The organism is Sneathiella glossodoripedis JCM 23214, assembly GCF_000616095.1.
Taxonomy (GTDB): Bacteria; Pseudomonadota; Alphaproteobacteria; order Sneathiellales; family Sneathiellaceae; genus Sneathiella; species Sneathiella glossodoripedis.
Genome location: NZ_BAMS01000005.1, coordinates 1 through 57,432 on the forward strand (window position 1 = coordinate 1; position 57,432 = coordinate 57,432).

The 57,432-nt window shown below is 47.3% G+C and carries 57 protein-coding genes and 2 pseudogenes (1 of these 59 only partly in view); 29 read left to right on the forward strand and 30 right to left on the reverse strand.

Annotated features, from left to right (window positions below; genetic code table 11):
- Window positions 1–251: 251 nt before the first annotated feature.
- Window positions 252–785, forward strand: coding sequence for an inorganic diphosphatase (ppa, locus tag JCM23214_RS15675; protein ID WP_025899759.1), 534 nt, complete (start codon window positions 252–254; stop codon window positions 783–785).
- Window positions 786–857: 72 nt separating this feature from the next.
- Here ppa and JCM23214_RS15680 read toward each other — a convergent pair whose 3' ends face one another.
- The 12 genes from JCM23214_RS15680 to glyA form a co-directional block, all read right to left on the reverse strand.
- On the reverse strand, window positions 858–2,051 hold the full coding sequence (locus JCM23214_RS15680; protein ID WP_199899669.1) for an MFS transporter: 1,194 nt from the start codon (window positions 2,049–2,051) through the stop codon (window positions 858–860).
- 39 nt (window positions 2,052–2,090) lie between these two features.
- Window positions 2,091–2,507, reverse strand: coding sequence for a flagellar basal body-associated FliL family protein (locus JCM23214_RS15685; protein WP_025899761.1), 417 nt, complete (start codon window positions 2,505–2,507; stop codon window positions 2,091–2,093).
- Between the two features lie 110 nt (window positions 2,508–2,617).
- Entirely contained in the window at window positions 2,618–3,178 is a 561-nt protein-coding gene (locus tag JCM23214_RS22805) for a DUF4865 family protein (RefSeq protein ID WP_025899762.1), read from the reverse strand.
- 129 nt (window positions 3,179–3,307) lie between these two features.
- Window positions 3,308–4,300 carry a thiamine-phosphate kinase gene (gene thiL, locus JCM23214_RS15695; RefSeq protein ID WP_025899763.1) on the reverse strand — a complete coding sequence of 331 codons (993 nt, stop codon included), beginning with the start codon at window positions 4,298–4,300 and terminating at the stop codon, window positions 3,308–3,310.
- Between the two features lies 1 nt (window position 4,301).
- Window positions 4,302–4,784, reverse strand: coding sequence for a transcription antitermination factor NusB (nusB, locus tag JCM23214_RS15700; protein WP_025899764.1), 483 nt, complete (start codon window positions 4,782–4,784; stop codon window positions 4,302–4,304).
- Window positions 4,781–5,242, reverse strand: coding sequence for a 6,7-dimethyl-8-ribityllumazine synthase (locus JCM23214_RS15705; protein WP_025899765.1), 462 nt, complete (start codon window positions 5,240–5,242; stop codon window positions 4,781–4,783). Before JCM23214_RS15705 ends, nusB begins: the two co-directional genes overlap by 4 nt.
- A 4-nt stretch (window positions 5,243–5,246) precedes the next feature.
- The gene (ribB, locus tag JCM23214_RS15710; protein WP_025899766.1) at window positions 5,247–6,359 is read right to left on the reverse strand and encodes a 3,4-dihydroxy-2-butanone-4-phosphate synthase; all 1,113 of its coding nucleotides are present in this window, start codon (window positions 6,357–6,359) and stop codon (window positions 5,247–5,249) included.
- Window positions 6,359–6,949 (reverse strand): riboflavin synthase, encoded by a 591-nt coding sequence (locus JCM23214_RS15715; RefSeq protein WP_025899767.1) that lies wholly within the window; start codon window positions 6,947–6,949, stop codon window positions 6,359–6,361. Before JCM23214_RS15715 ends, ribB begins: the two co-directional genes overlap by 1 nt.
- Before the next feature lie 3 nt (window positions 6,950–6,952).
- Window positions 6,953–7,432: a RibD family protein gene (locus JCM23214_RS26125; RefSeq protein WP_199899670.1), complete on the reverse strand. Its 480-nt coding sequence runs from the start codon at window positions 7,430–7,432 to the stop codon at window positions 6,953–6,955.
- Complete coding sequence (gene ribD / locus JCM23214_RS26130; protein WP_199899671.1) at window positions 7,420–8,076, reverse strand: bifunctional diaminohydroxyphosphoribosylaminopyrimidine deaminase/5-amino-6-(5-phosphoribosylamino)uracil reductase RibD; 657 nt, start codon at window positions 8,074–8,076, stop codon at window positions 7,420–7,422. The genes JCM23214_RS26125 and ribD overlap by 13 nt, the downstream gene beginning before the upstream one ends.
- The gene (gene nrdR, locus JCM23214_RS15725) at window positions 8,060–8,521 is read right to left on the reverse strand and encodes a transcriptional regulator NrdR (RefSeq protein ID WP_025899768.1); all 462 of its coding nucleotides are present in this window, start codon (window positions 8,519–8,521) and stop codon (window positions 8,060–8,062) included. The genes ribD and nrdR overlap by 17 nt, the downstream gene beginning before the upstream one ends.
- Before the next feature lie 56 nt (window positions 8,522–8,577).
- Entirely contained in the window at window positions 8,578–9,873 is a 1,296-nt protein-coding gene (glyA, locus tag JCM23214_RS15730; RefSeq protein WP_025899769.1) for a serine hydroxymethyltransferase, read from the reverse strand.
- 361 nt (window positions 9,874–10,234) lie between these two features.
- Between glyA and JCM23214_RS15740 the strand changes: the two genes are divergently transcribed.
- Complete coding sequence (locus JCM23214_RS15740; protein ID WP_025899770.1) at window positions 10,235–10,708, forward strand: aminoacyl-tRNA deacylase; 474 nt, start codon at window positions 10,235–10,237, stop codon at window positions 10,706–10,708.
- On the opposite strand, the gene JCM23214_RS15745 is transcribed toward JCM23214_RS15740, so the two are convergent.
- On the reverse strand, window positions 10,705–10,968 hold the full coding sequence (locus JCM23214_RS15745) for a DUF6898 family protein (RefSeq protein ID WP_037493792.1): 264 nt from the start codon (window positions 10,966–10,968) through the stop codon (window positions 10,705–10,707). The two genes, JCM23214_RS15740 and JCM23214_RS15745, sit on opposite strands and share 4 nt — an antisense overlap.
- Window positions 10,969–11,064: 96 nt before the next feature.
- On the opposite strand from JCM23214_RS15745, the gene JCM23214_RS15755 reads away from it, so the two are divergent.
- Both JCM23214_RS15755 and JCM23214_RS15760 read left to right on the forward strand, forming a co-directional pair.
- Window positions 11,065–12,261 carry an acyl-CoA dehydrogenase gene (locus tag JCM23214_RS15755; protein WP_025899772.1) on the forward strand — a complete coding sequence of 399 codons (1,197 nt, stop codon included), beginning with the start codon at window positions 11,065–11,067 and terminating at the stop codon, window positions 12,259–12,261.
- Between the two features lie 115 nt (window positions 12,262–12,376).
- Window positions 12,377–13,147: an SDR family oxidoreductase gene (locus JCM23214_RS15760; RefSeq protein WP_025899773.1), complete on the forward strand. Its 771-nt coding sequence runs from the start codon at window positions 12,377–12,379 to the stop codon at window positions 13,145–13,147.
- A gap of 58 nt (window positions 13,148–13,205) precedes the next feature.
- Here the strand turns inward: JCM23214_RS15760 and JCM23214_RS15765 are convergent, their stop codons facing one another.
- Window positions 13,206–14,000: an enoyl-CoA hydratase/isomerase family protein gene (locus tag JCM23214_RS15765; RefSeq protein ID WP_025899774.1), complete on the reverse strand. Its 795-nt coding sequence runs from the start codon at window positions 13,998–14,000 to the stop codon at window positions 13,206–13,208.
- Window positions 14,001–14,069: 69 nt separating this feature from the next.
- Between JCM23214_RS15765 and JCM23214_RS15770 the strand changes: the two genes are divergently transcribed.
- Window positions 14,070–14,366, forward strand: coding sequence for a DUF1330 domain-containing protein (locus JCM23214_RS15770; RefSeq protein WP_025899775.1), 297 nt, complete (start codon window positions 14,070–14,072; stop codon window positions 14,364–14,366).
- 7 nt (window positions 14,367–14,373) lie between these two features.
- On the opposite strand, the gene JCM23214_RS15775 is transcribed toward JCM23214_RS15770, so the two are convergent.
- Both JCM23214_RS15775 and JCM23214_RS15780 read right to left on the reverse strand, forming a co-directional pair.
- On the reverse strand, window positions 14,374–15,432 hold the full coding sequence (locus JCM23214_RS15775) for an enoyl-CoA hydratase/isomerase family protein (RefSeq protein WP_025899776.1): 1,059 nt from the start codon (window positions 15,430–15,432) through the stop codon (window positions 14,374–14,376).
- A 1-nt stretch (window position 15,433) separates the two neighbouring features.
- Window positions 15,434–16,585 (reverse strand): acyl-CoA dehydrogenase family protein, encoded by a 1,152-nt coding sequence (locus JCM23214_RS15780; protein ID WP_025899777.1) that lies wholly within the window; start codon window positions 16,583–16,585, stop codon window positions 15,434–15,436.
- Window positions 16,586–16,771: 186 nt separating this feature from the next.
- Here JCM23214_RS15780 and hemB point away from each other — a divergent pair, with 186 nt between their 5' ends.
- Entirely contained in the window at window positions 16,772–17,773 is a 1,002-nt protein-coding gene (gene hemB, locus JCM23214_RS15785; protein WP_025899778.1) for a porphobilinogen synthase, read from the forward strand.
- Between the two features lies 1 nt (window position 17,774).
- On the opposite strand, the pseudogene JCM23214_RS15790 reads toward hemB, so the two are convergent.
- A pseudogene (locus tag JCM23214_RS15790) lies at window positions 17,775–18,509 on the reverse strand (SDR family oxidoreductase); the annotation flags it as partial.
- 10 nt (window positions 18,510–18,519) lie between these two features.
- Window positions 18,520–19,662, reverse strand: coding sequence for a trans-sulfuration enzyme family protein (locus JCM23214_RS15795; RefSeq protein WP_025899780.1), 1,143 nt, complete (start codon window positions 19,660–19,662; stop codon window positions 18,520–18,522).
- 95 nt (window positions 19,663–19,757) lie between these two features.
- On the opposite strand from JCM23214_RS15795, the gene JCM23214_RS22810 reads away from it, so the two are divergent.
- The gene (locus JCM23214_RS22810) at window positions 19,758–20,201 is read left to right on the forward strand and encodes a CAP domain-containing protein (protein WP_025899781.1); all 444 of its coding nucleotides are present in this window, start codon (window positions 19,758–19,760) and stop codon (window positions 20,199–20,201) included.
- Here JCM23214_RS22810 and JCM23214_RS15805 read toward each other — a convergent pair.
- Window positions 20,184–21,059: an NAD(P)-dependent oxidoreductase gene (locus tag JCM23214_RS15805; RefSeq protein ID WP_025899782.1), complete on the reverse strand. Its 876-nt coding sequence runs from the start codon at window positions 21,057–21,059 to the stop codon at window positions 20,184–20,186. The genes JCM23214_RS22810 and JCM23214_RS15805 overlap by 18 nt on opposite strands.
- A gap of 157 nt (window positions 21,060–21,216) precedes the next feature.
- Here JCM23214_RS15805 and JCM23214_RS15810 point away from each other — a divergent pair, with 157 nt between their 5' ends.
- A complete protein-coding gene (locus tag JCM23214_RS15810) occupies window positions 21,217–23,631 on the forward strand; it encodes a penicillin acylase family protein (RefSeq protein ID WP_025899783.1) in 2,415 nt (804 codons plus the stop codon).
- Here JCM23214_RS15810 and JCM23214_RS15815 read toward each other — a convergent pair.
- On the reverse strand, window positions 23,628–24,110 hold the full coding sequence (locus tag JCM23214_RS15815) for a flavin reductase family protein (protein ID WP_025899784.1): 483 nt from the start codon (window positions 24,108–24,110) through the stop codon (window positions 23,628–23,630). The two genes, JCM23214_RS15810 and JCM23214_RS15815, sit on opposite strands and share 4 nt — an antisense overlap.
- A 235-nt stretch (window positions 24,111–24,345) precedes the next feature.
- Here JCM23214_RS15815 and JCM23214_RS25665 point away from each other — a divergent pair, with 235 nt between their 5' ends.
- The 3 genes from JCM23214_RS25665 to JCM23214_RS21370 all read left to right on the forward strand — a co-directional run bounded on the left by JCM23214_RS25665 (window position 24,346) and on the right by JCM23214_RS21370 (window position 26,118).
- A complete protein-coding gene (locus JCM23214_RS25665; protein WP_234397778.1) occupies window positions 24,346–24,624 on the forward strand; it encodes a motility-associated protein in 279 nt (92 codons plus the stop codon).
- Entirely contained in the window at window positions 24,585–25,202 is a 618-nt protein-coding gene (locus JCM23214_RS21365; RefSeq protein WP_234397779.1) for a MotA/TolQ/ExbB proton channel family protein, read from the forward strand. Before JCM23214_RS25665 ends, JCM23214_RS21365 begins: the two co-directional genes overlap by 40 nt.
- A gap of 103 nt (window positions 25,203–25,305) precedes the next feature.
- Window positions 25,306–26,118 (forward strand): OmpA family protein, encoded by an 813-nt coding sequence (locus tag JCM23214_RS21370; RefSeq protein ID WP_199899673.1) that lies wholly within the window; start codon window positions 25,306–25,308, stop codon window positions 26,116–26,118.
- A gap of 4 nt (window positions 26,119–26,122) precedes the next feature.
- Here JCM23214_RS21370 and JCM23214_RS15830 read toward each other — a convergent pair whose 3' ends face one another.
- The gene (locus JCM23214_RS15830; protein ID WP_025899785.1) at window positions 26,123–26,893 is read right to left on the reverse strand and encodes a class I SAM-dependent methyltransferase; all 771 of its coding nucleotides are present in this window, start codon (window positions 26,891–26,893) and stop codon (window positions 26,123–26,125) included.
- A gap of 158 nt (window positions 26,894–27,051) precedes the next feature.
- On the opposite strand from JCM23214_RS15830, the gene JCM23214_RS15835 reads away from it, so the two are divergent.
- Window positions 27,052–27,552: an RDD family protein gene (locus JCM23214_RS15835; protein ID WP_025899786.1), complete on the forward strand. Its 501-nt coding sequence runs from the start codon at window positions 27,052–27,054 to the stop codon at window positions 27,550–27,552.
- Between the two features lies 1 nt (window position 27,553).
- On the opposite strand, the gene JCM23214_RS15840 is transcribed toward JCM23214_RS15835, so the two are convergent.
- Window positions 27,554–28,822: an NAD(P)/FAD-dependent oxidoreductase gene (locus JCM23214_RS15840; RefSeq protein ID WP_025899787.1), complete on the reverse strand. Its 1,269-nt coding sequence runs from the start codon at window positions 28,820–28,822 to the stop codon at window positions 27,554–27,556.
- A gap of 153 nt (window positions 28,823–28,975) precedes the next feature.
- Between JCM23214_RS15840 and JCM23214_RS15845 the strand changes: the two genes are divergently transcribed.
- The 5 genes from JCM23214_RS15845 (at window position 28,976) to JCM23214_RS15865 (ending at window position 36,251) form a co-directional block, all read left to right on the forward strand.
- The gene (locus tag JCM23214_RS15845) at window positions 28,976–30,823 is read left to right on the forward strand and encodes an SLC13 family permease (RefSeq protein WP_025899788.1); all 1,848 of its coding nucleotides are present in this window, start codon (window positions 28,976–28,978) and stop codon (window positions 30,821–30,823) included.
- A 100-nt stretch (window positions 30,824–30,923) separates the two neighbouring features.
- The gene (locus JCM23214_RS15850) at window positions 30,924–31,643 is read left to right on the forward strand and encodes an arginyltransferase (protein WP_025899789.1); all 720 of its coding nucleotides are present in this window, start codon (window positions 30,924–30,926) and stop codon (window positions 31,641–31,643) included.
- A 218-nt stretch (window positions 31,644–31,861) separates the two neighbouring features.
- Window positions 31,862–32,944 (forward strand): TRAP transporter substrate-binding protein, encoded by a 1,083-nt coding sequence (locus tag JCM23214_RS15855; protein WP_025899790.1) that lies wholly within the window; start codon window positions 31,862–31,864, stop codon window positions 32,942–32,944.
- 297 nt (window positions 32,945–33,241) lie between these two features.
- Window positions 33,242–34,126, forward strand: coding sequence for a TRAP transporter small permease subunit (locus tag JCM23214_RS15860; RefSeq protein WP_025899791.1), 885 nt, complete (start codon window positions 33,242–33,244; stop codon window positions 34,124–34,126).
- A 22-nt stretch (window positions 34,127–34,148) separates the two neighbouring features.
- Window positions 34,149–36,251: a TRAP transporter large permease gene (locus tag JCM23214_RS15865; RefSeq protein WP_025899792.1), complete on the forward strand. Its 2,103-nt coding sequence runs from the start codon at window positions 34,149–34,151 to the stop codon at window positions 36,249–36,251.
- Window positions 36,252–36,363: 112 nt separating this feature from the next.
- Here JCM23214_RS15865 and JCM23214_RS15870 read toward each other — a convergent pair whose 3' ends face one another.
- From JCM23214_RS15870 to recO, 3 genes and pseudogenes are all read right to left on the reverse strand, one after another.
- Window positions 36,364–37,974, reverse strand: a complete 1,611-nt coding sequence (locus JCM23214_RS15870; RefSeq protein ID WP_025899793.1) for an AMP-binding protein — start codon at window positions 37,972–37,974, stop codon at window positions 36,364–36,366.
- Window positions 37,975–37,990: 16 nt separating this feature from the next.
- A pseudogene (gene parC, locus JCM23214_RS21375) lies at window positions 37,991–40,240 on the reverse strand (DNA topoisomerase IV subunit A).
- 49 nt (window positions 40,241–40,289) lie between these two features.
- A complete protein-coding gene (gene recO / locus JCM23214_RS15880) occupies window positions 40,290–41,054 on the reverse strand; it encodes a DNA repair protein RecO (protein WP_025899794.1) in 765 nt (254 codons plus the stop codon).
- A 121-nt stretch (window positions 41,055–41,175) separates the two neighbouring features.
- On the opposite strand from recO, the gene JCM23214_RS15885 reads away from it, so the two are divergent.
- Window positions 41,176–41,496 (forward strand): hypothetical protein, encoded by a 321-nt coding sequence (locus JCM23214_RS15885; RefSeq protein WP_025899795.1) that lies wholly within the window; start codon window positions 41,176–41,178, stop codon window positions 41,494–41,496.
- Between the two features lie 23 nt (window positions 41,497–41,519).
- Here the strand turns inward: JCM23214_RS15885 and JCM23214_RS21380 are convergent, their stop codons facing one another.
- The 5 genes from JCM23214_RS21380 to gatC form a co-directional block, all read right to left on the reverse strand.
- Window positions 41,520–43,058 carry a methyl-accepting chemotaxis protein gene (locus JCM23214_RS21380; RefSeq protein ID WP_084264893.1) on the reverse strand — a complete coding sequence of 513 codons (1,539 nt, stop codon included), beginning with the start codon at window positions 43,056–43,058 and terminating at the stop codon, window positions 41,520–41,522.
- A complete protein-coding gene (locus tag JCM23214_RS15895; protein WP_025899797.1) occupies window positions 43,036–43,419 on the reverse strand; it encodes a hypothetical protein in 384 nt (127 codons plus the stop codon). Before JCM23214_RS15895 ends, JCM23214_RS21380 begins: the two co-directional genes overlap by 23 nt.
- Before the next feature lie 393 nt (window positions 43,420–43,812).
- Entirely contained in the window at window positions 43,813–45,267 is a 1,455-nt protein-coding gene (gene gatB, locus JCM23214_RS15905) for an Asp-tRNA(Asn)/Glu-tRNA(Gln) amidotransferase subunit GatB (protein ID WP_025899798.1), read from the reverse strand.
- Window position 45,268: 1 nt separating this feature from the next.
- Window positions 45,269–46,747 carry an Asp-tRNA(Asn)/Glu-tRNA(Gln) amidotransferase subunit GatA gene (gatA, locus tag JCM23214_RS15910; RefSeq protein ID WP_025899799.1) on the reverse strand — a complete coding sequence of 493 codons (1,479 nt, stop codon included), beginning with the start codon at window positions 46,745–46,747 and terminating at the stop codon, window positions 45,269–45,271.
- Window positions 46,747–47,034, reverse strand: coding sequence for an Asp-tRNA(Asn)/Glu-tRNA(Gln) amidotransferase subunit GatC (gatC, locus tag JCM23214_RS15915; RefSeq protein WP_025899800.1), 288 nt, complete (start codon window positions 47,032–47,034; stop codon window positions 46,747–46,749). Before gatC ends, gatA begins: the two co-directional genes overlap by 1 nt.
- Window positions 47,035–47,143: 109 nt before the next feature.
- Here gatC and ruvX point away from each other — a divergent pair, with 109 nt between their 5' ends.
- The 11 genes from ruvX to JCM23214_RS15960 all read left to right on the forward strand — a co-directional run.
- Complete coding sequence (gene ruvX / locus JCM23214_RS15920) at window positions 47,144–47,608, forward strand: Holliday junction resolvase RuvX (protein WP_025899801.1); 465 nt, start codon at window positions 47,144–47,146, stop codon at window positions 47,606–47,608.
- A 67-nt stretch (window positions 47,609–47,675) separates the two neighbouring features.
- Window positions 47,676–48,623, forward strand: coding sequence for an aspartate carbamoyltransferase catalytic subunit (locus tag JCM23214_RS15925; RefSeq protein ID WP_025899802.1), 948 nt, complete (start codon window positions 47,676–47,678; stop codon window positions 48,621–48,623).
- Complete coding sequence (pyrC, locus tag JCM23214_RS15930) at window positions 48,620–49,918, forward strand: dihydroorotase (RefSeq protein WP_025899803.1); 1,299 nt, start codon at window positions 48,620–48,622, stop codon at window positions 49,916–49,918. Before JCM23214_RS15925 ends, pyrC begins: the two co-directional genes overlap by 4 nt.
- Before the next feature lie 2 nt (window positions 49,919–49,920).
- Window positions 49,921–50,568, forward strand: a complete 648-nt coding sequence (gene plsY / locus JCM23214_RS15935) for a glycerol-3-phosphate 1-O-acyltransferase PlsY (protein ID WP_025899804.1) — start codon at window positions 49,921–49,923, stop codon at window positions 50,566–50,568.
- 81 nt (window positions 50,569–50,649) lie between these two features.
- Window positions 50,650–51,771, forward strand: coding sequence for a DNA-processing protein DprA (dprA, locus tag JCM23214_RS15940; RefSeq protein WP_025899805.1), 1,122 nt, complete (start codon window positions 50,650–50,652; stop codon window positions 51,769–51,771).
- Window positions 51,772–51,841: 70 nt separating this feature from the next.
- Window positions 51,842–54,454: a type I DNA topoisomerase gene (topA, locus tag JCM23214_RS15945; RefSeq protein ID WP_025899806.1), complete on the forward strand. Its 2,613-nt coding sequence runs from the start codon at window positions 51,842–51,844 to the stop codon at window positions 54,452–54,454.
- A gap of 33 nt (window positions 54,455–54,487) precedes the next feature.
- The gene (locus tag JCM23214_RS26135) at window positions 54,488–55,822 is read left to right on the forward strand and encodes an RNB domain-containing ribonuclease (protein ID WP_051548217.1); all 1,335 of its coding nucleotides are present in this window, start codon (window positions 54,488–54,490) and stop codon (window positions 55,820–55,822) included.
- Window positions 55,819–56,235: an RNB domain-containing ribonuclease gene (locus JCM23214_RS26140; protein WP_267879429.1), complete on the forward strand. Its 417-nt coding sequence runs from the start codon at window positions 55,819–55,821 to the stop codon at window positions 56,233–56,235. Before JCM23214_RS26135 ends, JCM23214_RS26140 begins: the two co-directional genes overlap by 4 nt.
- Before the next feature lie 98 nt (window positions 56,236–56,333).
- Window positions 56,334–56,816, forward strand: a complete 483-nt coding sequence (locus tag JCM23214_RS22825) for a S1 RNA-binding domain-containing protein (protein WP_051548219.1) — start codon at window positions 56,334–56,336, stop codon at window positions 56,814–56,816.
- A gap of 100 nt (window positions 56,817–56,916) precedes the next feature.
- Window positions 56,917–57,315, forward strand: coding sequence for a DUF983 domain-containing protein (locus JCM23214_RS21390; RefSeq protein WP_199899677.1), 399 nt, complete (start codon window positions 56,917–56,919; stop codon window positions 57,313–57,315).
- Between the two features lie 77 nt (window positions 57,316–57,392).
- Window positions 57,393–57,432 carry the start of an NUDIX hydrolase gene (locus JCM23214_RS15960; protein WP_025899807.1) on the forward strand. It continues 680 nt past the right edge of the window, so 40 of the gene's 720 nt are visible here — the first part of the coding sequence; it begins with the start codon at window positions 57,393–57,395; its stop codon lies off the right edge, out of view.

The following is a 57,432-nucleotide window of genomic DNA, read 5'->3' on the forward strand; positions in this document are numbered from 1 at the left end:
ATAATACTTAGTTAACTGAATACATTAATTACAATTAAAATGAATTTTTAACTTTAGTTTTTTCTGTTTTATATTTGCATTGTTTAGAATTTAATAACATTTAACTTCGATTTTTATCTACTCAACTCTTTGAAGCCAGTAATTATTACAAAAAATTCACGTTATTTATGATTCCCCTATGGTATCCGCGCTTCGAACGTGCTAAGCGAACGCCAAAGAAAACCGGAAGCTTATAAGGAGCTTGATTAAAGATGGATATTTCCAAGATTTCCGCGGGTAAAGATGTCCCTTGGGATGTGAACGTCATCATTGAAATTCCAATTGGTGGTGTTCCTGTAAAATACGAGGTGGACAAAGACTCCGGAGCGATGTTTGTTGATCGCTTTTTGCACACAGCCATGTTCTATCCGTGCAATTATGGTTTTATCCCCCACACTCGTTCTGACGATGGCGACCCAACAGACATGCTGGTTGCAGGCCCTATTCCAGTCATCCCCGGCGCAGTCCTTCGCGCTCGCCCCGTAGGTGTACTGATCATGGAAGACGAAGCTGGTCAGGATGAAAAAATTCTGGGTGTGCCTGTTGATGACCTGCACCCTTATTATTCAAACGTGAATAACTACAAAGATCTACGTGGTGTACTTCTCGATCAAATCGCCCACTTCTTTGAGCATTATAAAGACCTGGAAGCCAACAAGTGGGTTAAGGTCGTTCGCTGGGGTGATGCAGACGAAGCTGCTGAGATGATTAAAAATGCGCTCCTGCCCGGTGCACTGGTAGGATAAGTAATCATCTATAATAAATAAAAAAGCCGCTGATATTATCAGCGGCTTTTTTTTGTTGAAGATTCAATTTTGTCAGCCCGGCATTGCCTGTGTTCTTTTCATTCCTTTGAATAGGGTCACAACCGCGATGGCTGCGAAAAACGGCAACACAGACAGATTAACAACATCCCAGCCGAACTGTGTCTGTAATATACCAGCCGAAAGGGATGCAGTTGCAACCGTTCCAAACACCAGAAAATCATTAAAGCCTTGTACTTTTGACGCTTCAGATGGTTTGTATGTAGTTGTGAGCAATGTTGTTCCACCAATAAACATGAAGTTCCACGACACACCAAGCAACACCAACGCCAACCAGAAGTGAGAGATAAGCAGGCCTGAAAGAGCCACTACCACGCATAAAATTCCAAGTAACGCCCCAACAAAGATGATATGGAATTCACCGAAACGAGAAATAAGGGAACCTGTAAAAAAACTTGGACCGAACATCGCTACAACATGCCAGCTAATGACATTAAAACTGTCAGCGGCAGTCAGACCGCACCCAATCATAGCAATGGGTGTTGCTGTCATCACAAAGCTCATACCAGCATATCCAATCATAGCACTGGCAATTGCAACAATTGCGGTGGGTTGCTTTATTATTTCGAATAAGGGTCTTGCAGGCTCAGCGTGACTTTCTTCTTTCAAATTGGGAATTTTGACAAAGGAAATAAAGAAGATGGCCAACAATCCCAGCCCGATGATTGCAAGGTAAGGACCCAGATATTGGTATTGGATGAAAAGATCCTTACTGTGACTCGCAATTTGTGGCCCAATAAATCCAGCAATCAAGCCCCCGGCCATGACGTAGGATACAGCCTTACTTCTATTTTGAGGCCCAGCAACATCAACAGCCGCGAAACGATAATAGTTACCAAAGGCAGTGCTGGTACCGATTAACATTGCCCCTAGTGTGAACCCAATAAAATTATGAATATATATTGAATAAGCAGCAAGAGCAGCACCACATATTCCCAAGGTGATCCCAAAAAGAAATCCCGGCTTACGCCCTTGTTTTTTCATGAAATAGGAGGCCGGGATTGTTGCAAGAGCAGTTCCTGTCACAACCGCAGTCACCGGCACTGTAGCGAGAGATTTATCTTCACCAAGCAGTAATAGTGCGACCAAAGATGCTGAACTGATTAGAATGGAAGTTGTGCTATTAAGCATGGCCTGCGCGCCGGCCATGAATAAAATACTCAGTTTAACTCGTGAACTCGTTGCCACTTTCGGCACTCCCCTGTGCAAGGGGCACCGAAGGCCCCGCTAACTACCTTTAAACACTTTTACAACATGCATCCCGTTAGGGGCATTTTTACCCAGCACTTTTTTGGCCTGCTTATTGAGCCTTCGCTTGACCTGCTCAAAATCCACGCCGCGAGATTTATCTTTGTGCAGCACGGACCGACCACTCAAATCCTGAAGAAATGCATCCCTTAACCGTGGGATCATTTTTCGCGAATAGTCTTTTTTGTCCTGATCATCGAATTCCATACTCATGGAGATGAACATATAGTATCTGATGGCACCGCTTTTTTTGCGGATAGGGACACTCAGTGGCTTGAGTTCCAGATAAAACGGCCCTTCATCAATAACTTCTTCACCCTCTTCCTCGGATGCTGCTGCAACAGCATCTGAAGAATATATCCCTACAGTACAAAACCCGAGGAAAAGGGCAATCATTAAATATTTCAGTAAGTTAAACATCTGGTCACGCAAGTTTTTAATAAATTCACTGCGTGAATGTTAACCAAAACACCTTTCAGAAACGTTACTTTTCAAATGTGAGTATTTTACGCTGCACCGGACAGCGGCAGCTTATCGCTCACAACGTCATACTCATACACACAGTCACTCTCTGATGTTACTTGTCTGTCTTTGAATGACCACAGACTACATCTGGAAATTTCCCAGCGATCCGGATCCAGCAGAACCATATGCGCAAACAAGCCGTCCTGCTTAAGCATCCCTTTATGAACTTTTTCTTCAATTTTCCGGATATCTGTTAATGACTTTTCGTTGCAGACTTTATCCACTTCTGCAGTCATCTTAACGGGTTCAATGGTAGAAGAGCCGTAATTGAACTCTAGAATTTGCCAACTCCGCACACGAGGGCGGCCAAAGTCCTGAATTACATCACCAAACAGGCTATCCATCAAAAAATCTTGCGCAGCCTGACTGTTCTCCCAGATATAAAGCGGAGCATAAATATGCTCTTCACGCTCATACAAATAAAATTTATGTGTAAGGCCGGGTCTGCCCTGAAATTTGGGGCCACGCAGGGCTACCCTTTCGTTTACTTTGTTCAAATCATATTCTGTCGGTAGTTTGACTGAATATTGCATTGCCAGCATCAAGTTCTCCCAATTCAAACGAATGATAGGGTGCGGAGTGTTTCAAAATGACAAAAGAATGACAACAGTCAGAAATGCATAGCACTCATGCAGGAATCGAAAGGGTATCACAGCAGTACGGAAAACCAGTCATCTATGCTGCCATCCCATTGATTTTACCGCAACTTCCGAACCATCCTTGGAAAACACCTTAACCCCTTCACCCGCTATTACCGTCCCTATCACACTTAAAGGAACCCCGGTTTCAGTACTAAGCCACTCCAACTGGTCGCGGGAGGATGGGGGAATTGTAAAAGCAAGCTCATAGTCATCCCCTCCTCCGAAAATGAGCTGCCATAGTTTTTCATCTCGCTTTACAAGCGCTTGGGCAGATTTCGATAAAGGAATTGCATCACTCAATACCTCCGCTGCCACATGCGATTGTTCACAAATATGATTGATATCTGCCAACAGACCATCCGATATATCAAGGCAGGCGGTTGCCATTTCGACAAGCTTTTCACCCAGCTCAACACGAGGTTCGGGCAAAAAATATCTTGAAGTTAAAAACTCAGTATCATCTGCACTGACAGTCGGTATATTTCCAGTCGCAAGAGCCAGACCCAGTGCAGCATCACCAATGGTTCCTGAAACACACAGCAAATCGCCTGCTGAGGCACCATTTCTGCGCAGCGCCTTTCCTCTTGGAACTTCGCCCATCATTGTCAAACTTAATGTAAGCGGACCATTTGTTGATACCGTATCCCCGCCGATCAGGTGAACACCGAACGTTGACTGATCGTCATGAAGCGCCTTTGCAAAAGTTTTTAACCATTGCTCATTACAACGCTCGTTCAACGCAATCGCCAGTAGGTAATGTCTTGGCGTCGCCCCCATTGCTGCCATATCTGACAAATTGGTTCGGATCAATTTTCGGGCAATATTATCAGCAAAATCATCTTCTAGAAAATGAACGCCAGCGACCATGGCATCTTTGGTCACAACAAGCTCGCTACTGGGACTACAAGAAAAAACCGCGGCGTCATCTCCCAGCTCAAATGCCCCCTCAAATCCAACAGCTAAAGGCGCAAAAAGAGTACGGATCAGATCAAATTCGCTAGCATTATCTGTCCCGGATGACATCTCAATCGGTGAATTCGCCTGCGCGATATTTGCGGGCTAACCGATCCAGAATACCATTTACAAATAATGGCTCATTCCCGGTAAAGAACGATCGCGCTAAACCAACATATTCAGTAATTAACACAACTGCCTTTGTATCAATCCGCGCCATGAGTTCATACACAGCAACACGCAAACAAGCTTGCATAACCAAATCAAGCTTTTCCAGTTTGCGTTCTTTATCGAGTGTTGACTGAATAGCTTCGTCAATTTCAGACTGACGCTCTGTTGCCCCCATGACCAGGTCCCGAAACAACGGCTTATCACTGTCCTTAAACTGATGACCATCTATTTCAGCACCCAATCGATGCGACATGAACTGCTCCACCACCTCTTCGGCTGTACTATCTTCCATACCCATTTGGTATAGAGCCTGAATAGCGCTGAAGCGGGCCAATGTCCGGCGGCTATGTTTGTCACCGCGCTTCTCTGATTTTGTACTCATCGTGGAAACAATCCAAAATTCTGTTTAAGTGAGAGCATGGCCAGCGCTGCCTTGGCAGCCCCTCCGCCCTTGTCTTTTTCACTGCGCTTCGCGCGGGCCCATGCCTGCTCCTCATTTTCGCAGGTGATAATACCATTTCCAACGGCCAGACAGAAATCCTTGCTCAAGTCCAAAAGACCCCGTGCACTTTCTTCTGACACTGTGTCATAGTGACTGGTCTCACCGCGGATCACACATCCCAGCGCCACATAGGCATCATAACGGCGACGTCCACCAGTATGCTCCATCGCTTTCATAGCAAAGCGAACAGCAGCAGGAATTTCCAGACACCCTGGCACCTGTACGATGTCATAGGTCACGCCGGCCTCATCCAGAACTGCTTTAGCACCATCCAGAAGGGCATCTGAAATATCGCGATAAAAATCCGCTTCAACGATCAAAACATGTACGTCATCCATTGGACTAACCTCTACTCTTGATGGCTCTGGTTTCAGCGACAGAAAGGCCATAGCCATCCAGGCCAATAATATGTCTTTTTGTGTTCGACAGAAGGATCATATCTTTGACCCCCAGGTCAAGCAGGATTTGTGCTCCAATGCCATAGTCACGCAAATCATTTTCAGTTTTTGGTGGCTCACCAACTTTACGGCGGACCTTGTCTGATAATGCCATCGGACGCGGCTCACGGATCAACACTACGACGCCTCGACCTTCTTCATCAATCTGGGCCATCGCATCCTGAAGTAAAGTCGGGTTCTCGTCGGTCTCACCCAGGACATCACCCAAGGGATTCATAGCGTGCATTCGAACCATTATCGGCTCTGATGTGAAAATATCGCCCTTCACCAACGCAACATGCTCTGCATATTCGGGTTTATTGGAATATACTATCATTTTCCAATCGCCCCCATAAATGCTGGAGATATCGGCTTCCACTTCCCGCGTTATAAGGCTGTCGTTCAGGCGGCGATATGCAATCAGATCGGCAATCGTGCCAACTTTCAAATCGTGCTTTTTGGCAAACTCCAAAAGATCTGGCAACCGTGCCATGGTCCCATCGTCATTCATGATTTCACAAATAACTCCGGCCGGCATCAGGCCCGCCAAACGTGCGATATCAACGGCTGCTTCTGTATGCCCAGTTCGCCGCAACACGCCACCTTCGCGGGCGACAAGGGGAAAGACATGGCCGGGGCTCACAATGTCTTGTGCCCCTTTCGTTGGATCAATTGCAACAGCAATCGTATGAGCGCGATCTGCTGCTGAAATACCCGTTGTCACACCTTCACGAGCTTCAATGGAAACTGTAAAATTGGTATGCAGGCGAGATGCGTTGGATTGCGCCATCAACGGAAGTTCAAGCTCGTTGATCCGGTCCTCCGTCATAGAAAGACAAATAAGACCTCGACCATATTTGGCCATGAAGTTGATCACATCAGGAGTTGCCATTTGGGCCGGGATCACCAGGTCCCCTTCATTTTCCCGATCCTCCGCATCCACAAGTATAATCATCTTGCCATTGCGGGCGTCTTCAAGAATTTCCTCAGTTGTGGAGAGGCCGTTTTCGAGGGGCATTATTTTTTTACCTCATTCATTCTGGCGACGTAGCGCGCCAAGACATCTATTTCCATGTTGATCAACTGCTCAATTGCTAAAGCATCAAAAGCTGTACGCTCTTTCGTATGGGAAATAATATTAACCGTGAAGTAGTCATCACCCACCTCATTCACAGTAAGTGACACACCATCAAGTGTGACGGAACCCTTTGGCGCAACGAAAGCTGCAAATTTTGTCGGCAGAGAAAAAGTGACTTTCGTAGAATCGCCAATTGTCTCCATCGCCTTTACGGAAATGACCGCATCTACATGTCCTGTAACAATGTGACCGCCAAGCTCATCACCAATTTTCAGCGCTCGCTCCAGATTTACACGAGAGCCAACGGCCCAGTTGCGCAAATTGGTCACAGACAGAGTTTCCTCCGATGCCTCGGCTGCGAACCAGTCGCCCCCCTTGTCAGTGACTGTCAAACAAACGCCGCTGCAGGCGATGGACGCCCCAATTTCGATATCCGATGTATCAAATGCAGTCGTTATTCTTATTTTTGTATCGCCGCTTTTTTCGAGGGAGGCAACTGTCCCTACATCCGTGATAATTCCGGTAAACATCGTTTAATCGTTCCGAAAGATATATTTTTCCACCTGATCAATTCCCAGTTGGCGCTGCCCAATCAATTCAAGAAATGGCGCTTGTGATACCTCTTTCAATCCAATGGATTGCAAGGCCGGTATCCCATCACCACCGATAATCTTGGGCGCTCTGAACCAGTAAATTTGATCGACTAATCCTTCTTTTACCAATGTTGCCTGCAGATGGGAACCACCTTCGACAAGTAATCTTGTAATACCCAGGTCACAAAACTGCTCAAATGCCAATCGCATATCGGGATATCCGGCATCATTGAGGTCAGTTTCAATGATTTTAACCCCCAAATCTTCAAACGCTTCAACGCGTTCCCTATCATTGTCAGGGGCCGTTACGATCCAAAGCGGCACCTTTGAAGCTGAGCGGACAAGTTCACTGGTCAACGGCAGGCGAAGATGACTGTCTGCCACAATGCGAATGGGCGAGTGAACTTTCAAGCCAGCCAATCGGCAATCAAGCTTGGATCATCAGCAAGAGCGGTTCCTACTCCAACCATGATCGCATCATATCTTGCACGTAACAGATGGCCATAGCGCCGAGCTTGCGTATCCGTTATCCATTGGCTGTTGCCGGTTCGACTGGCAATTTTCCCATCCAGAGTAGTTGCCATTTTCAAAGAAACTTTAGGGCGACTAATAGTCTTGCTCAATATAAAGCCAAGATTGGCGGCCAAAGCCTCTGCTTCGCATACACCGGTCGAAACTTCGATGCCCGCATCCCGCAGCATTTGTACGCCATCACCGTTCACCCGCTCATCCGGATCAGTAAGCGCCACAACGACACGGGAAATACCGGCCTTTATCAGAGCATCTGCACAGGGTGGCGTTTTCCCATGATGCGAACATGGCTCCAGTGTGACATATGCGGTTCCTTCATGAGCAAAACCTCTGGCCTGCTCTATTGCCATCGCTTCTGCATGTGGGCGACCACCATCCTGCGTCCAGCCGCGCCCTACAATTTTTCCGTTGTTGACAATGATGCATCCCACCGCCGGGTTGGGTGCAACCCGGCCAAGCCCCCGCTTGGCAACTCGCAGTGCCAACGTCATGAAATGAATATCGGCTTCAGACCGACTAGTTTGAGACTTCACTATGCAAATCGCCGATAAATTCTTCGAAATCCTTCGCTTCACGGAATTCCTTATAAACGGAAGCAAATCGAACATATGCAACACTGTCGATGTGGGAAAGCCCTTCCATCACCAACTCGCCGATTTTTTCGGATGAAACCTCTTGATCTCCGCTGCTTTCAAGCTGGCGCACAATTCCGTTAATCATGCGATCAATTTTCTCGGGATCAACTTGTCTTTTTCGGGTTGCAATGGAAACAGAACGTTCCAATTTTTCACGCTCGAAAGGGCTGCGCTGCCCGTTTTTCTTAACAACCGTTAGCTCACGAATTTGCACACGTTCGAAAGTTGTGAACCGCGCACCACAATCCGTGCAGGCGCGTCGCCGCCTGATGGCTGTGTTGTCCCCGGTCGGGCGACTATCCTTAACTTGAGTTTCTTCACTATTACAAAATGGACAACGCATCTACCAGCTCCCCGCGTTTATCAGTATTCTACCCGAACACCCTGATTTTATAGGCCTTAAAGCGAGGCGTAAATCGGGAAAGCGTCACAGAGTTCCTTGACGTCTGCCCTTACTTTCGCTTCTACCTTGCTGTTATCCTCCGGATTTGCAACCAATCCGTCAAGAACTTCGGCAATCAGATCACCAACTTTCGCAAATTCTGCTGTACCAAAACCACGTGTCGTCGCAGCAGGTGATCCGAGGCGAACACCGGATGTCACCATCGGTTTTTCCGGATCAAACGGAATTCCATTTTTGTTGCAGGTGATATTGGCATTTTCAAGGGAATGCTCGGCAAGTTTACCTGTCAATTTCTTGGGCCTGAGATCAACCAAGAGCAAATGCGTATCCGTACCGCCAGAGACAATATCAAGACCGTGAGAGACAAGCGTTTCAGCCAATATATTTGCGTTATCCTTAACCTGTTGTGCGTATGCGCGAAACTCTGGTGTCAGTGCTTCACCAAATGCAACAGCCTTACCAGCGATAACATGCATTAACGGACCACCTTGCAGACCCGGGAAAATAGCGGAGTTCACTTTTTTGGCGATCGCTTCGTCGTTGGTTAGAATCATACCGCCGCGAGGCCCGCGAAGCGTTTTGTGTGTTGTTGTCGTCGCGATATGGGCATGTGGGAATGGACTTGGATGCAAACCCGCCGCCACTAGACCGGCGAAATGAGCCATATCCACCATCAGATAAGCACCGACCTCATCTGCAATTTCACGGAATTTTGCAAAATCAAAGATACGAGGATAGGCTGACCCTCCAGCAACGATAAGCGCGGGTTTATGCTCATGCGCCAATTGACGCACTTCATCAAAATCCACAAGATGATCGTCTTGACGAACACCGTATTGAACTGCATTAAACCATTTGCCTGACTGATTTGGTGCTGCGCCATGAGTTAAGTGACCGCCCGCAGCAAGAGACATTCCCAAAATGGTATCACCCGGCTTGATCAGAGACATAAAAGCACCCTGATTTGCCTGTGAACCTGAGTTAGGCTGCACATTGGCAAACTCACAACCGAACAGTTGCTTTGCCCGCTCGATCGCCAGATTTTCAACAATATCTACATACTCACAGCCACCATAATACCGACGCCCGGGGTAACCTTCTGCATATTTGTTTGTCAGAACAGAGCCTTGAGCCGCCATCACAGCCGGACTAACAATATTCTCAGACGCAATCAATTCGATCTGGTCACGCTGACGACCAAGTTCTTTTTGCATTGCGCCAAATACGTCTGGGTCAGACTTTGCAAGATCGGCGTTAAAGAAATTGATCTGATCTGGGCTCTGTTTGGTCATATGGTATACTCCATTTTTGACAACTCATCTGCTGAACGCTTCCCTGACCGACTGGCAAACTGTCCAAAAGGACAAGTTTCACCGCTAAATTCAGCCATTTCTGCGCGGGTTGGATAGCACAACATGCCGTCGGTTCCTAGCCTTAACTCGGCAATTATTTGAAACGAGTTGTTAAGTCCGCCTGAGCGCCAAACGGATACGCTGCGAATACCGTCATTTTCCTTGATTAAATCCCTAAAATTGATTATAAATTAGAGTTTATTAATATATGTGGACCCGCTGCGTATTTTGGGTAAGTCGTATTTTAGTTCGCACCAGATTCTACATGTTTTTTTCAATTCATTTCAATAAGGAGACGACCATGGGAATGGCCACAACTCTTGAGACATATATGCTACGGGCGGGTGTTGATTATGATATGGTGCATCACGATCCCTCTGCCACGATTTCCGAAGCAGCACACAAGGCACATATTCGCAGTAACTGTGTTGCAAAAGCCGTTGTACTGAAAGACAAAAAAGGGTTTGTCCTTGCAGTCGTACCCAGCGAGAAGCGAATTTCACTTGAAAAAATAAACGAACTGACAGATCGCGAACTGGCACTTTCCAGCGAAAGCGAGTTTACTCCGGTTTTTGACGATTGCAAAATGGGTGCAGTTCCCCCAATCGGCAATGCCTATGGGGTCAATGTTCTGATGGACCAATCCCTGGAAGATAACTCCGATATCTACTTTGAAGCAGGCGATCACGAAAATCTTGTCCATGTGACAGATTGGGATTTCGAGATCCTGATGCGCGGCGCGTTGACTGCCGATATTAGCACCAAGAAACGTTAAACGACTATACCTCTGCCTTTTGAAGAAGCGCCATTCGGTGCTTCTTCTCGTTCAGACTGCTCTTTTTCCATAACGTATCGCAATTTCTGAATTGCGGTCTTCTGCAATTCCTGCTGAGAGGCTCCTCTTGGGCCAACAATGGATACCTCGGTCAATGTCACCGGATCCATAACTGATACCTTTACCGAGTTTCCAACAGGGAAAAATTCTATTATCAATTCCCGTTCATTCATGCCATTTCGCCAAAAACCTGCAGCCATTCCTTGAGTTCGCGCTTAAAATTATATAGACACGTAGCACTGAATTCAAAATCATAAGTAAAACAAGAATATTTGTATGTATATTGGAGCCCTGCCATGAGCAAAACACCTGCAAATCATCGCCCGTCTTTCGATCCGGTTGACCCGTTTCTTCTCTTGGATCAATTGACTGAAGAAGAACGCATGGTTCAAAAAACGGCACAGGATTACTGTCAGGAAAAACTGATGCCTCGTGTCTTGGAAGCTAACCGCCATGAAAAAATGGATACTAGCATTTTTCGTGAAATGGGTGAACTCGGTCTTCTTGGCGCGACAATCGATGGCTACGGTTGCGCAGGTATGTCATATGTATCCTACGGTCTGATTGCCAGAGAGGTCGAAAGAGTAGATAGCGGATATCGCTCAATGATGAGTGTTCAATCCAGCCTCGTGATGCACCCAATCTACACATATGGCACAGAAGCACAGAGAGAAAAATATCTACCCAAACTGGCAACAGGTGAATGGATTGGCTGCTTCGGCCTAACTGAACCCGATCATGGTTCAGATCCTGGATCCATGGTGACGCGGGCCAAATCTGTAGACGGCGGTTACCGTCTGACTGGCGCAAAAATGTGGATTACCAACTCGCCTGTTGCCGATGTATTTGTTGTTTGGGCGAAAACCGATGACGATGTTATCCGTGGCTTCATTCTAGAAAAAGGAATGGAAGGATTATCTGCACCAAAGATTGAAGGAAAATTCTCACTGCGCGCTTCAATCACCGGTGAGATTGTGATGGACAACGTTTTTGTTCCAGAAGAAAACCTAATGCCAAATATTCAAGGCCTTGGCGGCCCATTTGGCTGCCTTAACAGCGCTCGTTTCGGCATTGCATGGGGCGCTTTGGGTGCGGCAGAATTTTGCTGGCAGGCAGCATTGCAATACACAATGGACCGTAAACAGTTTGGTCGCCCATTGGCTTCTAACCAGCTGATCCAGAAAAAACTAGCGGATATGCAAACTGAAATTTCAATCGGTTTACAGTCCTGCCTGCGAGTAGGTCGCCTGCGGGATGAAGGCCGTGCTGCCCCAGAAATGATTTCACTGATTAAGCGCAATTCATGTGGTAAAGCGCTCGACATTGCCCGCACAGCACGTGATATGCATGGCGGGAATGGCATCAGCGATGAATTCCATGTCATTCGCCACGTCATGAACCTTGAGGCGGTAAACACCTACGAGGGAACACATGATGTTCATGCGTTAATCTTGGGGCGGGCACAGACAGGCATTCAGTCTTTCTCAAACTAAGAAATTACCAACCGTTCAGAAAAGGCGCCCATTGTGGCGCCTTTTTTTATTGTCTCCATCGCTCAAGCAGCTAACATGGAAGCAAGTAAGAAGAAAAAACAAAGGAAAAATAAAAATGAAAATTGCGGGGAAAAATATAGTCATAACTGGTGGTGCTAGCGGTATTGGAAAAGCACTCGCCGAAAGATTTCATGCAGAAGGGGCTAAATCAATAACGGTCGCAGATCTAAGTAAAGGACCACTGGAAGAAGTTGCCAAATCCGTAAACGGGCTTGCAGTTGTTTGCAATGTGGCCAGTGAAGCTGATATCCAAAACCTGATTTTCAAAGCTGAACAAGCCTACGGAGATATCGATATTTTTGTATCCAACGCAGGCTTGGCACGTTACGGTTGGGAGGAAACTGCTAACGAAACCTGGCAGCTTAATTGGGATGTCCATGTAATGGCTCACGTATATGCCGCGCGTGTTCTAGCCCCAAAAATGGCTGCCCGTGGTGAGGGCTATCTTGTGAACACGGCTTCTGCGGCCGGCCTACTCAGCCAAATCGATAGTGCAACCTATGCCGTCACCAAACATGCTGCCATAGCTTTTGCTGAAACCATGTCCATTCGATATGGCGATAAAGGCGTTAGAGTATCCGTCTTATGTCCTCAGCAAGTTCGCACCGGAATGACAGAAGGTCGCCTTGACGCCGTTGCCTCCGTAGATGGCACTCTAGAACCAGAAGAACTTGCCGATTGCGTGGTCGATACAATGGATAAGGAAGAATTTCTAATTCTTCCACACCCACAAGTCCGTGAATATATGCAACGCAAGACCGCTGACTATGACAGATGGTTAAAGGGTATGCGCAAATTGCGGGATCGGTTCTTAGGAACCAATTAATTTTCCTTAACCAGTTTATTGCTTAAAAGGCTCGCTAAAAGCTGTGCGAGCCTTTTTTCTATTTACCTTTAAAATCAGGATCACGCTTCTCCAGAAAAGCCTGAATTCCCTCCGCATAGTCTTCGGTCAGGGTCGTTAATGTAAATTGATCGATATCCATGAAACTGGTTGCCTGATTAAGCGCATTTGCCGCTGCGCTCGCTCCTTTTTTAATCATCCGCACAGGAATTGGCGGACGCGCTGCAATCTTTTGTGCATACTCCATGGCCAGGTCAAAAGCACAATCACCCTCCGCGATCTCTTCAACAAGCCCCCAACGGTGAGCTTCTTCCGCTGGAATTATATCGGCGATTATCGACAACTGTTTCGTTCTTGCTGGACCAATCAAATTCACCATTCGCGGTATTGAGTTCCAGCTCATGTTCATACCGTTCTTGATTTCGGGTACATAATAACTGGCTGTAGATGCAGAAACCCTGAAATCAAGCGACACTGCCAAAGCGACACCACCACCAATACAATATCCATCCACAGCTGCGATGGTCATGGGTTCAATATTTTCCCATGCCTGGCACATACGAGGACCAACCGCCTGCAATACTCTGCGTTCAAGAATACCGGCCTCCATGCGCTGCTTTAGACTTGCGCCTTTCAGATCAAATCCGGCCGAAAAATTTTCGCCATTTCCAGTGAGAATAACTGCATTTGTTTCGGTATCTGTCTCAAAGCTGCGGGCCACGTCAGTCAACTCTTCCATCAAATCGACCGAGAGTGGGTTCATTCGATGTCCCTGATCAAACCTGACGACTGCTATTCGGTTTTCTTTGGAAACAGATACATACTTGTAGCCCATAACTTTCCCCTCTATTGTTCTTTTTCTTCACCATAACCGTGATTTTTCAAGAACAGAAGGATAAGTTTTATGACCGCCTACATGATCGCTCGCATCAATGTAACTGACCCGGAGCAATATGAAGAATACAAGGCACTTGCACCCATCGCGGTCAATAAATTTGGCGGACAATACTTAACCCGTGGCGGTGCAATGGAAACACTGGAGGGCGATGAAGAAACGTTACGAGTAGTGGTCCTCAGTTTTCCTGATATGGACAGTGCCCGCGCCTGCTACAACAGCCCGGAATATACGAAGGCTAGAGATGCTCGAGCTACCGCAGCAACCGCCCAGTTCATAATCCTGGACGGCTACACTCCCGAATAAAAAACATTTAGATTGTTAAATCACCTTTATTCAATGGCGCAAAATAGGCCTCTATATCGGTGTCTTTAATTTCTTCCAAACGCGATGGGGACCAGATGGGTTTCTGGTCCTTATCAATCAATAGAGCGCGAACCCCCTCGTAAAAGTCAACACCGTCGATAATGCGGTTGACCATGCGCCATTCCAGCTTCATACACTCATCGAAATCAGCCTTTGCTCCTCGCCTCAACTGGGCAAGAGTGAGCTTTAAACTGGTAGGAGACTTTTGCCGGAGTGTTTTAACAACACGCACCGCCCATTCGTCATCTTCCTGATCAAGATTTGTGAGGATTTCCTCGACCGTATCGTTGGAAAAATGCCGATCGATCATCAAACGAAGGTCCGGCAACCCCGCATCTCCCGCATCGCCTTCAAAAATGGACAAAACCTGATCAACATCGTTGTAGGGATCCTTTGAAAAATCCACATTGGCAAGTGCCGCTTCCAATTCATCAAGCCGTGCACTTTTTACATATGAATTGGAAATTCCAGCATATATTGTATCTGCCGCCTTCAATCTGTCGCCTGTTAGTCCCAGATACATCCCTATTTCCCCGGGACAGCGAGGAAGAAAATAAGTGCCTCCCACATCCGGGAACAGACCTATACCAGTTTCTGGCATCGCAAATAGTGTCCGTTCGGTTGCAATTCTGTGGCTACCATGGACGGAAACTCCGACGCCACCGCCCATCACAATGCCATCAATAAACGCAATATATGGCTTCGGAAAATGCTTCACTCGAGCATTGCAAATATACTCATCATGATAAAAACGGCGCGGATAATCACCCCCTGCACGTCCTTCCTGATATAATTTGACCACATCACCACCAGCGCAAAATGCTTTCTCGCCGGAGCCTTTGATCAACACTGCACCGATGGAACTGTCAGCACCCCATTCGACCAGTTTAGAATCCAGCTCAAGTGCCATCTCATGGGTGAGAGCATTTAAAGCTTTGGGGCGATTAAGCGTCACAACGCCCAATTGACCTTTTTGCTCAAAAATAATTTCCTGATCCGCTGACATTTTAATTCCGACCTTGTCCGTCTTGCAATTTACGCGAGACCACTACGCGCATGATTTCATTTGTGCCCTCCAAAATCTGATGGACACGGGCATCTCTTACAAATCGTTCTATAGGGAAATCTTTCAAGTATCCATAGCCACCATGAAGCTGCAGGGCCTGATTACAGACATTAAACCCCACGTCTGTGGCAAATCTTTTGGCCATCGCACAATATAAAGTTGCTTCTGGATCCTTGGCGTCAAGTTTGGCGGCTGCCTGACGGATCATTAAGCGGGCAGCTTCAAGTTCTGTGGCCATATCCGCCAAATTAAACTGAACCCCCTGAAAAGCGCCAACAGCTTTACCAAATTGCTTTCGATCCGCAGTATAATCCAATGCTGCTTCTAAACAGGCTCGTGCAGCTCCAATAGAACACGCACCAATATTCAGGCGTCCGCCATCCAGCCCCATCATAGCGATTTTAAACCCTTGGCCTTCATCGCCAATCAAGTTTTCAGCGGGAACCCTGCAATCATCGAATAAAACTGTTGAAGTGGGTTGAGAATTCCAGCCCATTTTGCGCTCTTGCGCTCCGAAACTGATCCCGGGTGCATCTCTAGGAATGGCAATACAGCTAACACCACCTGCACCTTCTTCACCTGTTCTGACCATTGTCACATAAACATCCGAACGGCCACCACCCGAAATAAAAGCTTTACCTCCGTTGATCACATATTCATCGCCTACCCGCTCCGCCCGCGTGCGAAGAGAAGCCGCATCGGACCCTGAGCCCGGCTCTGTCAGGCAATAGCTTGCAAAATGTTCCATAGTTGTCAGCTTTGGAAGGAACTTGCTGCGAACAGTGTCAGAGCCAAAACGATCGATCATCCAGCTCGCCATATTGTGAATAGAAATATAGGCGGCAGTGGAAGTACAACCAGCGGCCAGCTCTTCGAAGATAATCGCGGCGTCAAGACGTGTGAGCGCCGAGCCGCCGTATTTATCATCCACATAAATTCCAGCAAAGCCAAGTGCAGCGGCTTCTCGCAATTGATCCACCGGAAAGATTTTATCTTCATCCCATTTTTCGGCATTTGGTGCGAAGACATCTCTGGCGAACCCGCGCGCCATCTCCTGAAACGCTAGCTGATCTTCACTTAGGCTGAAATCCATTTAAGCATCCTCCTCAACATAATGTTCTGTGATACGGCTTTAAAAGCAAGCTGTCAACGCTCACCTAACGATCGTTTGGTTTGGTTGAAATTTCCAAGCACACTTCTCATTTCTGATTTCGATTTGCTCATTTGACCTAAGCTCATTATGATCGGCAAAAATTTTCAGCAAATCGAAAGAATTACGATGAATATCCCAAACCGTTCATTTCCTGACACCCGTTTGCGTCGGACCCGGAAATTTGACTGGTCACGTCGATTGGTAGCTGAAAATGCCGTGACCCCTGCTGACCTTATCTGGCCTGTATTTGTTCACGAAGGGAAAGGTCTGGCAATCGATATACCATCCATGCCCGGTGTTCAGCGGTTGAGCCCGGATTTGCTGGCAAAGTCAGCAAAGGAAGCAAGAAGCCTTGGGATTCCGGTCATTGCACTGTTTCCAGCGGTAGATGCTTCTCTTAAAACTGATGACGGGCGTGAAGCCTACAATCCCGATAATATCATCTGCAAAGCAATCAAATCCTTGAAAGATGCTGTACCTGAAATGGGCGTTTTATGCGATGTTGCACTCGATCCATTTACAACACATGGTCAGGATGGGCTTTTGGAAGATGGATATGTCGCAAATGACCGGACAATAGAAGCGCTTGTCGCCCAAACAATTAATCAGGTAGAAGCCGGATGCGATATTATCGCACCTTCTGACATGATGGATGGTCGTATTGGTGCGATTAGATCTGCGCTTGAAAAAGAAGGCCATACAGAAACCGCGATCATGGCTTATTCAGCCAAATATGCTTCAGGGTTTTATGGCCCCTTCCGCGATGCAGTGGGATCTGCAAGCAATCTTGGAACTGGCGACAAACGCACTTATCAGATGAACCCTGCCAACATAAATGAGGCCCTGCATGAAGTCGCCATGGATATTTCCGAAGGCGCTGACATGGTGATGGTCAAGCCGGGTATGCCCTACCTTGACATTTGCAGAAAAGTAAAAGACGAATTCGCCGTACCAACCTTTGCCTATCAGGTATCTGGGGAATATGCCATGCTCAGTGCAGCGTCTTTAAACGGCTGGTTAAACCGCGAACAGGTCATGATGGAGTCCCTGCTCTGCTTCAAACGGGCTGGCTGCGACGGCATTTTGAGCTACTTCTCACTTGAAGCGGCAAAACTTTTGAACAGATAGCCTATCGGCCGCCGGAAACATCCAGAGTGGTGCCTGTAATATAACCGGCTTCATCGGATAGCAGCCAAAGGACTGCATTGGCAACTTCAACGGCTGTCCCTCCGCGTTTCATCGGCACCGCATCTTTCACTCTATCCACACGATCAGGCTCCCCACCCGATGCATGAATATCCGTATAAATAACGCCAGGCCGTACAGCATTGACCCGAATTTTCTCTTCAGCGACTTCTTTGGCCAGCCCAATCGTAAAACTGTCGATAGCACCCTTTGAGGCTGCGTAATCCACATACTCATGAGGAGAGCCCAGCCGCGCCGCCACTGAGGAGATATTCACGATCCCCCCACCTTTGCCACCCTGTTTTGCGGACATCACTTTGACCGCTTCACGAGCACATATGAAACTTCCAATTATGTTTGTCGTGAACACTCTTTGCAGGCGATCAAACGACATTTGCATAACGCTCATATGGTGCTCCAGAACGCCAGCATTATTTACAAGTGCAGTCAACGGAGGCATTTGCTGTTTGATGATATCAAAGACAGAGAGAATATCAGCCTCAACAGCTACATCAGCCTTCACTGCCTTGGCAATTCCTCCACCATCAATAATGTCACTGACGACCTTTTGGGCTGCAACATCGTTAGAGTGATAAGTCAGACACACCGCATAACCCGCATCTGCAGCCTGTCGCGCTATCTCCGCCCCAATTCCCCGGCTTCCACCAGTGACAAGAAGTGATTCAGCATCACCCCTTCAAAGCCTGTTCAATATCAGCGATCAAATCATCCGCGTTTTCAATCCCAATCGACAAACGCAACAAATCATCAGGACACGGCGTTCCCTCGCCTTCGATACTGGCCCGATGTTCCACAAGGCTTTCAACACCTCCCAACGAAGTTGCACGCTTGAAAAGTTCCAGACGAGCGGCCGCTTTCATCGCTGCGTCCTCCCCGCCTTTTACACGTATACTCATCATTCCGCCAAAGCCGCCACTCATCTGACGCGCACTCACTTCATGTGATGGATCGTCCGGTAATCCGGGATAGAGAACGGCTTCCAGATCAGGGTGGCCTTTCAAAGCAGATGCAATTTTCAGTGCATTTTCGGACGCCTGCTTGACGCGGATATGCAAAGTCCGCATCCCCCGCATCAGGAGCCAGGCTTCGAACGGCCCCAGCACAGCACCTCCAGCATTACGAACCTTTCGTAGCCTTTGCCAAAAATCGTCATCTTTTGCCGTTACGAGAGCTCCCGCCAGCACATCTGAATGCCCATTGAGATATTTGGTGGCTGAATGCATGACAATGTCTGCCCCATACTCAATGGGACGCGTCAGCACCGGTGTCGCCACAGTATTGTCAACAGCCAAAATTGCCCCAACACTCTTCGCAATTTCAGACCATGCTGCAATATCATCAGCGACCCAAGTGGGGTTCGCAGGTGTTTCCATCCAAAGTAATTTGGTTTTCCCTGCGACAACCGTTTGTTTGACAGAGCTAATATTTCCGTTTTCAACAAACGAAAATTCCAAGCCCATATCCACACCAAAAGTCAGCATCCAATTCCGCAACGCCCAATACATTACCTTTGGCGCAATCACATGATCACCGGGCTTCAGTCCTTGAAACACTGTCACGGCAGCAGCCATCCCCGATGAAAACAGCATGGCTTCAACCCCGTTTTCAAGCTTGCTCAGAACTTGTTCGGGCTGATCATAATTAGGATTTTGATCACGCGTGTATACGCGACCGCTTGGATAGCTTCCATCCACCTCGCGCTCATAAGTGGTACTCGGGTAAATACCCGGTATCACTCCCTTGAAGCTACCATCCATCATACCGAAGCCTTGAGCGGTATAGGTTTGCGGAGTTACATCCTTTTTCGTCACATTTTTCTCTGTTCACAGCGCGAACAGCCCCTGCGTCTTTAAACAAAGACTTTTAATACTTCAAAACTTACCATGACCTGCATAGTGAGGGCCGGATGACACCTTGCGCTGAAGAATTACTAACACTTTTTAATGCCGCCAGATCAGCTATCGGCGCCCCGTCACTTAGTTTTAACCTGCTGCTCAACCGCGCTGCAAGAAAACATTCATCCTATATGCTTCAAAGTGGCCAGTTTTCCCATATTGGAGAAAATCGGAGCAGCTTTGCGGAACGCATCAGTAACGCAGGATATTTTTATCGGAATGCTGCAGAAAACATCGCATTTTGCCCACCCGTTTCAAAGCGCGTGTATCAGATATGGAAGAACAGTCCCCCTCACTGGCAAAATATTCTGAACCCGGATTTTGTCCATATGGGCATAGCAGTGGCGCCTGAATCCGTCATGAAATCGCGTGACAATCACTATTGGACCCTGAAACTGGCAGCGCCACTGAAATTTGAAAATTTGGCAGAGGCTCCCTTAGGACAGTTTGCGTAATCGACGGATTAAGCTCGACGTATCATGACGCCCGCCGCCCATATTCTGAACATCTGCATAATATTGATCAACAAGTGCGGTGTTTGGAATACTTGCGCCGATCCTTTTGGCTGTACTCAAGCAAATTCCCAAATCTTTTCTCATCCAGTCCACAGCAAATCCGAAATCAAATTCATCTGCAATCATGGTCTTGTATCGATTTTCCATTTGCCAACTTTGCGCTGCACCTTTGGAAATCACTTCAATCACTTTCTCTGCATCAAGGCCCGCTTTTTGGGCAAAATGAATACCTTCTGACAAGCCCTGCAGAACACCTGCAATACAGATCTGATTGACCATTTTGGTCGTTTGGCCTGCACCAACATCACCCATCAGCTTGCAGGCTTGCGAATAGGCATCGATGGCCGGTACAGCAAGATCAAAATCTTTTTGGCTCCCCCCGCACATAACGGTCAGCACACCATTTTCCGCGCCTGCCTGCCCACCAGAAACCGGAGCATCAACAAACCCGATCCCCAGCTCTTTGGCGACACCCGCCAATTCAACAGCAACTTCAGAAGAAGCGGTCGTATGATCCACGAAAACAGAGCCACTCTCCATACCAGCAAATGCCCCATCATCTCCTAAGACTACACTTCGAAGATCATCGTCATTTCCAACGCAGGCCATTACCAGCGCAGCACCATCAGCAGCTTGCTTGGGAGTTGTCGCGAAAGAACCACCATATTCAGCTGCCCACTTTTCTGCCTTTGATGTCGTTCTATTGTAAACAGTAACTTCATACCCGGCTTTTTGCAGAAAGCCTGCCATCGGGTATCCCATGACACCAAGACCAATAAATGCTGCTTTTTTATTCATGTGACGAACCTCCTTGATTGACCCTAAACTGTTGTACTGAACAGTGCATCAACATGAAAGGGATAAATCCGCACAATTATTCCATGATGCGAGAATCTATTGAAACTGTTGAAAAAGCTGCGACAAATGCCACAATGCATTTACGTGAGGAGGGGATATGCATCTGATAACAAAAATTGGTCTGGGTATTATCGCAAGCAGCGCGCTCCTGTTAATCGGGACCGCTCTATATTTTCGAAGCGCCCTCCCCCTGGTTGACGGTACAGTGCATGTTATCGGTCTATCTAATGAAACCCGTATTACGCGGGATAAAGATGGCGTCCCTCATATCGAAGCCAAATCACTAAGGGATGCAACTTTCGCCCTCGGATATGCACATGCACAGGACCGGCTGTGGCAAATGGAAATGAACCGGCGAATTGGTGCCGGACGTCTGGCCGAAGTACTGGGTCCTTCCGCAATTGGAAAAGATAAGTTTCTGCGAACCGTGGGGTTCTATCACGCCGCCGCATCAACTTTCGAGCGACTTAACTCAGAAACAAAAGACTTGTTGAAATCATACAGTTCCGGTGTGAATGCGTTCTTAAACACACATAAAGGAGCCCTCCCCCCTGAATTTATAATATTGGGGCATGAACCAGAGAAGTGGAGTGTTGCCGACTCCCTTGTTTGGATGAAAATGATGTCATGGGACCTTAGCAAGAACATGTGGAACGAACTCGAACGCATGAGACTGCTGCAAACCTTGACACCGAAACAAGTAGCGGAGTTTTTACCCCCCTACCCCGGTGAGGATCCTCAGCCACTCCCCGATTATACAAATATCTATAAAATGAGTGCACTGGATATCCCCAAGCTTCTGGCGGCACTGCCAGAGCCATTACCTGAGGGTGCTGGCTCAAACAACTGGGTAATTAATGGTGAGAGAACGAAATCCGGAGCGCCACTTCTGGCCAACGACCCACACTTGGGATTATCCGCTCCCTCCCTTTGGTACTTTGCGCATTTGAAAACACCTTCAATCAATGTAATCGGAGCAACTCTACCCGGAGTGCCAGGTATTATCTTGGGACGAAATGATCAGATCGCATGGGGATTTACCAACACTGGCCCTGATGTTCAGGATCTGTTTATTGAGAAAATCAACCCAGATGACGCGGGCCAATATCTAACACCCGACGGATGGGCCAATTTTGAAACCCGCGAAGAAATCATTTATGTGAAGGACGGCGACCCTGTTACCATCACTGTCCGCAAAACCCGGCATGGCCCAGTGATTTCAGATGTTTTGGGCTCCAACACAACACATGGTCTGAATGAGAGATATGTTCTGGCTTTAGCATGGACGTCCCTACTTGAGGAAGACATTACCCCAGATAGTGCCGCGCCGATGATGCGTGCTCGAAACTGGGAAGAATTCACCAGCGCCATCCAGAACTTTACCAGTCCACAGCAAAATATGGTTTATGCAGATGTTGAGGGTAATATAGGCTATTATGCACCAGCGCTTGTTCCTGTTCGCGGGCCGCAAAACCTTGCTCAAGGTCGATTACCGGTACCGGGCTGGCTTGAAGAATATGACTGGAAAGGTTTCATACCTTTTAACGAATTACCACATGTCTATAATCCCAAGTCCGGTCAGCACCTCACTGCAAATCAGAAGATAGTCGACAAAGACTACCCCCATTTCCTAACCCATGACTGGGCAACCCCCTATCGTGCGACACGCATTGCGGAACGACTGGAAAGAGAAGAACAACACAGTGTTCAAACATTTGTTGATTTGCAGTCTGATGTATTTTCGAAAATGGCGGAGGAATTTCTGGTTATCCTGCAAACAACAAAACCACGAAATGAACGGGAGAGAAAAGCGCTTACTGAACTGTCCATCTGGGATGGCAAAATGTCCAAACAACAGATCGCACCGTTATTGTTCAACAGTTGGATGCGTCAATTGAATAAAGCCATCTATGCGGATGACCTCAAAGAGGATTTCACGCGCTCATGGACGCAACGCCCATTATTTTTGCTAAATGTCTTAACTGACAAAAACCGCATGGGTCGCTGGTGTGATGACACAACCACCACAGAACAACAAGAAACATGCGATCAAATGCTCCAACTGTCACTGGGGTGGGCGCTCGATGACCTTTCAGAACGGTATGGCGCGGATATGAGCGCGTGGAATTGGGGAGAAGCCCATTTCGCCCATAGTGACCATTTACCATTTACTCATATTAAACCATTGAATTTATTGTTTGACATAAAGACACCGTCAATGGGTGATACGTTTACAGTAAATGTAGGTCGACACAATATCCGGGACGAAAATTTCCCGTTCGCAAATCTTCATGCGGCTTCCCTTAGGGCAATATATGATTTTTCTGATCTGGATCAGTCGCTCTATATTCATTCAACTGGCCAATCAGGTATTTTCTTCTCCAGCCTATACCGAAATATGGCGACTGACTGGTCAAACATGAAATACAGAAAGATGTCGACCAAGCCCGCAGACTACATGGAGGATAATATGGGTACCCTCTCATTGAAGCCAAACTGGATGCAAAATTAGGCTTTAGGAAAGCGGGGAAAGGCTCCCTTATAAAACAGGAGCGGCTCTTCATCCGTATGCGCAATCACATTGGTCACGCGACAAATAAAAACCAGATGATCGCCAGCTTCCTGCAATGCAAAAGTCTCGCATTCAAGGATAGACAGGCTGTCTTCAAATACTGGGGCACCGTTTTCGCCTATCTGGTGATCGACCCCGGAAAAACGATCTTCAATAGGTGAAGCAAACCGCTCACACAAATGCATTTGCTTGTCACTTAGTATATTGACGGCAAATTTTCCTGACTGCTGGTACTCCTGACAGTGATTGCCCGCGTGCCCCAAACTGAATAGAATTAGCGGTGGCTCGAGAGAGACTGAACTAAAGGAGTTTACGGTCACTCCCAGAGGTTCGTTTTGCTGATTAAACGAGGTAACAACGCTTACACCAGTTGCAAAACAACCCAACGCGTCCCGAAATTGTCTGGCATCAAATGTCATTTCGATACTAATATCTTCCTTTGAATCTGAAGGGGAACCTTCCCACAGCTTGAACTTAAAATCACGTATTTTTTTAGCCTTATAAAAAGCTGTTAAGGAAATACAGTGTTGTAAATACTCTCTTTTTCCAGATTGTTTACAAACTTAATCAAATTGCACACTGTTTATTAACCAAATTCACCGCAATATCCCATTGCTAAAAAAAATACTAGACTTTGCAAGGGTTGTTTCGCGAATGTTTTGGATACTGGGTGTTGTCGTTGTTTTTGGATCTGTCGCCGGTGGTTATCTGCCTCATGGTGAACCCGGGATTTTGTTCCAGCCTCTGGAATACCTGATCATTCTGGGTGCGGGCATTGGTGCATTTTTGCAGGGTAACCCCAAATGGGTGATCACAGGAGTGCTGGCCAATCTGGGCGCTCTTATCAAAGGGGCCCCTATGATAAAAAGGCATATTCAGAGCTGCTTACGCTTATGTACGCTGTTTTCAAGCTTGCAAAAACAAAAGGGATGATTGCTCTGGAGCCGCATATCGAAAACCCAAAAGACAGTGCCTTGTTCCAGAATTTTCCATCCTTTACCAAAAACCATCACGCGATGGATTTTATGTGTGACTATCTTCGCCTGATGACTATGGGCACTGAAAACCCGCATGAAATGGAAAACCTGATGGATCAGGATCTGGAAACCCACCATCATGAACATCATGCAATTGCTGCGGCGGTTACAACACTGGGAGAGGCCCTGCCCGCTTTTGGTATCGTGGCGGCCGTGCTGGGTGTGATTGTGACAATGGGCTCTATTGCGGAGCCACCAGAAGTACTCGGTGGCCTGATCGCGGCTGCGCTTGTGGGTACATTTTTTGGTATTTTTGTTGCGTATGGCATGTTCTCCCCAATTGGAACAAACCTACAGCAGTATTTTGAAGCCGATGGCAAATATTACGAATGCATGAAAGTGGGTATGCTAGCACATTTGCAGGGCTATGCGCCGGCTGTTTCGGTCGAGTTTGCCCGAAAAATTCTCTACAGCCACGAGCGACCAACATTCGCAGAGGTTGAAGAAGCCTGCAACAACGCACCGACCGTATAAGCCAGACTTAAAGAAGTGTTGATCGAATGGCTGAAGAACTCGCCCCGATAATTGTTAAAAAAGTCAAAAAGGCTGGTCATGGACATCATGGCGGAGCTGGAAGGTGGCCTATGCTGACTTTGTGACTGCAATGATGGCTTTCTTTTTGCTTCTGTGGTTGCTGAACGTGACTGACGCGGTCCAAAAGCAAGGCATTTCCGACTATTTCGCACCAACTGTTGCAAGCTCCAGCGAATCTGGCTCTGGCGGTGTATTGGGCGGAACCAGTATGCAAACAGAAGGTGCGATGATCTCCAACACCGGTACGCCTTCAGTTGTCTCCAGTATTTCTCCGCCGGAGGAAGGCTCCAAAGATGACGCTGAATCTGACGGGAAAAGCGAAATTGATGAGGCTGAATTCCTTGAAAGATTGGCGGCACTGGAAGAAGCAAGTTTTGAAGAATCTCGGGATCAAATCAAAGCTGCAATAGCAACCGACCCTGAAATGGCGGGACTTGAAGACAATATCATCATTGATATGACACCGGAGGGCCTGCGCATCCAAATTGTCGATCAATATGACGAGAGTATGTTTGAGCCCGGAAGTACTGAGATAAAACCGGGAATCAAGAAACTTCTGGCGAAAGTCGTAAAAGCAATCGAACCCCTTCCAAACAACATTGCTGTCGATGGCCATACGGACAGTTCTGGAAGCTCTAACCCCAGCTATACCAACTGGGAACTCTCGTCGGATCGGGCGAACTCCAGTCGAAGAGCCTTGATCGAGGTAGGCCTTGATCCAGACAGAATAGAGCGGGTTTCAGGAAAGGCAGACACAGAACCAATGATCGCCGATGACCCATCCAATCCGGGGAACAGGCGAATTACCCTCACATTGCTTAGGGAAACTCCGGTTCTTCCACCGAACCTGAAATAATATTTCACATTTTCCAGATAAAAAGCTTGGTTTTTCGGCCATCTTTTAGGGTGATGGTTCGGTTAGGTTTCACATCAGGAACCGTGAAACTGTTGCTGATAAAAAGGCTTCCCGGTTTCATTTCTGAACGGGCCTTTTCATATAGCCTTGGCATAGGCACAGGTGATAAAAAACAATAAACCACGTCAAATCCGTCCAGCGGTACATTCCAGATATTTTTCATTTCAATGTGAACGTTCCGTTTCCGGTAAAAAATGTTCAACAATTTCGAAATTAAAAAAGGGACTGGTGCTGTTTCATACCCATATAAATGACAATCTGGGCGTAATGTAGAAATATCCCGCAGCGTATTTGCAAGACCACTCCCAAGATCGACAAATTTGGCATTCTTATTATTCGGAATAAGGGTCGCCAGTTTCTGAGCGGTTGTCCGATTACTCAGGTAAAGAGGAACCCTATTAAAAACAACATTCCAAAAGACCGCAAGAATGAGAATCAAAAGAACGGGATATACCCAAATCGGGATATCAAGAAGCAAGCCATAATAAATCGAAATCGGAAAAATAAGATGGATTGGCCCCCACCAGTAAGACTGGCGCAAGACGAATGAAATCCCTGCAGCTACTGCACCCTGCAAGAGCAATTTTTCATCTAGTCCGATCGCAAAATCGAATTCCGCCTGAAGAATTGGCAATCCCAAGAACAAGGTCAGGAAACCCGAAACCTGACATATCAGAGCGGTAAAGGCAGGTGGAATTGAAAAATTATTATTCATTTAAATTCAATATGTTGAAGCCAAAATCTCAATTACCAGTTAATCTTCAATGAGAATGATGATGATGTTTTTACTTGAACATATTTTCATAATTCCCATCTAAGGGATAGCGCAGAATTTTAATTTCTGCCCTTTTGAATAGTCGGGGGATCGCTGCTGTGTCGTCAGATCAAAATTCATCTATCCAATTAACTTCTTTAAATGGTACGGATAAGGATCATTCCTTTTCCACCTCATCTGATGATTTTGACGGCATTCGTATCAAACGGCTAGTTGCCTATGCAATTGATGTTGTCTGCATTGCCTGTTTAGGTTTTATCGCAACAATAATTGCGACCTTGATGGGAATTGTAACCTTCGGATTGCTTTCACCTATTCTGGCAGTGGGACTCGCGCTGGTTCCGATTGCGTATCACACAATTACAATTGGCAGCGAATGGAACGCAACAATTGGGATGCGGGTGATGGGGATCGAAGTGTATCTGTATTCGGGAGAAAAACCTGATTACTTGACCGCATTTATTCATTCGGGCCTGTTTTATGCTTCTTTGGCACTGACGTCTTCGTTAATTCTGCTCGTGTCTTTGTTTAACGATAAAGGTCGCCTGCTGCATGACTATCTGACCAATAGTGGTGTCCGTCGCGTCCGATCCTCATAAATTAAAGCAAGTCTTTTAACCTGTTCCAGAACAGGATGGTGTAGTAAATGGGAAGCTGCGCGAACCTGTATTTTGGGATGAAACTGTGGGGAATTCGTTCAAATACATCCAATCGCCCCATATCTCCTGCAACCGCTTCTGCAAGAATTCTGCTCACGACTGCGGATAAAGGGACACCTTGACCGGAATAACCATGCGCATAGTAAGTATATTTTCCAAGCCGCCCCAAGTCGGGCAAACGTTTGCGGGTAACAGAAACCTGACCGTTCCAGAAATAGTCGACTTTCACATCATCTAGCATAGGGAATGTTTTCAGCATGCAGTTACAGACGGCATTATTTTGAGGAGTAGATCTGCCGAAAGATAAATCCTGCGCGCCGTAAACCAATCGCGTATCCGTCGTAAATTTAAAGTAATCCAGATCGAAATTTGTATCTGCCACACAAGCCGTCGACCTCATTAAACTGTCACGCCGTTCCTGCCCAAGCGGTTCGGTTGCCAGGATACTGCTGGTGATGGGTACCATTCGCCACTCCAGCGCCGGGGCAACACCTCTTAGATAGGCATTGCCTGCCAGAACAAGCGATTTAGCGGTAACGCTACCGGTGTCAGTGACTACTTTTACCCCGTTTTGTTCCGTATAGGATTTCGCCCGTGTATTAGTGTAAATCTGAACGCCACGTTTTAAGGCCGCGTCAGCCATACCCAAACTGTAATTGAGAGGATGAATGTGCCCCCCTTCTACATCAAGCAAGGCCCCGACATATCTCGATCCCGCCATCGTTTGTCTCATGGCAGATGTGTCCAGCCACCGATACCCATTATATCCGTAATTTCGTTCGACAAACTCCTGCTCTTTTCGAAGCCATTTCGCATGTGATTCTTTGGGCGCTGCGTATAATTCACCGTCCTGATAGTCGCATTCAATTTTGAAACTGGAAATTCGCTCGTGTAAAATTTGTTTTGCTTCTTCGGAAAAGGCCCATAGATGCCGTGCATCGTCAGGTCCGACAATGTTTTCTGTTTCCATCATACCACAGGAATACCCCGAGGCAATCTGCCCCCCACTCCGTCCAGAGGCTCCCTCAGCAATTTCACCGGCTTCAAGCACAACGACAGACAGCCCTTTAGTTGACAATTCAAGTGCCGTCCCAAGCCCTGTGAATCCGGCACCGATGATACAAACATCCGCGGTGATATCCCCATCAAGCGAAGGGCAATCGATAGATTTATTCGCTGTGGCCCGGTAGTAATTATTTTCTTTTTTCAAGGGTTTGACTTTCTGATATGAACAAATTGTTCAATGTAACACTTGCAGGATTGACGCCAATCCGCATGATGTAAAATGATGAAAAGTAAAAATAAACACAGTAGATAGTTCAGGTTTTTATCCTTTACCAGGCAGGCTGGACGGACAGAATTGATGATTGAAACTCAACTTCATATGTGGCTGGTATTCGCATTCATTGCCGTTGCCATGTATGCTTTTGCCAGCGAAAAAATAGAGCTTGAAATCTCGTCTGTTGCCGTAATCACAGGGCTGCTTTTGCTCTTTTATATCTATCCGCTTAAAGATGAAAGCGGCAACTTGATCCTCAACGCACAATCTCTCATGTCCGGCTTGGCTGACCCGGCTTTGATTACCGTTTTATCCTTGCTCGTAGTTGGCCAGGGGATCGTCAGAACTGGTGCGTTGGAAAAGCCAATCCGGCTTCTTGTGACTATTCGCCGCCATCATCCAATCATTGCCATCACACTTGTGCTGACAACGGTCCTCATTATCAGCGCATTCATGAACAACACCCCTGTTGTCGTCATTTTCATCCCGTTGATGACAGCTCTCGCTGAAAGATTGCACAAGCCAACTTCCAGTGTCATGATTCCACTCAGCTATGCGTCAATATTAGGCGGAATGACAACATTGATCGGATCATCAACCAATCTGCTGGTATCTGCTGCAGTTGTTCAGGCTGGCTTGCCTGCAATCAAGTTTTTTGACTTTACCGTTCTCGGTATGGTTCTCGCCGGAGCTGGATTATTATATGCATTGCTGGTTATCCCCAAAATACTGCCAGAACGTGAAGCGGTGACGGACGGCACCTCGCTTTCGGGAAAACAATTCATCGTACAGCTGGAAATTTCTGCTGACAGTCCACTGGTTGGTGAAGAGGCTGTTGCAGGCCAATTTCCAAGCCTTCGAAACATCACGATCCGCTTTATCCAGCGGGACGACAAATTGCTGCTGCCCCCCTTTGATGATCTAATGCTAAGGCCCGGCGATGCTGTTGTTTTTGCCGGCACGCGCAAATCACTAACGGATGCGTTTGCAGACAACCCTCAAATAATCAGTGACTTCCTGGATATTGAAGATGATCCCAGGGCTGAACAGGGCACAAACCAGATTGAAAAGGATCAAATGGTTGCCGAAGTTGTGATTGCCCCTGCTTCACGGATGATTGGCAGAGCATTGCATCAGATTAATTTTCGGTACCGCACACATTGTGTCGTGCTTGGCATTCAACGGCGTTCCAGAATGATCAGAACCAGCCGGATGACGGATATCCGACTGGAAGCAGGTGATGTACTTCTTCTCATGGGGAGTCGAGCGGATGTGACGCGCCTGCGTAACAATCCTGACGTGCTGTTGATGGAATGGTCAACCCGCGAGCTTCCTGCGCTATCTCTCGCCCGTCGCGCCCGCTTTATCTTTGGGGCGGTGGTTCTTTGCGCGGCAACTGGGCTATTACCGATCGTTGTCGCAGCGGTGGCCGGAGCAACAGCAATGGTTGCGACCGGCTGCCTGAATATTCATCAGGCAAGCCGTGCCATAGACCGACGAATAGTCTTGTTGATCTGGGCGGCCCTGGCGCTCGGATCTGCCATGCAGGCTACTGGCGGTGCGGTGTATCTGGCCGAACAGGTTGTGTCTTTGTTACAGGGTGCTCATGTTACGGTAATTTTGTCTTTCTTTTTCCTGCTGGTCGCTTTCTTCACCAACATCTTGAGCAATAATGCGACGGCTGTTCTGTTTACACCTGTAGGAATCGGTATCGCGCAAACGCTGCAGGTTGAGCCCATGATTTTCGTCTTTGCCGTCATTTTTGCAGCCAACTGTTCTTTTGCGACCCCGATGGGATATCAAACGAATCTTCTGGTGATGGGCCCCGGCCATTACCGTTTTGCGGACTTTTTCAAAGCAGGTGCTCCGCTTGTAATCCTGATTTGGCTTGTTTTTTCAGTTCTGGCGCCGATTTATTACGGTTTAATATGAGTTTTTTAGGATTTTGGGCTGTAGTCTAATTTAGACTTGGTCATATATTTATGTATAGGCTATCATATGCCCAAAACTAACTCGGAATAACGACTAGCAAATGAAACGTGTGGAGATCCCATCCAGATTCTTTTTTTCGACGCCTCCGGCGCCGTGCCCTTACCTTGCGGGAAAGCTGGAAAAAAAGATTGTGACTTTGCTGGCGGGAAAAGATCCCGATAACCTTCACAATACGCTCAGCCTTGCTGGCTTCAGACGTAGTCAGGATTTGGCCTATCGTCCGGCCTGTGACGATTGTAATGCATGCATCCCAATCCGAGTTTCTGCTGAAGAGTTTCAACCCGGAAAGTCCTTTCGGCGGATCATTAATACCAACAAGGACTTGAATGCCCGTGTGATGCCCGCAATAGCAGAGCCCGAGCATTTTGATTTATTTCACAGATACTTACGTAGCCGTCACTCCGACGGAGGCATGGCTGATATGAGCTTTAACGACTATCAGGCAATGGTCGAAGATAGTCCCGTTCGAACACAGCTCACAGAGTTTAGAGACGAGAACAAAAAACTGCTGGCTGTCTGCCTTACGGATCAAATGGACGATGGTCTGTCATTGGTTTACAGCTTTTTTGAACCCGAACTTGCAAAGCGTAGTCTTGGTAGTTTTCTTGTGCTTTGGCATTTGCAACAAGCCAAGAATATGGGGCTTCCGCATGTGTATCTTGGATACTGGATATCAGAAAGCCCTAAAATGTCTTACAAAACAAGGTTTACACCGGCTGAAATCTTAACGCGTGAAGGTTGGCAAAGCTTCAGACCCTAGCCAATCTCGCAACAAGAGAAATTTTCCGTTCTAAAACTCCCTCCTTACGCAATTAAATAATATTTAAAAGGTGCTTTAGATATCTAACCAGTTGCGTTTATGCGATTTATTTTTATACTCTGTTCGCGAAAGGTGGAAATTCAGATAGTTATCCACTTCAAAGTCAGGTGTTATTTTTAACAGGGTATGCCTGTCTATTTTACAGGGAGAATATATTAATGGATCGTCGTAAATTTATTAAATCCGCAGGTCTCGTGGGTGCTGCGAGCACTGTTGCGATTGGTACACCAGCCATCGCACAGGGCCGTGAAAAGCTGACAATGGTAACCGCTTGGGGCCGTGGTCTGGCTGGCGTTTTTGATGCAGCAGTTCATCTTGCTGAATCTGTAAATGCAATGTCAGACGGCACATTGGAAATCGACGTTAAAGCACAAGGTGAATTGGTATCTGGCTTGGGTCCAGTGTTTGATGCTGTAACTGCAGGTCAGGCAGATATGTACCATGCTGCAGACTACTACTATGTAGGTCAGCACCCTGCCTTTGCATTCTTTACCGCTGTTCCTTTCGGTATGACACCAAATGAATTGCACAACTGGTACTACCATCAGGATGGCCACAAACTTCATCTGGAACTGGGTGAAGAATTCGGCCTGCATTCTTTCCTTGCTGGTAACACAGGTCCACAGGCAGGTGGTTGGTTCAAGAAAGAAATCAAATCAGCTGCAGACTTTAATGGTCTTAAATTCCGTATGCCTGGTCTGGGTGGTAAAGCTCTTGGTAAACTGGGTGCGTCTGTTCAAACCCTCCCTGGATCAGAAGTGTATCAAGCACTTGCTTCTGGCGCGATTGACGGTACTGAATGGATTGGCCCATGGGCTGACGAGAAAGCCGGCTTCCAGGAAATCACGAAAATTTACTACACATCAGGCTTCCATGAGCCAGGTGCTGGCCTTGCACTGGGTGTAAACAAAGATCGCTTTAATGGTCTGAGCAAAGCTCACCAGAAAATGATCGAAGTTGCTTCTGCTGAAGCAAACCTCTGGAACCTGCACCAGTATCTTGCAAACAACTCAGAAGCGCTTGTTCGCTTGCAAGCTGGTGGCGTAAAAACCCTAGAATTCCCTGATGATGTTTGGGATGCATTCGGTAAAGTTTCCAAAGAAACTCTGGACGGTTTCATGGACGACGAATTCTTCAAGAAAACTCATGATTCTGTCATGAAGTCCATGAAAGCATCTGCTGCTTGGGATGCACTTTCATCAGGCGCCTACGCACGTCAACGTACACGCGTGCTGGGTTAAGCCAATCGCTTTTGTTGTAAGTCAGAAACCGGGCCCCTTTGGCCCGGTTTCATATTTTTAATACAGATTGTCCGTGAAGGTTTAAGCGAAAGCAAATCTGGTTTGACGGCAAAATTTGCTAGCCATCAAACCGCCTTCAGTATAATAACTGCGGAAGTTTTAAACGAAACCGCAGGGAATTGGTCGTATTCGGGCGGGGCGTGTGCGTGTTAGTACCCAAATAATGCCATCCGAGGCAGAGCCAGAAGGAATTTGTACAGCGATTTAAACCTGCGGTGCTGATCGGAAAGAACCGCTATGGAAGCGCTTGGGAATCTTTTACTAGAATTTTTGATGGGGTTCGTGAACTTGTTCATGTTGCCCTGGCATATCTATCAGTGGCTGACACTGGATACGCTGAAGCTGCAAATGAACCAGCTGACTATGGCTGGCATGTCAGTACAGTTTTTATTTGTCATACTGGCACTTCTGGTAATTATCATTGCAGTTGGCATTTATAGACGTACTTTTCTGGAAAAAGTTGTCTATGGCCTGGAAACTTTTAACGGAAAAATCGGACAGCTTGCTGCCTGGTTTGCGTTAATCATGATGATCCAGCAGGTAATGATTATTGCCATGGGGCAGGTTTTTCGGGGAAATGAACTGGTGTTTTCTCCGCTCGGTATAAATCTTATCGGGGAAGAACTGCAGTGGCTTTCCGGCCAACTTAAATTTTACAATACAATTCTGATTGTTTTTGCATCTGCCTATACCTTCATTGAAGGCGGTCATGTGCGGGTAGACCTGATTTACGCCTCGTGCAAAACCAGAACAAAACAATGGATCGATTTCTTTGGAACGTTGTTCTTCTTTTTGCCTTCAACGATCATGTTGTGGTGGTTCGCATGGCCAATCGCAATGAACGCGATGTTTGCGCAAAAACCCATGAACGCGCTAACAACCTCCACCCGCTGGCGGGATTTTCGATTTGAAACATCCGGAACTGCGGAATTTTCGTGGGTATGGGCGTTCAAATTCATGGTTCTGGTATTTGCGGGTTTGATGTTTATTTGCGCTGTCGGCTTTTTGCTGCGTAACATTCTGGCGCTGCTCGAACGCAATAGAAATATACCAACCCATTATTCTTTTGATGGTGATTCAGCCGGTGATGCGGGTTCAGACGCACACTCTCACCCACTATAATTTGTCACGGAGTTTTTGACCCATGTTATTTGGTTTTACCGGCGTTGAACTTTCGCTGATAATTGTGGGGATATCGCTATTTGGCGGTATTCTGTCAGGCTACCCGGTCGCTTACGCGATCTCAGGTTCAGCCTTTGTGAGTTTCGTTGTAATTGCCGGCCTTAACGAGGCAGGCCTCCTTTATACTTTGCAAGAAATCAACGGAACAGTGCAAAAAATACCTGTCTTTGAAGGCGGATGGGAGAGAGCCATACTCTCGACCTTATCCACCTGGTCACAAGGGGTATTTTCGCGAGCGTTTGGGGGCAATGTAGAGACATTGCTGGCGGTCCCTCTTTTTGTATTGATGGGAATTGCGCTTGAGCGTTCCAACATCGCAGAAGATCTTCTGACAACTATGGCAAAACTGTTTGGTACCTTGCCTGGTGGTCTGGCGATTGCTGTTGTGCTGGTTGGTACATTGTTGGCGGCTTCCACTGGTGTGGTTGGTGCAACAGTTGTGACAATGGGCCTGATCGCACTTCCGACAATGCTGAAGAACGGTTACTCCAAATCGCTTGCAACAGGTGTAATTGCAACATCCGGCACGTTGGGGCAAATCATCCCGCCCTCAATTGTGATTGTGCTGTTGGGTTCCATTGTGGGTGATATGTATGCGATTGGGCAAGAAAACCGGGCGAATGAGCTTGGGGTAACAGTGCTTGAGATGTTAGGTGAACCTGCGGTTCTTTCAACAGGTACTTTGTTCAAGGCTGCGTTTATTCCGGGTATCATGCTAGCGCTTCTATACGCTGCGTATGCTCTGGGTTATGCTCTTCTTAACAAAGACAAAGCACCACCAGTACAGTTAGGCGAACCCGACAGTTACGGATTGCTGTCCTACTACAACAACAATCCCTGGCTCATGGTTGGTGCGGCTGTAGGCCCACTGGTTGCTATGGTGTTTGCCTGGATCCTGATGGCACAAACCGGCATCATTGGCACTACAGTCATTGAGGAAGAGGTTACTCATGGTCCACTTTCCGGTGGCACATTCGCACTCTTCGTTCTGTGTGGTTTCCTGATAACGCTCGCACTGGCTTTGCGTCCTAGTTACGATAAGAAGCCAATCATCGCCGGTCTCGCTGGTCTCGCATTACTGCTAATTGCAGACTGGTTATATGTACCTGCTGATGCTTCAGGTGGTGATAAGTTTCAATTCTATATCATTCCGGCGATACTTATCGTTTACGGTCTGAAGCACGCACTATTGCGGCTTTTGGAAATTGAGACACTTCGTGTTGTTTCACCTCCGGTTATTCTGATTGTAGCCGTATTGGGCTCCATCCTCGGTGGTGTGACAAACCCAACCGCGGCAGCATCACTTGGTGCCGCTGGTGCCATGATGCTGGCTGCAAACCGCAAACTTAAAGACTCCGGACAATCCACAAAACCTATTATCTGGGCATCTCTTGCGGTGATTGTCATGCTGCTTATGCGTGGCAACTTTGATCTGCGCATGACAATGGAAGATACGTCTTTCGAAGACAAGATCGCTATTCTCGTGTCATTGATTGCTTATCATATTGCACTGTTTGGTCTGCTTTATTCCTGCTGGATCCTGATCCGGGAAAAAACAATGTCACCCATCATCAATGAAACCACCAAGGTAACATCGATGGTGTTTGTGATCTTGATTGCATCCCTGTTTTTAAGCCTCACAATCCGCTCTTTTGGTGGTGAGCACTATATTCAGGAATTTCTGCAATCCTTCGAAGACCCACGGACATTGCTGATTATTGTGATGGTGGTTCTGTTCCTGCTTGGCTTTGTATTGGACTTTATCGAGATCATTTTCATTGTGATTCCGATTGTCGGACCGGTTATCTATGCAGCCGACCCAACATTAATGCCGCCAGCTTGGATCACAATCCTGATTGCCGTGAATTTGCAAACATCCTTTATCACGCCACCGTTTGGTTTTGCGCTTTTCTACTTGCGCGGCGTGGCACCAAAGGATGTGACAACCATGGATATTTATCGGGGCGTCATCCCATTCGTCATAATTCAGGTGATTGGATTGCTGCTGCTGTGGCACTTCCCGGAAATTACAACATTCCTGCCGGAGTTATTGCCGGCCAACTAACAAATAGATACTGGGCTGGCGTATTTTAACGCTTCCCCAGTATTTCTTCATAATAAAAGCCGCTGGCATTTCCAGCGGCTTTTATTTTTGCAAGTGACCTCAAGTGTCTCAGCTATCTGTTCTTTTTCTTCAGTTTTCGAAAATCGTGAACCCCAGGCACCTCCCGTGGGTCAGTTTCACTTCCAAAAATCTGTGTTTTCTGGATTTTCTGTGTCCCTGTCGTCGGTAAGCTATCCAAAAACAGGACATAGCCCGGAGGCTTGAAATAGGCGAGCCGCTCAAAGGTGTAATCAAACAATTCTCGCGCCAGTTCGCCTGAGGGACTAACCCCATCCATCAGAACGATACAGGCCATCACCTCTTCTTCGCGGATTTCATCCGTAACTGCAATGACAGCGACCTGAGCAACCGCTTCGTGACTTTGAAGTGTTGCCTCCACTTCCGCAGCAGCGATATTTTCCCCTGATCGACGGATGATGTTTTTCTTTCGATCAACAAAGTAGAGCATACCGCTCTCATCTTGTGTGACGGTATCTCCGGTATGAAACCACCCGCCTTTCCAAGCTTCTTCCGTCGCTTTTTCGTTATTCAAATATCCTGCAAAAAACCCTTTACGCGGATTATCGCCAGCAGCTCTGACCAGTAACTCACCCTGCTCGCCTCGCGGAACCTCATTGCCGTTTTCATCTGCAACTTTGGCTTCAAAGCCACCGAATGGTCGTCCGAATGCCCGTGTATGGATTTGCCGGGGTTCTTCGAGCACGCCAAATATTCTCCCGGTTTCTGTCATCCCCCACACTTCCTGCAAGGGAAAGCCATAACGTTCTTCGAAAATACCATGCAATTCAGGTTCAACGCCTGCACCCACGCCCAGACGGACGTTGTGCTTTCGTTCATATTCATTGACTGGCTGGTTCAGCAACATCGGCGGCACAACACCCAAATAGTGAATAATGGTCGCGCGACTATCGCAAACTTCCTGCCACCAACTGGAAGGGTGGAAGCGATCAGGAATAATGAGGCATCCCCCCGTCAGTAACATTGCACCAAGCGAGACAACAGCAGCATTCATATGGAATAACGGCAACGGATTATACAGGCGATCTTCACCGGGGCGAATTTCGATCAACCCTCTCATATCGGCGTACCATTGCCCAGCTGTCAGATGATAGTCATTGGTTAGAATGCATCCCTTGGGTCTTCCAGTGGTACCCGAAGTGTAGAGCAGACTAGCCTCTGTCATCAAACATGGCGTACCTTTCGCATTTGGGGCCAACGACGCAGGAAGACTGTCAAAAAACTCTGATTGACGAACCACCGCAAGGGGCTTTTCGCGCTCATTTGCGACAGCAATGATATCGTCGTAACGTTCATCTATTGTCACAACCAGGTCGGCAGATGAATGATCCATCTGGTAGAGCATTTCGTCATGCCGATAATCGGGGTTTATGGGCACACAAGATATACCAATCGCATTCAGGGCTATCAGATGCAGTACATATTCCGGTCTGTTTTCCAGCAAGAAACCGACACGTGCCCCATAGCCATATCCCGCATCAACATAATATTGTCTTATGTCTTCAATCTGTCTTGCGGCTTGTGAGTAGGTAATCTCCATACCCTTCTCATAGTAGGATCTGCCCTTCAAAGGAGGTACACACAAAAAGGCATTATCAGGATAGATTTCCGCAGTTTTCAAAAACGCTTCGTAAAGGGTTTCCATAGAAGCCTTCCTGTGACTATTTAAACTTGTTGTTTCTGCTAAAGCCTCTGGGTGCAAGACGACCCGCATTTCCGCGGCGCGTATACCAGCCTGTCAGATCAGCCTCAGTCCGAGTACGATCACCAGATTTCCAGCTTAAGCCTTCGTCCTTGTTAAAGGTCGTAATATCGGAGAGGCCACCGTCCTTGTAGCGTTGCAAGGTCACGCCACGCCCGCGACTCATTTCTGAGATTTCCTCAACCGCGAAGCAATTGAGCTTACGGTTTTCACCAATTACAGCAACGGAGTCGCCGTTAATTTCTTCACAGAATGCAGCCTCCACATCACCGGAAACATTCAAAGTCTGCTTACCATTTCTGGTCTGAGCAATCACACTGTTTTCATCAACTATGAACACGCCCGTCAGTCGACGCGATGATCAGCTTCCGGCCCGGTTTATGAACAAAGAGTGCCACAATATCCTGATCATTACCCAGATCAATCATCAGTCTGATGGCTCGCCATGACCGCGGCCGCGCGGTAACTTATCGCAGCCGATTGTGTAAAAACGGCCGTTCGTAGCAAACAGGATCAGTTTATCCGTGGTTTCTGCAGGTATCCAGAACTTCCCTTTGTCTCCGTCCTTGTATTTCTCCTCGCCTGTTTCTGTCACATGGCCTTTCAGTGCACGGACCCAGCCTTTTTCCGAGCAGATTACAGTGATCGGTTCCTTTTCGATCATCGCTTCCAACGGAACTTCAGGCAACTCCTGTGCCTCGCCAATCACAGTACGGCGATTTGTCACTTCCGGATGTTCTTTTAGAAGCTTCTTAAGATCTTTCAACTCTTGTGTAATAGCTGATTTTTGCAACTCTTCACTCTCAAGCAAAGCTTCCAAATCCGCTTTTTCAGCTGACAGATTGTCATGCTCAGTGCGAAGCTCCATTTCTTCGAGCTTACGCAAAGACCTGAGCCGCATGTTCAAAATGGCTTCAGCCTGAACTTCGGTCAGTTTAAAGGTGTCAATCAGACTTTGTTTGGGATGATCCTCTTCGCGTATGATGCGAATGACTTCATCAAGGTTGAGAAAAACGATCAGATAACCTTCAAGTACTTCAAGCCGGTTTTTAATTTTCTCCAACCGATTGCGAGAACGGCGCTGAAGAACTTCGAAACGATGGCGCAAGAAGGATTCAAGAACCTCTTGCAATCCCATTACCCGCGGCGTCTGGCTAGCATCCAACACATTCATATTCAGTGAAAAGCGACTTTCCAGATCTGTAAGTCTGAACAGACCCTGCATCAGCATTTCAGGTTCAACATTCTTGCTACGCGGCTCCAGCACCAAACGAATGTCTTCAGCAGATTCGTCTCTTACATCTGCAAGCAGAGGAAGCTTTTTACTTTGAATGAGTTCTGCAATGCGCTCGATCAATTTTCCCTTCTGAACCTGATAGGGAATTTCTGTAACAACCACCTGATAAGTGCCGCGGGCACCCTGCTCCACTTCCCATTTGGCACGCTGACGAAAACCACCGCGTCCCGTAAGGTATGCTTCACGAATATTTTCCGGTTTTTCAACAAGTTCACCGCCCGTTGGAAAGTCCGGCCCAGGAATATACTGCAACAGCTTGTCCAGCCGCGATTTTGGCTGCTCAACAGGTTCTGCTGTGTAGTATTTCACAAGGTAAAGCAGGCCGTCACAAAGCTCACTCGCATTATGCGGAGGAATAGATGTGGCCATCCCCACAGCAATACCTGCGGACCCGTTTGCAAGCAGGTTGGGAAACGCTGCTGGCAACACTACAGGCTCTTTATCTTCACCATCATATGTTGGTCGAAAATCAACCGTATCCTGATCAAGATCACGCAGCAACAAATCTGCAAAGATGGTCATGCGAGATTCGGTGTAACGCATGGCCGCAGCATTATCGCCATCAATATTCCCAAAGTTCCCCTGACCATCGACAAGTGGATAACGTTGCGCGAAATCCTGGGCAAGTCGAACAAGGGCGTCATAAACAGACTGGTCACCATGAGGGTGATATTTACCGATTACATCACCAACAACACGGGCACATTTTTTATAACCGGAATTGGGGTCCAGCTTTAGCATCCGCATCGCGTATAGAAGCCGCCTATGCACAGGTTTCAGGCCATCGCGCACATCTGGCAAAGAACGGGACATAATGGTTGACATCGCATAAGCAAGATAGCGCTCGCTAATGGCGTCCTTCAGTGAAGTGGGAAGCACTTCGCCGGATTTAATTGTCGTCTGATCACTCATGGTTTCTGTATATCATTTGGCATCAGTAGAAGAACATCTAAATATCACTTCAGGAAAGATTTTGCGGATTTTTTTGCCGTCTTTTATGAAGAGAATTTAAAAGTCTTTCGCGTGCTGGTAAACTTTCTGTTGAATAATGCGCGAGTAAATTTTTATGCAAAAAATATCCGGATAATTCCAGCCCATCGAGCACTTCACCCATCACGTCATTGACACCGTCCGGCTGAGGGGACGGTTGCAAAAATGCAGGTAATTTTAATAGCTTGTCGTGATACGGCAGCCCCGCATCCCGGCTCACAGCACCCGCCGATCTGGGGGATACATAAACCAGATCATCCTGTTGACCTGTTGCTACACATTTTTCAAGATCCAAACCGTATCCGAGTTCGCGCAAGAGTCCCAGCTCCCACTTTACAAATAGCGGTCCCCAATGATCGACCGTCTGATCCAGATTTTCAACCAATACGCATGTGGCATCAAACAGCTTTGGATGGGCTTCACGTTCCGGAAGTACTTTCTCAAGCAGGCCAAGCGCTGCACTTAGCGCTGAAAGAGCGAGAGGATTGTCAAATAGTATCAGGGAACCTGATGATATCGCCTCGACGGTAAAATTGCCCAGATGCTCTGCAAGCCTACCATTCCAGTTTAATCCCACCAGATTCCCGGGTTGCAAAATTCCCCTAAGCCGCTTTCCGCTGCCTCCTCTTACAAGTCCGGCATGACGGCCGTGATCGTGCGTTAATGCATGAATAATAACGCTACTTTCACCATGCTTGCGTACAGACAGAATTATGCCCTCGTCGCTCCAGTGCATGAAATCGCTACTCCAACTGCAAGCCGGTATGGCTTTGCATGCGGGCATACTATAATCACAAATCATTCCTCACATCAACGCGCAGGCGTGCGTCTATTCCTCCAACAAGAGAGGATTATGAATGCCGTTAGCCGTTGAAATTTCATTGATCAACACGATCGAAGGAAAAGGGTTGGAATTTGCAGACCTGAACAAGGGTGGAAATCACGACTGGATCGTACCGCCCCCAGATGTTTTAAACCCGTACCAGTATTTCAAATGTGAATGCAGTGGCCCTTCTTCGGGATACGAAATCGGCATCAAATACGGCGGTCTGATATGCAGAATTCTTGTAACTGCATGGGGAATAAAATACAGAAAATCCACACCAACTACACGTGATGTGGAGTTGGTGCAGATTTCAGAAAAAGCCCCGTATCGCATGGAACTCATCCTCATTTAGTTCCAAGCGGTGTAGGACGAGGTTTAAGCGCGAAACTTTTTGAGGAACTCTTGTACTTCTGTCAGAACCGTATCCGTGTCTGTCACCATTTCTGTGACTGCACCAAGGACAGCCTCTGAACTTTCGGAAGACTGTTTGGCAAATTGCTCGATATTTGCCACATCGCCTTTCAAGCGCACCGTTCCGTCATAGGCATTCTTGGTACTGCTGGAGATTTCATTAGTTGCCACTGACTGTTCTTCGACAGCAGCAGCAACTGAGGAGGTCGTTGAGTTGATTTCATTAATTGTACCAAGGATCGCTTCAATTTCCGCCGCCGCCTGTTCACTGACTTGCTGAATACCGGAAATCTGAGTTGTGATATCCTCAGTTGCCTTCGCTGTTTGAGTGGCAAGGTTTTTAACTTCAGATGCAACAACAGCAAAGCCTTTACCTGCCTCACCAGCGCGTGCCGCTTCAATAGTTGCGTTCAGTGCAAGGAGGTTGGTCTGCTCGGCGATGTCGTTAATCAGACTGACCACTTCACTGATCTGGTTTGCAGCATCTTTCAGCTGCTCCATAGTGCCGGCAGTTGCACTTGCTCTTTCAGAGGCAGTTGTCGCAACTTTATTCGACTGACTGACCTGAGTGGAAATTTGCTGAATGGAGGAGCTCAATTCCTCGGTTGCGGAACTGACTGCCTGCACGCTGCTTGTCATTGTTTCAGCAACACCCGTCGTTTGCATAACCTTTTCGGTTACCTCACTTGAGATTTGTTTCAAATTCTTGATGAGGTCTGACATGTTGTGTGAGTTGCTGGATACTTTTTTCAGGATGGTTCCTACGGCTTCCTCAAATTGGCTCGCAATCTCGAGACGTTCTACACGCCGCCTCTCCGACTCTTCCTCACTTGAGCGAAGTTTCTCTTCATTTAACCGGTCGGCCTCTGCTTTTAATGCTGTTACCCGCTCTGCGGCTTCAGTTGCTTCTTTACTTGCCGTTTCTGCATTTGCTTTTTCGATCTCAGCCTGTTTTGTTGCCTCACTAGCTTTCGAGATCGCCAGTTCTGCATCTGTAAAGGCATTCACTAGATTAAATGAAAGATATGTAAGTGCAGCAGCTTCACAAATTACAATCACCGCATGCAACATTACTCGCATAAATTCCGTACCATCTGGGAATACAGCGGATGGTAATACGTAGTTCAATACCAGATGATGCAACGCAATCGTGACAGTCGCGACGATAATTGTTCTCCAGCAGCATAAAATGCCGACAACAGCCAAGCCTGCAAAGAAGTACATATGCACGTCAATTTGCCAATGATGACCACTGAAAACATACACAAGCAAACCTATCTGAATCATAAAGGAAACCGCTGCTGCATATCGATACTGGAGAGACATACGGTTTTTCAGGGCGATAAGTGTTGGAACCACTGCGAAGACCAGAGATCCAAGTGTTGCGTACAACCAATCCGTTCCAGTGAGTAATGCTGCAATAGCAGTCAAAGGAATATGAGCCCACAGAATAAATAGTAAGTACTTGGTGACTATTTCTCTAAGTTGGTCTAGTGCGTTCATTTGACGTCCTTTTATCAGCGATCTTCCGATCGAGGAATACACACCCTCCCCCTGTCACTGCATCCAGCATCAGAAAGTCATTTTTCTGAGATAATTCTTCAAAAGCTGCCGGACTATGCGTACGGACGATGACAATAAAGTCAGTTACACCGGTGCGAACCAGTTTTACTGGTAGGTCAGACAGGGCCACTACTATTTCGGTGAGGGATTTGGATGGTGAGAAAACCAGAGCAAGATCACGAGTTGATTTATCCGGTTTCATCTGAAGATACCCGAGAAGAGCGCAGCCGAATAAAATCAGCATAGAAGCCATAAATCCGGCCCTTACATCCTCTCTTGCAGTATCATTTTTCTTTTCCAAGCTATTGCTCCGGGAATACGAATGAAAAAGACAATAAAGTGCATTAATTTATAATGAGTTAAGAGAATTCATTGGTGAGCCAGAAAGACAAATTGTCGCATTTGCGCAAAATCAATGCTGCAACCGCGAAAAAACATTATCTTTCGCAAATCCAACGGCCCTCACTTCATAGAGTTCAGTTATGATTACGCTAAAAATCACAAATATTTCAAAGCTTTGCAGAAAAATTCTAAACAAAGATATTTATGCAATTTTCGCATTCCCTCTTGCAATGCTAATTTGGGCAATTGCATCCTATCAAATATAACGTCACTAACCACAAGATGCCATTTCGCATCGCAGCAACAAAAAAGGCGCTCAAATGAGCGCCTTTTCTTTCAATCAATAGGTTGATTAACCATCCAGTTTGGGCTTCAGAAGCTTGTTTACGACACCGGGATTTGCCTTACCACCAGTTGCTTTCATAACCTGCCCCATAAAGAAGCCCAGCAACTTGTCTTTACCTGCTCTGTACTCAGCGACTTTATCTTCATTAGCAGCAATCACTTCGTCAATAGCTGCTTCAATTGCGCCTGTATCGGAGACTTGTTTGAGACCTTTTTCCTCCACGATATCCGCAGCGGCCTTACCGGTTTCAAACATTTCTTCAAAGACTTCTTTAGCGATCCTGTTGGAAATGGTTCCATCCTTGATCAAACCTATCAGATCACCAAGCGCATCAGCCGAAACAGGACTTTCAGAAAGAGATTTTCCTGTCCGATTGAGATTACCAAACAACTCTCCTGTCACCCAGTTGGCTGCTAATTTGGCATCACGCCCTTTGGCAACGGCTTCGAAGTAATCCGCAACCTCCTTCTCAGCCACGAGTACACCAGCATCGTAAGGGCTAATTCCCAATTCGGTAATAAACCGGTTTTTCTTCTCATCTGGAAGTTCAGGCAATTCTGATTTCAGCTTTTCAACAAAAGCATCATCAAATTCAAGCGGCAGAAGATCAGGATCAGGGAAATAGCGATAATCATGCGCTTCCTCTTTCGAACGCATGGATCTGGTTTCGCCTTTTACTGGATCATACAATCTGGTTTCCTGATCTACCGTGCCGCCGGCCTCAATTATGTCAACCTGCCGGTTGGCTTCGTATATGATAGCCTGCTGCATGAAGCGCACTGAATTGATGTTTTTCATTTCACAGCGTGTACCAAATCCTTCACCCGGCCGGCGAACGGAAACGTTCACATCAGCACGCATGGAACCTTCTTCCATATTTCCATCGCATGTTCCCAAGTACCGAAGAATGCTCCGCAACTTTTTCACATATGCAGCAGCTTCTTCAGGGGACCTCAAATCGGGCTCAGATACGATCTCCATAAGCGCAACGCCTGATCTGTTCAAATCAATCAAGGACATGCTTGGATGTTGATCATGGATACTTTTACCAGCGTCCTGCTCCAGATGCAGGCGGGTAATACCAATCTCGCGAGTTTCACCATCTTTTAAATCGATAGTCAAAACACCCTTGCCAACAATAGGTTGTTGGAACTGGCTGATCTGATAGCCCTGAGGCAGATCCGCATAAAAATAGTTTTTTCGATCGAAAACAGAAAATTTATTGATCTGAGCTTTCAGTCCAAGACCGGTGCGCACAGCCTGTTCGACTGCAGCACGATTAATCACTGGCAGCATACCGGGCATTGCAGCATCAATAAAGGACACTTGAGTATTCTGTTCCGCTCCATATTCAGTCGCGGATCCAGAGAAAAGTTTCGCCTTAGAGGTCACCTGAGCATGGACTTCCAGTCCAATCACAACTTCCCAATCGCCTGTGGCTCCTTGAATAATCATTCCCATATCAACCTCTCCACCAAGCAGTTGGCGCGGCATCAAAAGCGGCAGCCTCTTCCAAAACACCAGCGGTGCGAATAACAGTTTCTTCGTCAAACGGCCGCCCAAGTAACTGCAGTCCTAGTGGAAGTCCATCTGAAGAGAGGCCGGAGGGAACCGAAATACCAGGAAGCCCTGCAAGACTTGCGGGAACAGTAAACACATCATTCAGATACATTTCGAGCGGATCAGTGCCTTTTTCGCCAAAAGCAAATGCCGCACTAGGCGCTGTTGGCGTTAAAATAGTATCAACAGTTTTGAACGCTTCGCGGAAGTCTTCTGCAATACGGGTCCGCACTTTCTGAGCTTTCAGATAATATGCGTCATAGTAACCCGCAGACAGCGCATAGGTACCAATAAGAATACGACGCTTAACTTCTGCGCCAAAACCTTCTGCGCGGGTACGCGAATACATGTCGGCAAGGTCTTCACCTTCAACTCGGAGTCCGTAGCGAACACCATCATATCGCGCCAGATTGCTTGAAGCTTCGGCCGGTGCGACAATGTAATAAGCTGGCAGAGCATATTTGGTATGGGGCAGGCTAATATCAATGATTTCAGCTCCAGCAGCCTTCAACCACTCAATTCCCTGATTCCATAGCGCTTCAATCTCCGCAGACATGCCATCAAGACGATATTCTTTTGGAATACCAACTTTTAAGCCTTTCACATCCCCGGTAAGAGCCGCTTCAAAATTTGGCACTTCCATATCAACGCTTGTGCTGTCTTTTGGATCGAAGCCAGCCATTGCTTCCAACATAATAGCGGCGTCACGAACAGTACGCGTCATGGGGCCTGCCTGATCAAGGCTGGAGGCGAATGCAACGGTGCCCCAACGTGAACAGCGGCCGTAAGTAGGCTTCATACCAACAATTCCGGTGAAGGCGGCTGGCTGACGAATGGATCCACCCGTATCCGTTCCTGTAGCGCCCATGGCAAGATTTGCGGCAACCGCACTGGCTGATCCGCCAGATGACCCTCCTGGAACCAACGGCTGATCATCAGTTTGGCGGCGCCAAGGATTTACCACATTACCATAATAACTGGTTTCATTGGAGGACCCCATGGCAAATTCATCCAAATTGACCTTACCCAGCATCACTGCGCCAGCGTTCCACAAATTACTGGTCACAGTACTTTCATATTCGGGCTTAAATCCATCGAGTATGTGTGATGCAGCAGTCGTTAGCGTTCCCTTGGTGCAAAACAGATCCTTGATCGCTAACGGAATGCCTTCCAGCTTACCCTCTTCCCCTTTTGCAAGGCGGGCATCGGAAGCAGTTGCATTTTCAATCGCCTTTTCAGGTGTTTCCGTAATAAAGGCGTTTAAGCCACGTGCGCTGTCCATTGCAGTGATATGAGCCGCTGCCAACTCAACCGCGGAAAATTTCTTTGCCTTTAGGCCGTCACGGGCTTCAGCAATTGTCAGTTTCGTTAAATCGCTCATTATTCGATCACCTTTGGAACCGCGAAAAAGCCGTCTTCCTCTGCAGGGGCATTAGCAACGACCTGTTGCTGATACCCTCCATCGGTAACTTCATCATCACGCCAGCGAAGGCTCATCTCCGCTACGGACGTCATGGGCGCCACATTTTCAGTGTCGACCTCAGATAACTGTTCAACCCAGCCAAGGATTGCGTTCAATTCGTTGGCCAAAGGCTCCAGGTCATTTTCTTCAACCCGTATCCTTGCCAAATTGGCTACTTTTGCCACAGTGGCTTTATCAAGCGACATTTGTCACCCTTTGCTATATTAAGAAGCGTATTCCGGATGGTCGGCCCGGGTATCCAAGTTATTTTAAGAAAACAGGCCAAACCGACATGGCCGCAAATTAGCGCAACCAATGCTCCTCGGCAACCCCACACACCTGAAACATTTTATTGCACTTGATCAACGCCTCATGGGATTTGATCAGGGAACCAAAACCATCGGTATCGCTCTGTCTGACAAAGGACTAAAAGTCGCGACCCCTCTTGTCACCATAAAGCGCAAGAAGTTTCGCGATGACGCATCGGAAATCCGCCGGATTATTGAAGAACATAATGTAGGAGGATTTGTCATTGGCCTGCCTCTGAACATGGATGGCAGTGAAGGCCCTCGTTGTCATTCTGCAAGACAATTTCAACGAAACCTTGATGAGCAATTCGATTTACCCTGCTGTTTCTGGGATGAACGGCTATCAACTGTAGCCGTTACTCGCACTTTGCTTGACGCTGATACCTCTCGTAAAAAGAGATCGGAAGTCGTGGATAAGATGGCCGCAAGCTTTATTCTGCAAGGTGCACTTGATTCGCTGGGCGAAGGTTAAGGCCAAGTGGATTTCATAAAGTTACGCTTGCCCTGTTGTTCACACGACAGTATATAATGCCCCTTTAATGACACATATTGATGAAACAAGATTTGCCCATCGGCATTTACTCGATATTGCACGCCTTAGCGCTGCCGATATCGATACGCTTTTGAATGTCGCTGAAGGTTATGTGAGCAAATCCCGCGCCGGTGATAAGAAACATTCTCTGTTACGGGGGCGAACCCAGATCAACCTTTTCTTTGAAAATTCCACTCGAACCCGAACATCCTTTGAGTTGGCAGGAAAAAGGCTCGGCGCAGACGTTATCAATATGTCTGTGGGCTCCAGTTCCGTGAAAAAAGGGGAAACCCTCATTGATACGGCCATGACGCTCAATGCGATGCACCCGGATGTACTGGTCATTCGCCATTCGGATTCAGGAGCCCCTCACCTTTTGGCACAAAAGGTTGACTGCGCGGTTATTAATGCTGGTGATGGCAGCCACGAACATCCAACACAAGCCTTACTTGATGCACTTACCATTCGAAACCATAAGGGCAAGCTTGCAGGCCTTACCGTTGCAATTTGCGGCGACATTCTGCATAGCCGAGTAGCCAGATCAAACATTGCTCTTCTGAATATAATGGGTGCACGTGTTCGGATTGTTGGCCCAACAACACTCATTCCTTCGAATGCGAAAACACTTGGCGTTGAGGTCTACCATTCAATGAAAGAAGGCCTGAAAGACGCAGATATTGTAATGATGCTGCGCCTGCAAACCGAACGCATGCAAGGAGCATTCGTTCCCTCAATTCGCGAATATTTTCACTATTTCGGCCTTGATAAAGAAAAGCTGTCTGTTGCTCGCGATGATGTCATGATCATGCATCCGGGGCCAATGAACAGAGGCGTGGAAATTGATTCGGAAATTGCTGATGACTTAAATATAAGCTTGATCAACGAACAAGTGGAAATGGGTGTCGCAGTTCGTATGGCCTGCCTTGATTTACTTTCTCGCGGGGACCAGTCATGAGCAATAAAAAACATGCCATCGTCAATGTCCGCCTGCTTGATCCCGCAACTGATACAGACACTGTGGGCGGTGTCCTCATCGAGGCTGGAAAAATTCTCGACTGGGGAGAGCATATCAAGGCTGATGAAATGCCTGAAGGCTGTGAGATTGAGGATGGTGGTGGCCACTGTCTAATCCCGGGTCTGGTTGATGCTCACGCCTACCTTTGTGAGCCCGGAAAAGAACACCGCGAAACCATGCAAACAGCAGGCCTCGCGGCAGCGGCAGGTGGAATTACAACCATCAATGCGTTTCCAGCAACAGAACCCGTCATTGATGACCCCTCTTTAGTTGAAATGGTCAGGCGGCGCGCTGCAGTTAGCTGTCCGGTTAATATCGCAATTACAGGAGCCCTTACAAAAGGGCTGCAAGGCCTTGAAATGGCGGAACTTGGCCTGCTTTCAGAAGCAGGTGTAGTCGCATTTAGTGATGGTCAATATGCAATAAATGACATCAACCTGATGCGAAGGGCCCTCGCCTACAGCACAATGTTTGAAAAACCAATTATTGTGCATGCAGAAGAGCCCTACCTTGCAGGCAGCGGAATGATGACTGGCGGGCGGACCGCCACTTTCATGGGATTGAAATCCATCCCTGCAGCGGCCGAAGCCATACTGGTCGAGCGGGATATACGTCTTGTTGCAATGACAGGTGCCAGGTGGCATGCGGCCCATTTAAGCACAGCAGACGCGCTTAATTCTATCAGGCGCGCAAAAGACCAGCAGATTAATGTAACAGCCGGTACTGCACCTCACTATCATGCTCTGAATGATCTTGAAGTCGGTGAATACAGGACCTTTGCCCGTGTCTCACCCCCACTTAGAACCGAGGAAGACCGGATGGCCGTTGTGGCAGCGATTGCCGATGGCACAATTGATGTAATTTCTTCTCAGCACTTACCGCAAAGTGCAGACAGCAAGCGGCTGCCATTTGCTCAGGCAAAACCTGGCGTCATTGGGCTGGAAACTATGCTCCCCGTCAGCTTGCGGCTGTACCATAACGAACAAATTGGACTGCTCTCTCTCCTGCGCAGTATGACTGTTGCTCCAGCAAAACTACTGGGACTTGACGCAGGTTCGCTAGCGCCGGGCAAGTCGGCAGATATTTGTTTGTTTGACCTCAACAAACCGTGGAAAGTCGACGGCAGCAATTTACTTTCAAAATCAAAAAATACTGCTTTTGACGGGCACCTATTGCAGGGTAGAGTTCTCAAAACCTGGGTTCAAGGAAATCCGGTATTCGAATATAAGGATTAAAAATGCCAGATCCATTGGGGGATATCAGCTTTACCTGGCCGTTTTTTGCGGCGGCACTCATTGGCTATCTTATTGGCTCAATACCCTTTGGGCTTGTCCTTACACGCCTAGCTGGACTCGGAGATGTTCGGAAAATTGGGTCAGGCAACATTGGTGCAACTAATGTTCTTCGAACCGGAAATAAGGCACTTGCCTTGGCAACCCTTCTACTGGATGGGGGGAAAGGCGCTGTGGTGGTTATAATCGCCAACGCCTATTTGACGCAGGATTACGCTGTTCTTGCTGGGGGCGGTGCATTTTTAGGCCACCTGTTTCCAATCTGGTTAAAATTTAAAGGTGGTAAGGGTGTTGCAACTTTTCTGGGCGTAATGCTCGCAATTTCCTGGCCTGCAGGACTTGGCGCGGCCCTAACCTGGCTTGCCGTTGCGCTGTTGCTTAGAATTTCGTCCCTATCTGCATTGGTTGCCGCCGCTCTATCACCTGTTTATCTGTATATCCTTTCGCAAACACCTTTTGACGATGCTATTTTTTATGGCGATCTGCAGCGTATTGAATTGTCAATTTTCATGGCTGTCCTCGTGTTCATTCGGCATCATGAGAACATTCGGCGTCTGTTGAAAGGCGAAGAGCCAAGAATTGGTAAGAAATAAATCGACAATTTTCTACCTATAGAATAAATAATATTTTTATTTTCAATTGACGCGGGATTTTCGTTTCTTCAAAATCAAAGAATGAAAGAAACGCGCGCGCTCACAGAACAAGAAAAAATTGAATGGTTGCGACTTATCAGGTCGGAGAATATTGGCCCCATCAGTTTTCACCAATTGCTGGAAAAATTCGGTTCAGCGGCTTCTGCTATTGAACAAATTCCTGAACTCGCAGCCAAGGGCGGAGCGAAAAGAGCACCAAGAATATTTGCGAAAAAAGCGACAGAAGATGAATACAGAAAGCTAAAAAAACTTGGCGGCCAATTGATCTGCAGTTGTGAGCCGGCTTATCCTGCTGCCCTACGTCAAATACACGACCCGCCGCCGGTTCTGAGCATAATCGGCCATAGTCATCTCTTGGCGAAGCCCAGTATTGCAATTGTCGGATCAAGAAACTCCTCTGCTGTGGCTCTCCGCCTTACAGAACGATTTTCGGAAGAGTTGGGAAAGGCAGGGTTTGTCATCTCTTCAGGATTGGCCCGCGGCATTGATGCCGCAGCTCACCAAGCTGCTCTTGTGAACGGTACAATCGCTGTTGTCGGAGGCGGTGTCGATATCTCCTATCCAAAAGAGAATCAAAAACTGCAACAAATGATATATGAGCAGGGTTGCGTCATCGCAGAGCAACCTCTTGGCACTCAACCACAAGCTCGCCACTTTCCAAGAAGAAACCGAATTATTTCAGGTCTATCCGTTGGAGTTTTGGTCATGGAAGCGGCACCAAGATCCGGGTCACTAATTACCGCCCGCATGGCATTGGAACAGGGGAGAGACGTTTTCGCAATTCCCGGATCCCCACTGGATCCAAGAGCGAAAGGCACCAACAATTTAATCAGGAACGGCGCGCAACTTGTTGAATCTGCATCAGAAATTGTTGATGCCTTGCGTCAGATCATTCAAAGTCCTATGCGAGAGGAGGGCGATTCAGCCCTTCCCCTGTTTCAGCACGCGCCAAACACTGAAACAATCGACCAAAACAGCAGAGATGAAATTTTTTCTCTATTGGGACCAACGCCCTGTCCCATCAGTGATATTGTCCACCACACAAACTGCTCTTATACATCAGTTTTAACGATTTTACTTGAACTGGAGCTTGCAGGCAGACTAGAACGCCATTTTGGAAACAGAGTTTCCTTGATCGAATAGCCTCTCTATATATGGCCATGGCCCTATGATAAGAGAGGGCATAAACCAGAACGAACCTGCGGTGTCCTAAATGAATGTAGTCGTTGTTGAGTCCCCGGCAAAAGCAAAAACCATTAATAAATATCTGGGCAAGGACTATACGGTTCTCGCCTCATATGGTCATATTCGCGATCTTCCCTCAAAAGACGGGTCGGTTAAGCCGGACGAAGATTTCGCGATGGATTACCAGAATGATGCGAAATCAGCAAAGCACATCAAAGCAATTGCGGATGCCCTGAAGGATGCAGAAAACCTTTATTTAGCTACTGACCCTGACCGCGAAGGTGAAGCCATTGCCTGGCATGTGCTCAAGGTAATGGAAGAAAAAAAGAAGCTGAAAAGCGCCAAAGTCAGCCGCGTCGTTTTCAATGAAATTACAAAGAAGGCTGTGCTGGATGGGATTGCCAATCCACGTGAGCTGGACATGAACCTTGTCAACGCGCAACAGGCACGCAGGGCACTTGATTATTTGGTCGGATTTACGCTCTCCCCCGTTCTTTGGCGCAAATTACCAGGCGCAAAATCCGCAGGTCGGGTGCAGTCTGTAGCGCTTCGTCTTATCTGTGAGCGTGAATTGGAAATCGAATCCTTTGTGCCCGAGGAATACTGGACAATTGATGCCGATTTCAACACATCTGATGGGGACGTGGTTACGGCCCGTCTGACCCAGCTTTCAGGTGAGAAGCTTGAAAAATTTTCTCTGCCTAGTGAAGACACAGCAAAAGCAGCTGGTGAGAAGGTTAGAAATGGTAGTTTCTCGGTCCAGTCAGTTACCAAGAAACCTGCCAAAAGAAACCCCTCTCCACCTTTTACAACTTCTACCCTCCAGCAGGAAGCATCACGCAAACTTGGCTTCGGCGCCAAGCGAACCATGATGGCTGCACAGAAACTTTACGAAGGATTTGATATTGGCGGTGAGACGACTGGCCTGATTACCTATATGCGTACCGATGGAGTCACTCTTGCCGGTGAAGCTATTCACGCTTGCCGTGAAGTAATCGCTAGCGAATATGGAGAGAAATTTGTTCCCAAGTCGCCCCGTCAATATAAGACCAAATCAAAGAACGCTCAGGAAGCCCACGAAGCAATCCGCCCGACAGATATGCGCCGAACCCCAAAAATGATGGCACAATATCTGGATGCAGAACATCTTAAACTTTATGAGTTGATCTGGAAACGCACCATCGCAAGTCAGATGGAAAGTGCTCAGCTTGAACGCACAACAATCGATTTCGCCGATGGCGCTGGCCAAATCATGCGCGCTACGGGCAGCGTGGTTCGCTTTGCGGGTTTTCTCAAACTGTATGAAGAGGGTCGAGACGATTCCGACGATGAAAAGGATGGAAAAAGACTTCCGGCTGTAGAAGAAGGAGACCGGATGACAACTTCCGAAGTCCGCGAAGATCAGCATTTCACGGAACCCGCCCCTCGCTACACTGAAGCCAGCTTGGTCAAAAAGCTGGAAGAATTGGGTATTGGCCGCCCATCGACCTATGCCTCTATCATCTCGGTTCTTCAGGATCGCGACTACGTGAAGCTTGATCAGAAACGTTTTATCCCTGAAGACAAAGGACAGCTTGTAACAGCGTTCCTTTCCTCTTTTTTCACGCGCTATGTCGAATATGATTTCACGGCTCAGCTTGAAGAACGTCTGGACGATATTTCTGACGCGAAAGTAGACTGGAAACAAGTCTTAAGAGATTTCTGGAATGACTTTAACCTGTCCGTAGAAGGGACAGCCGAACTGCGTGTCAGTGATGTTCTGGAAGAGCTGAACAAGGTATTGGGTCCCCATATTTTTCCACCACGTGAAGATGGAAAAGATCCAAGGGGATGCCCGAAATGTGACGACGGTCGACTCAGTCTTAAAACTGGTCGTTTCGGAGCGTTTATTGGCTGTTCCAATTACCCCGATTGTCGATACACTCGCCAACTGGGCGCTACAGAGGAAGAAGCGGAAGCCACGCAGGATGATGGCCCCAGAATTCTCGGTATTGAACCAAAGAGCGGACTTGAGATCAGTCTGCGGAAAGGCCCATACGGTCCCTACCTGCAACTTGGTGAGGCTGAACCGAAGAAAAAACCGAAGCGGGTGTCTATTCCAAAAGACATTATGATTGAAGATGTCGATTTGGAAATAGCCCTGCAGTTAATTTCTCTCCCCCGCGAAATCGGCCCTCATCCGGAAACTGGATCTATGATTACGGCTAATCTTGGTCGCTATGGTCCATATGTGGAATGTGATAAAAAATATGGAAAACTTTCCAGCGGAATGGAAGTTCTCACAGTGGGGATGAACCGGGCTGTTGAGCTTCTGGCTGCATCCAAAACACGCGGTGCCGGACGGGCTGCGCCCCCCTTACGTGTTGTAGGCGCCCATCCTGACGATGGTGCAGATATAAACGTAAAAGACGGACGCTATGGTCCATATGTAACACATGGCGGTATTAATGCGACAATACCCAAAGGCTCAGACCCAATGACCATTACGCTCGAAGAAGCCGTAAAATTGCTGGCTGAGCGAGCGGAAAAAACTGGTAAGAAGCCCAAAAAAGCCAAAGCTGCTGCCAAAAAGAAACCAGCGGCAAAGAAAAAGGCCCCGGCGAAGAAAACTGCATCCAAGAAGTCCACTGCTAAAGATTGATTTATCGCGGATATATCCGCAGAAACAGGTATTGTGAAACGCAAAACACCAGCGCCAAACCAGTTGCCAACCAAAGAAGAAATTCGGACCTTCATTGAAAAAAGTGAAGGTCCTGTTGGCAAGCGTGAAATTGCCAAAGCTTTTGGTATTAAAGGTTCCGACAGAATTTATCTCAAACAGATTCTCAAAGAATTGATCGAGGATGGAACTCTGGAAAAAGGCCATCGTCGCTCTGTAAATCCGGCAGGAACGCTTCCATCCGTGTTGATCGCTGATGTCGCCCGCATTGATGATAATGGTGAGGCAATAGCGAAACCGGTTAAATGGGATAGTGACGCTCCTGCCCCGATTATATATGTGCAAACTGATCGCAAAAGCCGGACAAAGATCAAAGCACCTGCTGTAGGTGATCGGCTTTTGTTAAAAACGTATCGTCAGCCAAATGGCAACTATGATGGACGTGTTATACGGCACTTGAAAGCGACAAGTGGTCCTGTCCTTGGCGTTTACACCAAAACAGGAGCCAATGGTCGCATTCAGCCAACAGATCGCAAAAACAAAAAAGAGATCATTGTTCTGGATGAGCATTCAATGAATGCGCAAAGCGGCGAAGTTGTTGTTTGTGAATTACTTCCGGGGCGGCAGTTTGGATTACCGGAAGGAAAAATTACCGAGCGTCTGGGTCCAATGGGCGACTCGCGGTCAATTAGCATGGTCGCTATTCACACCCACGGCATTCCTTATGAATTTAATGACGATGTGGTCCGTGAAGCCCTAAATGCAAAACCAGTCACGCTTGGCAATCGCACAGACCTGCGTCATTTACCAATAGTTACCATTGACCCAGCAGATGCAAGAGACAGAGATGACGCTGTTTGGGCGGCACCGGATAAGAGCACGGACAATCCTGATGGTTGGCAGATTATCGTCGCGATCGCAGATGTGGCCCATTATGTGACCACTGGTTCTGCGCTTGATCGAAGTGCTTTGGAAAGGGGCAATTCAGTCTATTTTCCAGATCGGGTTGTTCCAATGCTTCCCCATGAACTTTCCAGTGACTTGTGTTCCTTGCATGAGAAAGTTGACCGGCCCGTCATGGCGGTCAGAATGACTTTTGACAAGCATGGAAATAAGGTGCGACACGAGTTTATGCGCTCTTTGATTAATTCTGTTGCCTCTCTTACATATGAACAGGCTCAATCAGCGCATGACGGACACCCGGATACGCAAACCGAGCCCCTAAAAGAGTCAGTCATTGATCCCTTATTTGCAGCTTACGCAGTTCTTAAAAAAGCCAGAGACAAACGTGAACCTCTTGATCTTGATCTGCCAGAGAGGAAAATTGAACTGAACGAGGATGGTTTATAAAATCAGTCGGCAAGAAGCATCGATTTACGGCTCACATGCTGATTGAAGAATTCATGATTCAGGCAAATGTCTGCGCAGCCGAAACACTGATTGCCAAGAAAAGCCCTTGCATGTTCCGCGTTCATGAACAACCTGACAGGGACAAACTTGAAGGGTTGCATGAGATTCTAGGTGATATGGATATCAGTTTTGCGAAAGGGCAAGTCTTAAAAACCTCTACTTTCAATAATATCCTTGCCCAGGCAAAGACGGAAACTGATAAAGAACTGGTCAGCGCATTGGTCCTCAGATCTCAGTCTCAGGCAGTGTATAGCCCCGATAACAGACATCACTTCGGGCTCAACCTAAAGAACTATGCGCATTTCACATCCCCAATCCGGCGTTATGCGACCTGCTGGTCCATCGCAGTCTAATTTCTGCTCACGGATTTGGAACTGATGGCCTCTCTGACGATCAGGCAGATCAATTTGATCAAATCGGTGAGCAGATTTCAAATCTGGAAAGACGCGCTATGGTCGCGGAGCGCCAAACACTCGATCGTTTTACAGCTGTGTTTCACGCCAATCAGGTTGATAAAATTTTCGAAGCTAAAGTCACAGGTGTCACCCGGGCGGGTTTGTTTGTATCGTTAGAACCAACTGGTGCGGATGCATTGGCCCCTATCTCTACGCTCGGCCATGATTTCTTTATTTATGATCAGGACCGCCATACGCTATTTGGTGAGCGCACCGGCGTAACCTTTCGATTGGCCGACAGAATTATGGTTCGACTTCAGGAAGTAGATATAACAACAGGTAGTATGATCGTTACCGTCGAAGACGGTGATGAGAACCCCGCCTACAAGTCACGGATAAACAAAAAACGCAGTCAGAGGGGCTCTCGATCAGCCAAATCACCGAGAGCGCCACAAACAGCCAAAAAGTCGCGAAAGAAAACGATGCCTAAAGCGCGTAAAAAGGCATTACTGAAAAAGAAAAACTCGAAAGACGGTTAAGAAAAGAGCTTGCGGCACAGTGTCGCATGAGTTTGATTTCATACGACAACATACTAAAATTTGCTATATTCGTCCCCCAATCAAGATGTGGTGGAGACTCATGAGACAGGAACGACCTCTCGGTACAGCCTTCGTAAATGGTTTGAAATGTAAATGCCCTGCCTGCGGCGAGGGTAAGATTTTCAAAGGTTACATAAAAGTCCGGCATAGCTGTGACCACTGTGGGCTTGAACTGCACCATCAACGTGCAGACGATGCCCCGCCCTACTTCACCATGCTAATCGTCCTGCACTTCGTTGTATCCGGCATTTTGACTGTTGAGCAGTTATACAGCCCAGCAAACTGGGTACAGCTTGTGATCTGGATGCCAGTTGCAACACTCATGTCATTTTTACTATTACCGCCCATAAAAGGCGCATTGATTGGCATTCAATGGGCGAAGGAAATGCACGGATTCAATCCGGAAAAAGATGGCTATACTGCTCAACAAATCGACTGATTAATCCGTTTGACGTCCAACTACTGGACTTCACGCGTTAATAAGGGCATTCTTGTCTAAAAACAGGAAAAGCTCTTATGGAAACAACAAAAAAACGTGTCATTGCCGAAAACCGAA

What these genes read in the sequence shown, in the direction of transcription:
- ppa (WP_025899759.1), top strand. Translation starts at nt 252, where the DNA reads ATGGATATTTCCAAGATTTCCGCGGGTAAAGATGTCCCTTGGGATGTG.
- JCM23214_RS15685 (WP_025899761.1), bottom strand. Translation starts at nt 2,507, where the DNA reads ATGATTGCCCTTTTCCTCGGGTTTTGTACTGTAGGGATATATTCTTCA.
- JCM23214_RS22805 (WP_025899762.1), bottom strand. Translation starts at nt 3,178, where the DNA reads ATGCTGGCAATGCAATATTCAGTCAAACTACCGACAGAATATGATTTG.
- thiL (WP_025899763.1), bottom strand. Translation starts at nt 4,300, where the DNA reads ATGTCATCCGGGACAGATAATGCTAGCGAATTTGATCTGATCCGTACT.
- nusB (WP_025899764.1), bottom strand. Translation starts at nt 4,784, where the DNA reads ATGAGTACAAAATCAGAGAAGCGCGGTGACAAACATAGCCGCCGGACA.
- JCM23214_RS15705 (WP_025899765.1), bottom strand. Translation starts at nt 5,242, where the DNA reads ATGGATGACGTACATGTTTTGATCGTTGAAGCGGATTTTTATCGCGAT.
- ribB (WP_025899766.1), bottom strand. Translation starts at nt 6,359, where the DNA reads ATGCCCCTCGAAAACGGCCTCTCCACAACTGAGGAAATTCTTGAAGAC.
- JCM23214_RS15715 (WP_025899767.1), bottom strand. Translation starts at nt 6,949, where the DNA reads ATGTTTACCGGAATTATCACGGATGTAGGGACAGTTGCCTCCCTCGAA.
- nrdR (WP_025899768.1), bottom strand. Translation starts at nt 8,521, where the DNA reads ATGCGTTGTCCATTTTGTAATAGTGAAGAAACTCAAGTTAAGGATAGT.
- glyA (WP_025899769.1), bottom strand. Translation starts at nt 9,873, where the DNA reads ATGACCAAACAGAGCCCAGATCAGATCAATTTCTTTAACGCCGATCTT.
- JCM23214_RS15740 (WP_025899770.1), top strand. Translation starts at nt 10,235, where the DNA reads ATGGGAATGGCCACAACTCTTGAGACATATATGCTACGGGCGGGTGTT.
- JCM23214_RS15745 (WP_037493792.1), bottom strand. Translation starts at nt 10,968, where the DNA reads ATGGCTGCAGGTTTTTGGCGAAATGGCATGAATGAACGGGAATTGATA.
- JCM23214_RS15755 (WP_025899772.1), top strand. Translation starts at nt 11,065, where the DNA reads ATGAGCAAAACACCTGCAAATCATCGCCCGTCTTTCGATCCGGTTGAC.
- JCM23214_RS15760 (WP_025899773.1), top strand. Translation starts at nt 12,377, where the DNA reads ATGAAAATTGCGGGGAAAAATATAGTCATAACTGGTGGTGCTAGCGGT.
- JCM23214_RS15765 (WP_025899774.1), bottom strand. Translation starts at nt 14,000, where the DNA reads ATGGGCTACAAGTATGTATCTGTTTCCAAAGAAAACCGAATAGCAGTC.
- JCM23214_RS15770 (WP_025899775.1), top strand. Translation starts at nt 14,070, where the DNA reads ATGACCGCCTACATGATCGCTCGCATCAATGTAACTGACCCGGAGCAA.
- JCM23214_RS15775 (WP_025899776.1), bottom strand. Translation starts at nt 15,432, where the DNA reads ATGTCAGCGGATCAGGAAATTATTTTTGAGCAAAAAGGTCAATTGGGC.
- JCM23214_RS15780 (WP_025899777.1), bottom strand. Translation starts at nt 16,585, where the DNA reads ATGGATTTCAGCCTAAGTGAAGATCAGCTAGCGTTTCAGGAGATGGCG.
- hemB (WP_025899778.1), top strand. Translation starts at nt 16,772, where the DNA reads ATGAATATCCCAAACCGTTCATTTCCTGACACCCGTTTGCGTCGGACC.
- JCM23214_RS22810 (WP_025899781.1), top strand. Translation starts at nt 19,758, where the DNA reads ATGACACCTTGCGCTGAAGAATTACTAACACTTTTTAATGCCGCCAGA.
- JCM23214_RS15805 (WP_025899782.1), bottom strand. Translation starts at nt 21,059, where the DNA reads ATGAATAAAAAAGCAGCATTTATTGGTCTTGGTGTCATGGGATACCCG.
- JCM23214_RS15810 (WP_025899783.1), top strand. Translation starts at nt 21,217, where the DNA reads ATGCATCTGATAACAAAAATTGGTCTGGGTATTATCGCAAGCAGCGCG.
- JCM23214_RS15815 (WP_025899784.1), bottom strand. Translation starts at nt 24,110, where the DNA reads ATGACATTTGATGCCAGACAATTTCGGGACGCGTTGGGTTGTTTTGCA.
- JCM23214_RS25665 (WP_234397778.1), top strand. Translation starts at nt 24,346, where the DNA reads ATGTTTTGGATACTGGGTGTTGTCGTTGTTTTTGGATCTGTCGCCGGT.
- JCM23214_RS21365 (WP_234397779.1), top strand. Translation starts at nt 24,585, where the DNA reads ATGTACGCTGTTTTCAAGCTTGCAAAAACAAAAGGGATGATTGCTCTG.
- JCM23214_RS15830 (WP_025899785.1), bottom strand. Translation starts at nt 26,893, where the DNA reads ATGAATAATAATTTTTCAATTCCACCTGCCTTTACCGCTCTGATATGT.
- JCM23214_RS15845 (WP_025899788.1), top strand. Translation starts at nt 28,976, where the DNA reads ATGATTGAAACTCAACTTCATATGTGGCTGGTATTCGCATTCATTGCC.
- JCM23214_RS15850 (WP_025899789.1), top strand. Translation starts at nt 30,924, where the DNA reads ATGAAACGTGTGGAGATCCCATCCAGATTCTTTTTTTCGACGCCTCCG.
- JCM23214_RS15855 (WP_025899790.1), top strand. Translation starts at nt 31,862, where the DNA reads ATGGATCGTCGTAAATTTATTAAATCCGCAGGTCTCGTGGGTGCTGCG.
- JCM23214_RS15860 (WP_025899791.1), top strand. Translation starts at nt 33,242, where the DNA reads ATGGAAGCGCTTGGGAATCTTTTACTAGAATTTTTGATGGGGTTCGTG.
- JCM23214_RS15865 (WP_025899792.1), top strand. Translation starts at nt 34,149, where the DNA reads ATGTTATTTGGTTTTACCGGCGTTGAACTTTCGCTGATAATTGTGGGG.
- JCM23214_RS15870 (WP_025899793.1), bottom strand. Translation starts at nt 37,974, where the DNA reads ATGGAAACCCTTTACGAAGCGTTTTTGAAAACTGCGGAAATCTATCCT.
- recO (WP_025899794.1), bottom strand. Translation starts at nt 41,054, where the DNA reads ATGCACTGGAGCGACGAGGGCATAATTCTGTCTGTACGCAAGCATGGT.
- JCM23214_RS15885 (WP_025899795.1), top strand. Translation starts at nt 41,176, where the DNA reads ATGCCGTTAGCCGTTGAAATTTCATTGATCAACACGATCGAAGGAAAA.
- JCM23214_RS21380 (WP_084264893.1), bottom strand. Translation starts at nt 43,058, where the DNA reads ATGAACGCACTAGACCAACTTAGAGAAATAGTCACCAAGTACTTACTA.
- gatB (WP_025899798.1), bottom strand. Translation starts at nt 45,267, where the DNA reads ATGGGAATGATTATTCAAGGAGCCACAGGCGATTGGGAAGTTGTGATT.
- gatA (WP_025899799.1), bottom strand. Translation starts at nt 46,747, where the DNA reads ATGAGCGATTTAACGAAACTGACAATTGCTGAAGCCCGTGACGGCCTA.
- gatC (WP_025899800.1), bottom strand. Translation starts at nt 47,034, where the DNA reads ATGTCGCTTGATAAAGCCACTGTGGCAAAAGTAGCCAATTTGGCAAGG.
- ruvX (WP_025899801.1), top strand. Translation starts at nt 47,144, where the DNA reads ATGCTCCTCGGCAACCCCACACACCTGAAACATTTTATTGCACTTGAT.
- JCM23214_RS15925 (WP_025899802.1), top strand. Translation starts at nt 47,676, where the DNA reads ATGACACATATTGATGAAACAAGATTTGCCCATCGGCATTTACTCGAT.
- pyrC (WP_025899803.1), top strand. Translation starts at nt 48,620, where the DNA reads ATGAGCAATAAAAAACATGCCATCGTCAATGTCCGCCTGCTTGATCCC.
- plsY (WP_025899804.1), top strand. Translation starts at nt 49,921, where the DNA reads ATGCCAGATCCATTGGGGGATATCAGCTTTACCTGGCCGTTTTTTGCG.
- dprA (WP_025899805.1), top strand. Translation starts at nt 50,650, where the DNA reads ATGAAAGAAACGCGCGCGCTCACAGAACAAGAAAAAATTGAATGGTTG.
- topA (WP_025899806.1), top strand. Translation starts at nt 51,842, where the DNA reads ATGAATGTAGTCGTTGTTGAGTCCCCGGCAAAAGCAAAAACCATTAAT.
- JCM23214_RS22825 (WP_051548219.1), top strand. Translation starts at nt 56,334, where the DNA reads ATGGTCGCGGAGCGCCAAACACTCGATCGTTTTACAGCTGTGTTTCAC.
- JCM23214_RS21390 (WP_199899677.1), top strand. Translation starts at nt 56,917, where the DNA reads ATGAGACAGGAACGACCTCTCGGTACAGCCTTCGTAAATGGTTTGAAA.